The following is a 52,397-nucleotide window of genomic DNA, read 5'->3' on the forward strand; positions in this document are numbered from 1 at the left end:
CAAGACAACGCGATGAGGTGGGGATCGTCTACCCACATCGCGCGGCCGTCCCGCCAGATGCCTGGTCGCGGCTGTTCGCCAAGGCAGAACGTGAAATCTGCATCCTCGCCTACAGCGCGCTCTTCCTCGCCGAAGACATCGAAGTGTCGTCCCGGCTCCGCGACCGAGCAGCGGCAGGCGCACGAGTGAGAATCGCCCTGGGCAAGTCAGACGGCACGCACGTCACCGATCGAGGCGCTGAAGAGGGCATCGGCGACGGCATGAGTGCACGCATCCGCACGGCCCTGATCGGATTCCGCCCCGTTGTGGACGCCGGCGCCGAGCTGCGCCTTCACGACACGGTGCTCTACAACTCGATCTACCGCGCCGATGACGAACTGCTCGTCAACACGCACATATACGGGCACCCAGCGTCACACGCGCCTGTCTTCCACTTGCGAAGGCGAAGCGGAGAGGGCATCGCGAGCACCTACCTCGACTCGTTCGAGCGGGTTTGGGCGGCAAGCCGCGAGGCCGGCTCCTGAATACCGTCACCGGCAGCCCGGCCGCACACGGCTCTGACAACGCGTACGACCGGGGCCCCAGGTAGCCGGTGTCCCAATGCTTTCGCCATCTAGATACCGGCTACCCACGAGCTTGTGGCTGTCCGCTCCATGCAGGAACCGCAACTAGACGGACGTCCCGGTGCATCCTGGCGTCCCAGGATGCGTGGCGGCACGATCACCCGCTCATCAGACTTCCCTAGAGCCCGTCGTTCCCTATATTAATTGCGTATTCTCCCGCAGAAGGTTTACTTTACCGCCATGATACATTTTGCCGCCGAGGCGCCGACCTGGACAGATAAACTTGAAGCTTGGTCCACGTTCGGCGGAGCAATCTTCACTGCGACGGCTGTCATTGTTGCGTTCTTGGTTTGGCGCCACGACAAACGATTGCGACGGGAGGAGAGGTACGAGGCCGAGGCGGCCCAGGCTCGCTTGGTTTTCGCAGCCCCAGTAGATGCCCTGGGTGACGAGTCAATCGGTTGGGAGGGGGCTGTAGTCGCTATACACAATAATAGCCTGCAGTAAATTTCAGCCGTCGCCGTGTGGATTCTAATCAAGGACACTGGAGATGTTCTACCTGGACCTCGACTTGAATCGCTGGACGGCGGGGAATCGGCTGAAGGAGGTTTAAAATTCGCTAATCCGTACCCCTGGCCGCTCGGTGAGGGCCTTCCCCAGCGACGGCGATTGATGCGCCGTTTCCAATCGGCAGTGACCTTCGTCGACAGCGCCGGCATAACGTGGCGACGTGAGGAGAGGGATGAGCCGTGGCGAACTCGTCTCCGCGGGCGGCAACGTGGCATTTTTCGGATGGGAATTGCATACGCAAAGATCGATCAACCATTTCTCGCCATCGCGAGACGATGTCGAAAACTACGTATCTCCATACGAGAGGCCCTCGAGTCCAAACTTATCCGGCGAGGCGCCGGACCGCTTTTTGTTGAGGATCTATCAACGCATCCCGAGAAAGCGCGATTACCATCCGATGACTCCAATTAGTGCTGACCCGAACATATCTCCGACGCGTACGCGAAGCCTTCCCGACGAGCGCTGATGGCGTCGTGGGTCAGGGACCGGTCGATTCCACAGCGCCTCTAGCCTACTCGTCCAGATATTCCTCGTCTTCTTCATCTTGGTCAGCCGACGGGGAATCGGATTCCTCTGCGGTTAGGTATTCGGCGCCAGCTGCAGGCACCGAAAGTAGGCCGGCAACGAAAGATGCAAGAGCGTCCTCCCGCCTCACCCGTCGGGCTCTGTCCGTGGCCGCCCGTTCCACGGCCGCCCGATAGACCATAACAGGACTGTCGGGTTCCTCGCTCACTTTGGAGTCGCCAACCCGGTTCGAGAAGTCAACCAATGACTCACGAAACTTCCCACTATCCATCGTCGCCACATTAATACGACCTCGCGCAATAGCGAGGAAGAGGGTATAGAAGTCCGACTTGCGGTACCAACGAGTGCCAGCCATCCGGGGCTCCGGAAAAAGTCTAGCTAGGTAATCGAGCACGAAGTCGAATCGCTCAGTCACTTGATCGGCGAAGGGGAATTCAGGGCCGTACTGTCGATAATAGTCGTCCAGGTTGTCCTTTTTGTTCTGTGGCCAATGGAGATATCCTATAACAAGCTCAGCTACATACTCCGAATCGAGCATGCGTCGCCTTTGCAGCTTTGTAAATATTCTGAACGTGTCCCACTCCTCCCGCTCGACCAGCCTTTCGACCGTAGCCAGCAACCCACCACGATACATCGAGTAACGCAGTTCTTGGGCGTTGAGCGACATGGTAGATTGGTTTAAACGGTGGAACATATGACGAATGTGATCGTCCGTGACACCCTCGAGGTCGCGCACGATTAGTTTGTACCTTCGGAAGGCTTCCTTCTGTTCGACGCTAAGCTCAGAGAAGCGCTTGTTATACCATGGGGTGTCGGCAAGCGAATAGATTTGTCCTAGCTTTCGCGGGTCGAACTTAATAGCGTATCCGTCCGCTAAGAATTCCAGGCAAGCGCGGAGACGTTGTTGACCGTCGACAACGTAGACATGGTCTCCGCCGTCAGCATCCGGAGACATGTAGATGTATATTTCGGGGATTGGATAACCCCGGAGAATGGTGTCGACCAAGTAGGCGCTTTCCTCAGGAGTCCACACGGGTCGACGCTGGAACGGCGGCTTGACGGTCAGCCGCCCAAGCCTGTTCTGCTCTGCGAACCAGTTGATCGTCTGGTGACTTGTATTTAGAAAGCTGACTGTTGCCATAGATCTCGCCTCAGCTGCTCGACTTGTTTGCAAGATAGTTTCGATACGCCTGCAGGCTTCTCGCCTGCGCTTCCCTTAGCGCTTGGTTGTCTTTGTATATCCGAACCGTTTGCACTCTTCCGCGAAGCAGAGGAGGGAGATAGCGTTCGCATCTCTGCAGTGTTCGCAGCCAGTCTTGCCCGAAAGGCAAATAGCCGAGAAACACATTAGCGGCCACCATGCCTTCGAAAATATACTGCTTCTTATGCTGGTCAAATGTACGGCGAGTATCGCCATCCAGATGCAGCAGCAAAGGATCGGTATTGCGAAACCAGTGCCAGGCTCGGTCAAAGTGCGTTGGTGAGACTACCGCGATGTCAATGTCGGACTGCGAACCAAAAACCTTGAACCTCTTCTGGGGGTTGAGGCTTCGACCTATAGCTGCGCTTCCAACGAGGACGACGTCCCGAGCGTCGACCTGGAATCCTGAACCTAGTTCATGCCGCCAAAGGAAGTAGCCGGCCTTGGAGTCGAACGTGAAAGGTAAGCGGTCCAGCACGATGCGACCAACGAGAAGATCTACGTGCTCGTCACTGCGGACTAAGTCCATAAAGTCTTTGACCTCGATCTTCGCCCAATCTGTCATTCGTGGCGCGCTCCTGAGACGAGGTCCGACATCCGTGATCGATGCACATCGCACGCGTATCGTAGCGGTGCAGCGTCATCGGGCGCTGCACCAGAGAGCGCGCATGGACACGTCGGGTCTTCTTGCGACCGCCGGCCGGGCGCAACAATCTCTGGCTGAGGCGTCGCGGCCAGCGGCAGTCGAGCTGAAGCAACCGCATCGTCCCGGCGGCGCGCGTCGCGCGTGACGATGGCCGCGTCAGCGACTAAGGAGGAGGTCAGTCTTGTCGGAGTCGCCTCGCTCCGCGGCGCGTCGGGTTCAGGCATCGCTCACGCTTCGATGTCCGAGCCGGGGTGAGTCAGACGGCAAGGTTTACCGAGCATGCTCGGCTGGTCGAAAACGCGCTCCGTACCGCGCCACGCTCGACGCCGGAGACGACCCGCCCTCGTCGCCGGCTGGATCAGCGAGACGACACCTGGCTAAGCTGGGTCTTCTCTGCAGTTAGGAGCGTCGCCGAAATCGCGAGCGTGGTCATGGTCGCGCGCGGCGAACAGCCTTGGTCACCTGATCGGTCACACTCAGGTTCACAGCCGATTCGTCCACGTTCGCAGCGGTCACGCCGGGATGAAACGAGCGGAGCTTAGATAGTCCATCGAGGATCTCGGGTCGTTCGCGCGGTTTGGCGCCCCGCAATGCCATCTCCGCAATGCGCGCATCTCGATTCGCATGAATCTTGGTCCGGATCAGACCGAAGATCCCGGTCATGACTGCACCTGCTGCTGCCGCAGCCGACATCCACACCGCAGGGTCCTCGGTCCCCACACGCTTGCCCCTCACACATCGAGGTCGAGTGACGTGCGCGTGCACGGCTCAGCTCGACCAGCCTGAACATCTGACTGGCGTTCGCTGAGTCCGCGCCACCGGCGAGCGGGGGTCTCATCATCGGGACGGCTCCTAAGCGGTGCAGGTCCCGGTCGTGCTCGTACGCTTGCAATCCCGACTTTGCTTTGTGTTCGGCCGGCTAAGACCCGCTTGGCCCCTCACGTGGCATAACGGACTCTAGTGGTGCGCTGCAATGGGTGAAGCGTACCGGACGAACACAAGAGGTCATCACTCGTCAGAGGTACCCTCTTAGATCCCGTTGACGTGCAAACAGCCCAAACCAGGAAGAAGCGGCGGGCGAGCCGGCGGCGATGCGGGCGAACGAGCCGATGTCGGCGAATCCGCCTTTCAGCTTCGGTATGTGCGGTGTCGACGGCGCGTGAAACTGACCCGAGGGCGCGGTTGAACCTGGACCCCCCTTCCAAGATCGGGAGGGTGTTGAGCGTCGAGGACTGGCCGGAGATCCGCCGACTTCGTCGGGCTGAGGGTTGGGATTAACCCCGAAGCGTGCCGCTCGCCTCAACGGCCTGCTTCATGATGCGGCAGGCGAACTCCCCGCTCGCGATCACCGTGTGACTATCCCTTGTGTCTCGGACAGGTTATTTCCACACGAGCCGTGAGAACGTCTCACCTCGCTGTTTGATCCCCGTCCCGCTGGGCTGGGATCCTCGCGCGCAGGACTGCGGCCAGCGGATCGGCCGACAGGGCGATGCTCAGGTCGTCGGACTCGACCGTCCAACCCTCGTGATCACCGACCAAGACCATGCCGTCGCCGCGGAGCACGGCGGCGACCGTCATGGGGCAAGCCACATCTCCCAGGTTGGCACCCACCCGGTCCCCGAGACCAAACGTGAAGTGGGGCCGACGCGGTCGGCGCACCGACACCTTCCGTCGAATCGGCCTGTGGGTAGTCATCCTCAACGCTCATGGAGCGCGCTTGTAGGCAGCCTGCCAGCGCCCGCCACTCCGACTTCCTGGCCGCGCGACGCCGCGAGCGCGCCCCACCCGCAACGAACGCCAACGATGCTGGGGGCCAACCACCCGGGTGCCTGACCAACACCTAACACGTCCGCGGTCACGGCCCTAGGCGCTTCCCAAGCCGACGGTGGCTGGTGATTTCTCCGCCTGTGCGGACGTGCTGCCCAGCGTGGACCTGGTGCTGCGGACAACCTCAGACGGCTGATGCGCCTGGCCATGCCACATCGCTACAGCCATGGGTAAGTAGGGTAACGCCCAATCTCCGCAGAAGGTCGGTGCTGCGGCAGTGCCTGGGCACCGCCCATCGACGGCCATGTCTAAAGTGGGCCGGTGAACGCTCCGACTACAAGGATCCGCTTGACGTTACGTAAGGCGGGTTGGGCACTGTCCGCAACGGGTTTGCTGATGCTCGCCGTTGGTATCCCGATCGCGGCGTGGACTAGGCGTCGCGATTTAAATGAATTCAACGCGTATGTCGGTTGGTCCAATATATTAGGAATGTCACTAGGTGCAGTCGGCCTCGCCTTCCTCATCTGGGATCGGCTGAAGGCGGACTCACCGAATTCAAGAACGAAGCTTCTTGAGACTTCCGACATACTTGCTCGCGCGATTTTGAAGCGTGAATCGCTACAACTAGCACGCCTTTTAGGAACTGATGAACTCGAAAGGCGTGCAGCGCGAGTAACGTTGATTGAACGCCATAGAGTGACATCCCGGCGATCTGGAACCACTCCGCAGCGGAGTAAATCCATTCATTTGGACTCAATTGATTCATATTACACCGATAGTACATCCGGACGGATGCTACTTACCGGAGATCCTGGAAGCGGAAAAACGGTAGCTTTATTAACGCTGGTCACGAATCTCTTGAACCGTCGTCGTGACGCAGCAAACAATAGCGACGCCACTACCATCGCAGTACCTGTGTTATTTGGGTTGCCCTCATGGCCCGGCGATCAAGAGCTATTTGACTGGATGAGTGCAGATTTAGTGAGAAGGTTTGGGATTCGCCTTGATTTGGCAACAAGTCTCATCGCCGAGGGTATGATAATTCCAATCCTTGACTCCCTCGACGAGGTCGATCCGGGCGAGGGAGACTCTAGCCGTTCTACGGCCATGGTTAGCCGGATTAATAGATACACGGCTACGTCAGTCGGTATTGGCATCGTAGTAACATGCCGCAGCGGAACACCTCGATCCGCGAATCTCAAGGGTAAACTCCGGGGTTTCACGGAGCTGGAGATGCAGCCCCTGAAAGGCCAAGCCATTGCCGCATATATGGCAGAGCACGGCCAAGGCAACGATCCGCAAACGTGGCAAGGGTTAGCCGACGCCGCTTCCGTTGGCAACTCGCCTGTTCAGATCCTTCTCGGTGTTCCGTGGCGGCTAGCGATGGCGACGGCCTTCTATAACGGCGGGGGTGACGCCGGTGATCTTCTACCAACGGCGAGCGAGAGTCGGCGAGGCCAAAAGGCCTTGCGGGTTTATCTTGAGCGCGTCGAGCCTATCCTCCTTGAGAGCTTCCTAAGGTATAGGAGCCTCCATTTCGGGCGAGATCCGAAACGGAGCCTAAAGGATCTAACTACAATTGCAACCCTTGCGAACAAGGTTTCGCCTGGCACTCGCCGTGACGCCGGGATTATATTGCCGGATTGGGCATCATTTATGGATTCCGTGAGCAAGAAAAAGTCGCCACTCTTGGAATCATTGGGACTCTTGGCGGCCGTTCAGGCGCCTTTCGCGGTGTACCAATTACTTCACTGGCTCGGTCTAGCCAACTACCCCGGGAGCGAGCCAACCAATCGCTCGGGTTGGCCGGTCGCCTTGAGCTTTTCGGCGAACCTCCTTTTGGTGAGTGTCTTAACGGCAACAAGAGCGTCGGGAGAGAGTTTTCCCCGGGCTATAACGTCCCGCAGGCTTCGTACTAAAAAGGGAGCAGCGATCGCGTCTGTCGTTACTTTGTGCGTGGGTGTTACTGCGATATTCTCCTTTGCCGTCCTCGACAAGAGCAGTGCCGTGTTGTACACAGCCTCCCTCGGTCTCGCTGGTGTTACCGCAGTAATCCTCAATCCTTATGATCCAGCTCAATACCAAGCGCCGACGGACATCCTTAGACGCGATCTGTATGCAGCGTGCATGATCGGGGCAGCTACAGGCTTTCTTCAATTCGTAGCTCTAGAGGGTATCTTAGGTCCGCAGGAAGCGGCTTGTTTCGGCTTCTCGTACGTGATATCTGCCGTAATCACGAGCAGCTTTGCGAAATACCTTAGGGCGACTTGGACCGGTTATTCACAGCATGGCCTGCCGCTACGCTTTGCCGCATTTCTGGCATGGGGAACTACAGCGGGTCTTTTGCGGATGTCGGGAACAGCGTACGAATATCGCCACACGAGCCTCCGTGACTACCTGCTTCGCCGTGGAGAGCGAAAGATCGAAGATTCGGCACCCAGTGAGACCTAAGGACTATGGTCTCTGGCCGCGTGGCCCAATGCGTTTTTTGTGCATCGCGAAAGACAACACGAAGTCTGCTGAGGCGCGTGTGTTGCTGCAGCATCTGATCGTCACCGGCCCGAAAGCCCTTCCAAGCCGGTCAGGGCCGCAAAGTCGCGACAGTGTCCGACTTGAGTGGATCAAGGTAGAAGCTCCTCGGTTGGCGGCAGCAAGACGGGCATGCGGTGTCCGGCACCAGCTCAGCGTAGTGGTGACCACAGCGGTGTGCGCCGTGGTGGCCGGTTACCGCTCGTACGCCGCGATCGCGGAATGGGTGGCCGACGTGCCCGACGCGACGGTCCAGGCCCTGGGTATCGCTGCTGATCGGCGCCCGTCCCAAGCGATGATCCGCCGGCTGCCACAGGCCTTGGACCCGGACCTTCTGACCACAGTGGTCAGCGCGTGGCTCGGTAGCCGCACTCTGGCGGACATCCCTGCCGGAGGGCGGGCGATAGCGGTCGACGGCAAGACCCTGCGGGGCTCCCACACCGCCGACACGGCCGCCGATCATGTGATGGCCGACCAGGATACCGGTGTGGTCCTGGCCAGCACCGACGTCGACGGCGAGACCAACGAGATCACCCGGTTCCAGCCGCTGCTCGACGAGATCGGCGATCTGCGTGACACCGTGATCACCGCTGATGCGATGCACTGCCAGCGCGACCACGCCGGCTACCTCGCGCAACGTGGCGCGCATTGGATCCTGACCGTGAAAGGCAACCAGCCCTACCTGCACAAACAGCTCGCCAGCCTGCCTTGGCGGAGGGTCCCGGACGCTACCCGTGACGACGAACGCGGGCACGGCCGACGCGAGATTCGCACCCTGAAGATCCTTACCGTCTCGACCGGCATCGACTTCCCGAACGCTGCCCAGGCCATGCAGATCCGCCGACGACGGCTCGACGAGCCTAAGTGCTTCACCACCGAGACCGTCTACGCCATCACCGACCTGGGTGTCCACCAGGCCAAACCGGCCCAGCTGGCCGCGTGGATCCGCGGACACTGGTCCATCGAAAACAAGATCTATTGTGTCAGCCTGCACGGGAGTTGCGCGGGTCTAACTGATCTTGTTGATCGCAGGCAAATCGTCGAGCCCTAGCTCGACGACATGCGTTGAAGGACCCAGGGCCAGCCTTGAGTCTGGAGTCTCCAAGTTCTCGCGCAGCAGGAGGCACTCATCCTTGAAGGCCGGGACTTGACCGGCCTTCAACTCCAGGGGCCGCCGTCGGCCAAGGCCACGAAGAAGCGGGCGCCCAGCGAGCGGACCACCTCCGAACCCCGTCTCTGAGTCCACCAGTTTCGAAGCCGGCCAGGTCACAAACACCGGGCGGTTCGCCCGGCAACTACCTCTTCCCGTCCGCGCCGAGGACGAAAACGTGCACCCACAAGCTCATGAGCGCAGCGAAGCACGAGGGCTCGGGAAGAAGCCACCTGATTCCGAGCCTCTGATCACGCGACCCGCAGGCGATTCGTGGCGGATCTGCGCCGATCGTGCTGCGACCGAGCGGACCGTCGACCGTGGCTGGTGGCGGGGCTACCTGTGGTGTGACGTCCTGGCCGCGGGCGGCATGACTGTTGACTGCACGCCACGCTGCGGGTAACGACCGGCGCCACCGATTCGCGTGCACAGTCCTGGCGTCGCCACGGCTCCCTCATGACTGACCCCGGGGCGCGCCCGTGCTGGAGCGCGGAGCCTTTACGGTCACACTCGGGGTGCATCGGGCTCCGACCCCTCAAGACTTGTTAGGCCGGGTGTTGCTCGGCTAAGAAGCTTCCACGTTCGCGAAGTAGTCGCCGTACTCGATCGCCGAGCCGCGTGACCATGTAAGCAGGGACTCCGATGGTTCCGTAGGTGCCTCTTTCGACTTGGACGGCCAGCCCTAACGTGACTAGCTTGCCCAGAACTGCGTGTACGACTTCGCTAAGGTCTGGTCCGGGGATCGACACCGAATCCGAGGGCCGGACCAAGTCGGGGACGGGCCGTGCTTCCAGGTAGTCATCCTTGCCGGGCTCGTACACGACGGAGGGAAGTCGGGCGAGAGCGTGTAGGTGCAGCACTTCGAGCTGCCGGACGACATCTATGGCCACACCCGAGACATCAACAGTTTCGTTACTGCTGAGCCCGTCGACGAACGCTCGTGCGAGAAGGTCGATCTTCCAGTCATCAAGAGATCGAGCAGCTGCCTCGACCGTCTGGGCCAATAGCTCCAGAGCAGTTGGGTCGCCCGATACGTTTTTCAGGAGGTCGTCCAACGCCGCGCTGGTCGCCTGATCCACAGCAAGACCGAACTGCTCCACGTTGCGGAGCCGGCGAGCTCGCCAAGACGTAATGAGCGCAATGCCCTCCTCGGCAAGTGATCCTCCGAACGCGCCGACTGTGGTTGCTTCTGCGGGTCCGAGACCGATCATGGCGGCCAGGGCAGTTACGCCGGCTGCGATCGAGTTGCCAGTCGCACGGCCAGTGACACTCCAGACGCGCGGCTCAATGTCTACCACCCAGACAGTATCGGCGACGCCGGCAACTCAACCGATATGCACTTTGAGGAGTCCGATTACGTCCCGTGACTAAAACACCGGCTCGATTCGACGGATGCCCCTGCTGCTGCCGATCACCACAGCCACGACCTCCCGCAACGGTTTAGATCGGGAGTCTAGTAGGGCGCACAAGCTCAGCTCGGCTGGCATTGATACTAATCGGCTGCATTGATACTAAACGGCCCTAACCCACTGGACGCCTCGACGATAGCCGAGTAAGCCTAGCGAGCATGGTGAAGCGGGCCCTGATCGAGGCTATGGTCGTTACGGCCGTCGAAATCGTCCTGGCGGGCGGTGCAGTCGAGGACGAGCGTGTGGAGTGCAAGTCGACATTGTTTGATCCGAACCGACCACGCCAACTTGCTGGCGCGGCCAACGCCGCCCTTGGTGAAGACATCCTCTGGATCGTTGGTGTCGACGAGGACGGTAAGAAGCTAGTCCCGCTCGATGAGAGCGTCGACCCGGCCGACTGGTGGAGCCAGGTCACGAAGGCCTTCGACGACGGCATTGCGCCGGATCTGACCTTCTTGCGGGTGTCAGTGCCTGGAGGAACCGTGCTCGCTCTGTATTTCGCCACGGACCGTGCTCCGTATGCGATCAAGAACCTCGGTGGCGGAGCTCCGCAGCTAGAGGTGCCGTGGCGCGAAGGGACGAAAACTCGCAGCGCCAAGCGTCGCGAGCTGCTGCGCATACTCTTGCCGGCCTCACACGTTCCGGCCGTTACCCCCGTCGGCGCCGCCTGCCTGATTGGTGACGATCGCAGCGGGGAGATCTTCTTTTCAGGCTTCGTGGCGCTTTACGTCGAGCTGGGCTCGACCGACTCCATCGTTCTTCCCGCACACCGGATGAGCGGCACGCTGCGCATCGGCGGCATCGAGAACCATTTCACGCCGACTATCGTGACGCCGACGGAGGATGATTTCGTCCGATCGGGAGGCATCGAAGCTCACCCGGACGGCGCGTACTGCCGTACATCAGGAGAGCTTCGTATCCGCCCAACCTGTTCGCTCGGCGAACCGACCACCGAGTTGTCCGCGCTACTCCGGGACTTTACGGAGTGTACCGTCGAACTTACCCTCGGCATGGTCGGGGTTACCCGTCCCGCGCATGTGGCGATGCGCTTTACCAGCCTTTTCGACAAAGCGAAAGGCCCGACTCTACGGGTTGGGCTAGCTCTGTCCGCAATGGCACGCTAGCCACCTCTGCTTGGCCACGCGACTCAGAGTGGTCACTGTGGGCCTAGTCACGGTGGCTGATGCGCCAGACGTGGAATGATCAGGACCTGAGGGCTACAGGTCTTGGGGACTGACAACACGTCGAGCGCCTGGCGGCTTACCTGCAAATAACGCGCTGGCCAGCGTGAAGCGCAACGTCGTCAGCCCGCCACGTGCTTCCTCAAGCTCACGACGTATCTGACCGAGTTCCTCCAACGTCTGCGGTCCGGGAGCTTGAGCTTTCGGGTGGAACGTCCGCCATTGTGCGGCTGCACCTCGCTCACGGATCAAAGTGTCCAGCTCCTCCTGCGAGCGGATGGTGCGCAACGCCTCTGCGCTGAGAAGCGTCTTCCGATCCTCCGTGCTCCAAATACTGTGCATGACCGAGTGCCGACTGTCGAGGATCCCGCGGACGGCGTCCAAGACGCGGTTCGCGTACTCGTGCATCTCGCCTTCGAAAAACTCGGTATTCTTTTGCTTGACGGTTTTGATGAGGTCGCCGCTAGACTTCTTGAGTAACTCCTCAAACGACATAGAGCCCTTGAGCGCTACGAGAACCAACGCGAGTTCTTGGTCGACACGTGCTGCCGCAATCGCTACTCGTCCGATCTCGGCGAGGATGTATGCGTTCGGATACATGTCATCGATCCGCGTGCTCGTCCAGTCGAACTCTTCTCCCATAGCAACACTCAACGCCACTTAAACCTCGAACTCAACCTCAAATGGTTGCTCGCCAGTGCGCCAGTGCGCCAGTGCGCCAGTGTAGACAACGCGACGGTTCGGACTGTCCGGCCAAGCCCCCGGAAGTCCTCATGGACGGGGCTGACTTCGATGCTGGCTGCCTGTGGGCAGATTCCACGAAGTCCTTCGCAGCGTCAGCGGAGCGATCGGCGGCGCTGACTCCTCCGCCTGCGTGGCTTCAAATGGCGGGTTGTAGCAATGTTGGACAATACAGCGGTGGCTGGTTCGAAGAAGACCTTGTTGTGGGGCGGTCTGCTGCTTGGTGGCCTGACGCTGGTGGGTGCAGGGATCTGGTTCGGCTTGACCCAACTCGATACGGCGGATCAATGGGGTAGCGTGATCGGCTCCTTGGTTGCGCTCATCGGCCTACCGCTCACGATCTACGGAGTCATACTCGCCCGTCGTTCGAGCGTGCAGGCGAACTCGGAAGCGATCCAGCTTCAGACCGTGACTGGCTCGAGCGTTGGCGGAAGCGTGACCCAGATTCACGGGGTGGGCGGAAATGTGTCAGTAGGACTGCCCTTGGCGGCTGCACCGCCATCCGCATCCGCATTCAGCCCAGTGGCTTTGGCTGAGGAAGGCGGGTGTTCAGGGCACGCGTCAAGCGAGTTCGGCTCGGTACGGCGGCCCGGTGACGTCATAGGCGACGTCGGAGTTGACCGATGAGTGCACTGTGGCGACCGTCATCCTCGGCTGGGCAGTCGATCAAGAACAGTGTCGTCTTCGGCGACATCGTCCAGATTTCCGGCGTCCGTGGGAGCGTCACGATAAGCAATGAGCGGCCGATGTACCGGGTTTTACCCGCCACGGTGACACCTGTCCGGTTGAGCCGTGAACAAGCACGCGCTCAGCCGAGCCGCGTGTTGCTGGCCCGGCATCGTGTCGTGCCGTTCAGCGGGCGCGCTCGGACCTGGAACGATCTCACTGAATGGAGGGGCAACGCTCAGCCGATCACGGCCCGCCTGCTGCATGCCACAGGTGGTCAGGGCAAAACCCGCCTCGCAGCGGAATTCGCGACGCAGTGCGCCAGTGCTGGATGGACTGTCTGGGAGGTAGCTCCCACTGCGGCATCCGTCTATGGAACCGGACAACCGATTGACCTTCAGGGTACGGGGCTTCTGGCGATTGTGGACTATGCCGACCGATGGCCCATGTCTGCCTTGCTTGCTCTGTTCTCTCACCTCCACCGCCTGCAGGCGACAACCGGCATGAAAGTGCGAATCTTGTTGCTTGCTCGCTCATCTGGCTACTGGTGGCCAGCTCTAGCTTCGCGTGCCGATACCGATATGAACATCGAGGTTAGTGAGACCAAGCTGCCGGCCCTTGCCGCAGACAGCGACGATGACCGCAATTCCCTTTTTGTTACCGCGGCGGACCATTTTGCCTCGGTCTTGGGTATCGACGGTACCGGGAATTGGTCGCCGCCGACCTTGCAGGGCGATGACTTCCGACACGTCTTGGCCGTGCACATGGCCGCCTTGGCCACCGTCGCGGCTTCCTGGCACGGCGATACGCCGCCGGCCTCTCCGGCTGCGATCTCCGCTTACCTGCTTCGGCGTGAACAAGCCCACTGGCAGCAGCTGTACTCCCGCACCGAAAATTCGATCGCCACACCCCCCGTGGTGATGCAACGCGCGACTTACACCGCCACCTTAACTGGCGCCCTGCCTCGGACAGCCGCCCGCCGAGCCTTGGTACAGGTGCAACTCGCTGGTGATGTCCAGTCCGCCGACCGGATCATCGACGAACACCGCGGCTGTTATCCGCCCGCCGACGAACGCACCGTCCTTGAGGCACTTCATCCCGATCGGCTCGGCGAGGATCTTGTTGCTCTGTCCACTCCTGGGCACGGCAACAATGAGGTCGCGAGCTTGGTCGACGATTGGGTCTTGGCTGCCCCCGCTGCCCTCGTCGTTATGGAACAAGATCCACTAAGGCGGGCCTCTACAGCGATTATCGTTCTCATCGAGACGGCCCACCGCTGGCCACACATCGCGACCGAGGTGCTTTACCCTCTTGTACGCGAGTACCCAGATCTCGTAATCGCCGCAGGCGGCGCCGCCGTCGCCCGCCTCACCACAATACCCGGCCTAGACCCCACCATTTTGGAACGTCTTGAGGAGCTACTTCCTGATGGCCGGCACACTGATCTTGACATCGCCGCCGCCGCTATTAGCAACTGCCTCACCCGATATCGCCTATCTCGCGTTGCCGATGTCGCCGAACGAGCTGGCCTTCATGCCACTCATGCCCGGCGGTTGTTCTTCGCTGGCCGACATGGCGAAGCCCTACCTGCGGCCCAAGAGGCTGTCGCCCTATATCGGAGGCTTACCGCAGCCGACCCTGCTGCGTTACATCCTGGACTTGGCGCGTCGTTGAGCATTCACTGCGCCGTCTTGGCGGAGTTGGGTCGACATGACGAAGCCCTGTCCTCGGCCAATGAAGCTGTTGCCATATACCGACCCCTTGCCACGGCGAACCCGTCCGAATACCTGCCCAATCTCGCCCTCATGCTGACGAGTCAGGGCGGCCGTCTGGCCGCGTTGGGGCGTAGAGCCGAGGCACTTGTGTCGACAGCGGAAGCTGTCACGCAGTATCGAACGCTTGCCGTAGCGGACCCAGCCGCCTACCTTCCCGACCTCGCTGGGTCATTAAACAACCTCAGTAATCACCTCTCCGATCTTGGCCACCTGAATGAATGTATTGAGGCAGCCGACGAAGCCGTCAGCATTCAACGGCGACTGGCAAGTGCCAACTCCGCTGTTTACCTTCCAGATCTCGCCCTATCCTTGCATAATCTCGGAAAGCATCTATCGGGCCTTGGTAGGCGTGAGGAAGCGGTCGCATCGACAAGGGAAGCAGTTCTTATTCGTCGGCAACTCGCCGATATAAACCCTGCTGCGCACCTTTCGGATCTTGCCGGGTCGTTGAATAACCTTAGTAATCACCTGTCCGAGCTGGGAGAGTCGGAAGCAGGACTTCTTGCGGCAGAGGAGGCCGTGGCCATTCGGCGGCAGCTCGCGGAGGTCAACCCCTTAGCCTATTTACCTAATCTAGCCTTGGTGCTCAACAATTTCGGAAATCATCTCGCCAAATGTGGCAAACACGTCGAAGGCCTCGCCGCTGCTCAGGAAGCGGTCGCTCACTATCGGAAGCTTGTTGCGTCTCATCCAGCGATGTACCTGAGCATCCTCGCTGGATGTCTAGTTAACCTTAGTAACCACCTATCCGCCATCGGGCGGAATGACGAAGCGGTCGCGGCAGCGGACGAAGCGGTTAACCACTACCGAGTTGCGTCAGTTAAATCGGCCGCCCAGGTCCCCGGCCTCGCGGCGGCTTTGAACAGCTTCGGCACGCACTTATGCGAAATTGGTCGGCACGATGAGGCACTCGCAGCGATCCGGGAAGCGCTGGCGATCCGTCAACAGCTTGCCGCAGTCAATACGGTCGCGTATTCACCCGATCTCGCTAGCTCGTTATGTGCTTACGCAAAGGTGTGCCTTAGGGCAGAGGTCAACTTGCCGCAGGCGCTGGAGAAAACGATGGAAGCGATCGATATCTACACGGAGTTGTCCGAGCAGCTACCCCAGGCTTTCCTCGATTATCTCTATGGGACGTATTTAATGCTGGCCGACGTCTTGCAGAGAATTGGCCGCGACGGCGACGCGGACCGTATTCGCCGACAGCTTGGTGAGGTTATTTCTGGCCTATAGTTTGAGCTGCTCAGGCTTACGGCCTGTCCGCCCTACGGTGGGCAAGCTTTCCTACCATCGCTGGACCTGCCGATGCGGGCACCACTGGCTACTTCAGATGCGAGGCCGCGGGGCGCAAGACAGCTCGGACACGTTAAACCCCATATCGATCATCACGCTCTGAGTGAGATCGGATGGGGTTTCTTGCTGTGCCGCTCCGATGCAGTTTTCGCATCCGCCGCAACGGTTCCTCGCCGCGGTAGTCGTGCTGTTTAGCCGATTGTGGCCGGTCTCCCGCAGACCGCTGCATTTCTGCCGCGGGCCTACCGCGTCTGATTCGTCCCGCACCCGCACCGGTGTGATCGGCTGATCGTCGGCGGTCTCGATCTTGATGCTGCCCGAGCCGCAGACGATGACCGCTTCACGTCGCCGTAGATTTGCGGCAAGGCTGGCGACGCCGCCCACCCCGGGGAGCGCCGCATTCCCGGCGATCACCTGCTCGACGAGCCGTGCCTCCGACCAGTACACCCACGGCGGCGCGTCCTCGGCGGCAGGTTGTGCGCTGGTGTGCCCATGCCGGCACCGGTAGCCGGGCCGCCCGTTAACCCAATGCCCGGACAGCCTGCGGCCACAGTCGGCGCACATCAGCAGCCCGGTCAGCGCATACCGACGCTGCGAGCCGTCTTCCGGCACGGCCTGCGCACTGATCTCTTGTGCTGCGGTGAAGTCGTCGTCGCTGACCAGGGCCGGGTGGGTCCGGTCCGCCGAGATCGCCCAGTCAGCGCGCGGATTCCAGATCCGCACCGGGCCCAGACTCGTCCGTTTGTCGCCCGGCACTGCCTCCCGGTGATCGGTGTACTGCCGGTTCCAGACCTGCCGGCCGGTGTAGCGCGGGTTGGCCAGGATCGCCGCGACCGTACGCAGCGTCCACACCGCCTGGGCGCGGTGCGGATTGCGGACCCGGTCGTAGACACCCGGTGACGGGATGCGTCGTTCGTTGAGCTCGCGGGCGATGCCAGCGGCGCTCATGCCCGCGAGGCGACAGGCGAAGATCCATCGCACGTGCGGGGCCGTCACCGGATCCACATCCAGGCGATGCCGGCGCCGGCCCCAACTCGCCTGAACCTGATTCGGGTGCGGGCCAGCATCGACCAGCTGGTAGCCGTACGGCGGGCGGCCGCCCAGGTGACGGCCCTGTTCACGCGCCTGTGCCGCCATCGCCGAGCGCACCCGGAATCGAGTACGGAGCACTTCGCGCTGTGACTGATGACCCAACATCATCAACAACGCCCGATGCTCCGGGTCGTCGAGGTCGACCGGGCCTTGTGCCTCGGGCAGCCACAACTGCACTCCGCAGCCCGCCAAGGTCTCGATCACCCGGCGGGCCTCACCGCCGGCGAACGCCCGCTCGAACTCACCGACCACGACCGCGTCGAACCCGCGATCGGGGTCGGCGGCCGCGGCAAGAAGCTCAGCCGCCTGCGGCCTCTTAACCCAAGGCACACTGCGCGAGGCGCCTGGATCGAAGAACTCCACCACGATCCGGCCCCGGCCGGCGACCACACGCTGCGCCGCCTCGATCTGCCACGCCCGTGAGGACACCGGATCCTGATATCCAGTGGTGGAGATCCGCCCGTAAAACGCGAACCTCAACCCGCCACCAACGCGCGGTTGCCCGCGGCCCCGGACCCGCGGAACCGACGGCGTCGCAGACACCCAGGCGTCGAACGAACTCGAGGATGAACCGGACGGAGAACTGGAGCGGACGGGCATCGCCGATCACCTCACCGCAGAGGAAACGAGCCGTTGCTACATTGGTAGCAACCAGCCGGGCGCCCTGTCGTCACCCCATTGACACAGGTCACCCCCGCAGCGCTGATCAAAAGCCGGGAACCACCCGACAAGGTGCTTCCGCGCTCGCCAACAGCCGCCCTGGGCGTCCGACCTCGTGGTAGTCGCAATGCGCGAGCCGCGGCCGCGAGTTGGGGTCGGATTTGATAGGTGTCCGTGCCGCCCTTCTCGGATAGCGTAGAGCGAACCACTATTCAAGATTGGCAAGGTTGCAGGCTGGTCTCCAAACGATTGTTTCATGGTGCGTTCGCACTACTCGCCACCGTTCCTATCTTCGCTACGGTGTGCTCTTCTGCCGCGAGTCGTGCGGCGCCAGGTCCTGGTGGCGAGCGGACGTCAGTGGGCTGTGACGTAAGGTCCGTACGGGCGCTGCATCCGGGGCGCGATAAGGACGGCCTCGTAGAAGCGAAGCAGCTGCGCCACTTCCCCGACTGTGTGTAGTCGAAGAAGTGAGCACGTCGCGGTCGTTCGCGACGCGTCGCAGCCGGACGGCCGCTTCAGCCCGTCGCTTCTGGATCGCGGCGAAGGTGCCACCCTGCGCACGAGCCCCTGCGTGACGGACAAGCGCGCCGGGTGGGTGTCGCCGATCACCCGGAGCAGCACCGGCAGCGAGCGGTCCAGAAGCATCGCCGCCTCGGCCCACTCGCCGCTGTCGGTCAGCGATATGCCCAGCTCGACAGCAACGAGCGCGGTGTCGGCGTGCGCGTCCCCGAACCGGGCCCGCGGGTTCTCGAACCTCGCCCGGGCCGCTGCCTGAACACCGTCCATGACAGCGCGAACGAGCCGGCCGGCATCCATCCGTCTTGTGCGCGACCGAGCGGACACGGGGCCCCTGGGCCAGCGTCGCCAGGGATGGCCTAGGGACACACCCGGACCGTCCACAGGCGCGGACAGCATCCGGACCGGAAGACGGTGGCTGTGTCACCAGCGGGACCGAAAGGTCCCGCAGTCCAGCCACACCGCCAGCAAGGGAATGTGTAATGCGCTCATCGATCGTTGATCTCGTCTCCGTGTCCACCTCGTCGGGCGTGGCTCCGAGCGATAACACAGGACTGCCCGCCAGCAGGTTTCCTTTCTCCACGTCTGCCGAAGCGGCAGCCGACTTCGAGAGCCTTCGTTCCCGGCTGGTCGGGGTCGCCAACCGGATCGTGCGTCGCCCGGCCGACGCCGAGGACATTGTTCAAGATGTGTGGATCCGCTGGCAGGGCGCGGACCAGGCACAGGTGCGCGATCGGGTTGCCTTCCTCGTAACCGTCACGAAGCGGACTGCCCTGAATGCGGCAACCTCGGCGGTTGCCCGTCGCGAGGTCAGTTCCGGGTCGGAACTGACGGCGCACGACTTCGCCACCGCCGACCCGACGATCCAGGCTGAACTCGGCGAGGCGATCGAGTTCGCGATCCACCTGCTGATCGAAAGGTTGTCCCCGATCGAACGGGCCGTTTATCTCCTCCGCGAGGCATTCCAGTACCCCTTTCGCGACATCGCGGAAGCACTCCAGCTCAACGAGGCTCAGGCGCGGCAACTCGCCAACCGCGCGCGCAAGCACCTCACCGAAAAACGCCACAATTTGGTCGACCCAGCCGAACGGGACGGCCTTCTGAGCGGCTTCCTGGACGCGGCCCGGCACGGTGACGTAGCGCGACTCATCGACCTGCTGAAGGTGGCCTGAGCCCGTAACCACGTACTTCACTAGAGGGGACAACATGCACATGTCGTCGTTGACGGATCTGGCTCGAATCCAGATGGCAAGCGCGCGAAGAGCGGAGCGCGGCCTCAGCGTCCAGATCGTCCGGGGAAGCCACAACCGCGCCCTCCGGCACATCGTCATGGGCCTGCGAGCGGCCGCTACCGTGTGCGAGTATCCGAGCGCGAAGCAGGCGACGCTGCAGGTACTCGCCGGCCGGATCCGGGTGACTGTCGGCCCGCAGACATTCGAGGCCATCACGGGGGATCTCCTCGCCATCCCGACCGGGACCCACACGCTGGTCGCGATCGAAGACTCGGCACTCCTACTCACCGTGTCACTCCTGCTCGGGACGCCCGACGTCACCGCGGAGGCCGACGGCAGGCTGCTCTACATGTGGCGAGGCGACTCGTGACTTGATCAACACGGAGCCGTCGCCGACAGCAAAGCGAGCTAAAGTGAGCGCCCGTGCTTACTGCCGGTGGCAACCATGTCGACAACTGAGCGTGCGCCCGTTCTGCGCGGCCGTCGCAGCGAACGCGAAACCCTGGATGAGCTCCTGACCAGCCTCCGCGCAGGGCGGAGCCAAGTGCTCGTCCTGAGCGGCGAGGCCGGGATAGGCAAGACGGCGCTGCTTGAATACCTGGTGAGCAGGGCCGCCGAGTGCCGCGTCGCCCGCGCTACCGGCGCCGAATTCGAGATGGAGCTCGCGTACGCCGGTCTCCATCAGCTGTGCGCGCCGTTCCTGAACCGGCTCGACCGTCTTCCGGCCCCGCAGCGGGACGCGTTGGGAACGGCGTTCGGCCTGCATGACGGGAACGCGCCGGACCGCTTCCTGGTCGGCTTGGCGGTGCTGAGCCTGCTGTCCGACGTCGCCCAGGATAAGCCCCTGATCTGCCTGGTCGACGACGCTCAGTGGCTGGACCGGGCGTCGGCCGACACGCTCGCTTTCGTCGCGCGTCGCCTGCTGGCCGAGTCGGTCGCGCTGGTTTTCGCGTGCCGGACCCCGGGTGTGGACGAAGCGTTCAGGCAGTTGCCGACGATGGTCGTCGGCGGGTTGGGGCAGGCGGATTCGCGGGCGTTGCTTCAAGCCGCGCTCGCCGGGCCACTCGAGGCGGGCGTGCTCGACCGGATCGTGGCCGAGGCACACGGCAACCCGCTGGCGTTGCTGGAGCTTCCCCGCGGACGTACGCCGGCGCAGCTGGCCTTCGGGCTCGGACTACATACCCCGATTCCCCTGGCCGGCCACCTCGAACAGGGGTTCGTGACGCGACTGCAAGCGCTTCCCGCCGAGACGAGACGGCTCCTCCTCGTGGCAGCGCTCGAGCCGGTCGGTGACGTGACGGCACTCAGGCGTACGGCCGAACGCCTTGGCATCCCGCCGAGCGCGGCGGTCCCGGCCGAGCAGGCGGGCCTGATCGAGTTCGGGGTATCGGCGCGGTTTCGCCATCCGCTGGTGCGCTCGGCCGCTTGGCGCTCGGCTGACGTGCGTGACCTGGTGGCGGTGCACCGGGCGCTGGCCGAGGCCACTGAGCTCAGCCCGGATCGGAGAGCGTGGCACCGCGCGGAGGCCACCTCGGAACCGGACGAGGAGGCCGCCGCGGAACTCGAACGCTCGGCCGACCGAGCCCGGGCTCGCGGTGGCTTCGCCGCGGCGGCAGCCTTCCTGGAGCGAGCTGCCGGCCTTAGCCCCGATCCGGCGCGTCGCGCGGTCCGGGTGCTGTCCGCGGCGCAGGCCAAGCTTCAGGCCGGTGAATTCAATCCGGCCCTGCAGCTGCTGGCGACGGCCGAGGCCGGGCCGATCGACGATCTCGGACGGGCGAGGATCGATATGCTTCGCGCCCGGATCGCGTATGCGTCGAGGCGCGGGAGTGAGGCCCCCGCGCTGCTGCTTGCCGCCGCGCGACGACTCGAACCACTCGACATCGAACGCGCCCGGGTGACGTATCTGGAGGTCGTCGCGGCCGCGTTGTACATGGGTCGCTTCTCGGTCCCGGACCTGATGGAGGTCGCGGCGAGCGTCCCCCGCACGACCCCGGACCATAGCCGCAAGCGCGACATCCTGTTGGCGGGCCTGACCTCGCTCATCACCGACGGGCACGCGGTCGCCCTTCCTACCGTCCGGCGAGCATTGCAGGCCTACAGCACCGAGGACGTCTCGATCGCGGAGAGCCTGGAGTCCCTGTCGGTCACCTCCGTGCTCGCCGCGGACGTGTGGGACGACGACGGCTTTCGCGTGCTGTCCGGCCGCTACGTGCAGACTGCTCGCGATGCCGGTGCGCTCGGCGAACTCCTCCGCGCGATCACCATCCAGGTCATCGCGCACGCACTCGCCGGTGAACTGGAAGCAGCGACGGCCCTCGTCGACGAGGCGAAAATCGTCATGGACACGGTCGCGGGCGACCGTCCCGCCCGTCCCATGTACGCGGAGATGGTGCTGGCCTCCTGGCAGGGTCGCGAACAGGAGGCACGTCGGCTCATCGACGCCAGCCTGAGCGACGTCGTGGCCAACGGCGAGGGCACCGGGGTCAGCGTCGCTCAATGGGCGGCAGCGGCGCTTTTCAACGGCTTGGGCCGCTACGAGGAGGCCATGGCGGCGGCCCGGCAGGCCAGCGCGTACCTGCACGAGCTGGCGGCGTCGAAGTGGGGTCTCGCTGAGCTGATCGAATCGGCTACCCGCTCGGGCGCCACCGACGTCGCGGACGAGGCACTTCACCGGCTCTCCGAGATGACCGGGGCGGTCGGCACCGAGTGGGCGCTCGGCATCGAGGCCCGCTCGCGCGCGCTGCTGGCCGAGGGCGAAACCGCCGAGCGGCTCTATCGAGAAGCGATCGAGCGGCTCGGTCGCACTCAACAGCGGGCGGAGTACGCGCGGGCCCGGCTGCTTTACGGTGAATGGTTGCGCCGAGAGGGTCGCCGCCTTGACGCGCGCGAGCAACTGCGCGCCGCGTACGACCTGTTCACCGCGATGGGCGCCCAGGCTTTCGGGGAACGGGCTCGCCAGGAACTGCATGCCACGGGCGAGACCGCACAGAAACGCACCATCGAGACCCGAAGCCGCCTGACCCCACAAGAAGCACAGATCGCCCGGCTCGCGGCTCGTCATCTGACTAATTCGGAGATCGGGGCGCAACTGTTCATCAGTGCCCGCACGGTCGAATGGCACATGCGCAAGGTATTCACCAAGCTCGGTATCAGCTCGCGCCGGGAATTGCCGGACGCGCTGCCCGACGCGGCCTAGCCCGCACGCATCGACCTCTCGCGTCACGGATCGGTTGTTCGCCTGGTCCATGTGGGCGAACGACCGATTCGTGGTGAGAGGTGAAGCATGAAGACTCGTTGTGAGGAACCGGCCGCTCGGCACCCGGGGGTCGACCGGTGAGCGCAGTCGCCTTCCTGAACATCGGCATGCATGGACGCGTCAACCCGACGCTGCCGGTCGTGGCGGAGCTTGTCCGTCGAGGACACTCTGTTTCCTATCACACCTCGCCGCTGTTCAGCGCGGAGATCGCCGCCGCTGGCGCTGCCGTGCATCTTTATTCGGGTGGCGACCAGCCGCTCGCCGATCCGCCGACCCCGGTAAATCTGGTGGAGGGGCTGGCCCGGACCACCGTCGGCGTGCTGCCCGGTGTGCTCGCCGACCTGCGTCGCCTCCGGCCGGATCTGATCGTCCACGACTCCGCCTGCCCGTGGGGCGCCGTCGCCGCTCGGGAACTCAACGTGCCGGCGGCTTCGTCGTTCACCACATTCGCCTTCAATCGGCGGGTGTCCAGCCCCACCCGCGGCTCCCGGTCCCTGCTGGCCGCGGCGGCGGCTCAGCCCCGCAGCATCCAGGCCTATCTGCGGTCGCGCCGGGAGCTGCACCGGCGTTACCACACGGGGGCGCTGCCACCGGTCGATCTGGGAAACATCCGCCAGCCGCTCAACCTGGTCTTCACCTCACGCGAGTTCCAGGTCGACGCCGCAGCCTTCGACGAGTCCTACCGGTTCGTCGGCCCGAGCGTTGGCGCACGGCCGATTGACAGGTCATTTCACACCGATCAATTACCAGGCCCGATCCTGTACGCCTCCCTGGGCACCATATTCAGCGCCGACCCGAAACTGCTGCACGTCTTCGCCACCGCGCTCGCCCCGCTCGGCGGCACCGTGGTCGTATCCACCGGACAGACCGATCCGGCCGCACTCGGTCCGCTGCCGGCCAACGTGCTCGCTCGCCGTTCCGTACCGCAGCCGCATGTGCTTGCCAGAGCGGCACTGTTCATCACGCACGGCGGGATGAACAGCGTCAATGAGGCCCTGTACGCCGGTGTCCCGATGCTGGTCGTCCCGCAGGGCGCCGATCAGCCAATGGTGGCCTCCCGCGTCGTCGCGCTCGACGCCGGACTCTCGATCGACACCGAGGACGTCACCGTGGCGGCGGTGCGCTTCCTCGCCCAACGGCTGCTCGACGAGCCCAGTTTCCGGGCCGGCGCGAGAACGCTGCAGGACGCCCAGCGGCGAGCGGGTGGATATCGGCGCGCCGCCGATGAGCTCGAGCGGTACATGCGGACCGGCCCGCGCACGCAGCCCGCCCGTGCCGACCTGCCACCGCGGGGCTGACCCGTGTCCCCTGTGATCGTCGTCCTGCTGCTGTTCGCAGGGCTGTCCGAGGCCGTCGGGCGGGTCCTCCCCGTGGTGGCACGCCGGTCCGGCTTATCGCACACCAGCGCGATCGGGTTGATGGTCAGCGGCGCGGTGGTCGACGGCGCCGTATTCGCGCTCTGGCCCCTATCGGCATGGACCGTTGCCCACCTGGTGGCGCACGCGTCGCTGGCCGCCGAGGTGCTGGTCTGGACGCCGGGTCTGGTAGCGCCACTGCTACTAAGCGCCGTCCTCGCCTTCCCCCTGCTCGGGCCGATGCTGCATACTCTGCTCCTGGTCGGCGTCGGGGCAGGTCTCACCGGCGCGCTCGCCGCGAACGCCGGGCTCGGCTGGTGGGTTGCCGCCGGCTGCGTCGCCGTGGCCGGAGCCGGGCTCGGCCTCGCCGTCGAGGCCGTCCGCCGGCTGGTCGCGACGATTCATCCGAGACGAGCCGGGGAGTCGCTGACATGAGCGGGTGGCCGCTCCTGTTGGTTCTCGCCGGAGTCGGACCGGTTCTGCTCGCCGAAGCCCTGCTCGCACGTTACGAGGTGCTGGCCTACGCGGCCGGCTGGCGTACGCCCTCCACCACCCTCCCGGCAGGCATGCCGTACGCCCGGGGTGCGGACCCGGACCTTCCGCCGGACGCCTATCTGGTTTATCTGGACGGCATCGGGAAACGGCAGTTCCGTGACACCCGCGACGGCGGCAAGCTGGTCCAAGCGGTGATCGACGGAGCACCGGAGCTCCGGGTGCTGGGTCAGGTACTGCCGTACTCCCCGCTGGCCGATCCGCTCGCCGACCGGCCCGTCTGGGTGTGGTTCCGTCATCACATCGGTCTTCTGCTGTTCCTGCACAATGTGATGCAGATCTTCATCGCCGCCGACCGCCGGTACCGGCCTCTCTACAACCGCGCCGTCGGTTCACACATCGCCGCTGAACTCCGGCTTGCCGGCTACCGGCCGCACAGCGGGATCCCCGTGGTGCTGCTGAGCTATAGCGGCGGCGCCCAGGTCGCCACCGGCGCGGTGGACGAACTGTGGTCGCAGTTGGTGTGCCCGCTTTGGTTGATCACTCTCGGCGGGTTCCACAACGGAGCCAACGACATGGCACACGCCGAGCACCTCGACCGGCTGACGAGTTCCGCCGACTGGATCGAGAGGGTCGGCACCTGGATCTTCCCGCAGCGGTGGCGACCGTACCGCCGGAGCGGCTGGAACCGGGCCGAGCGAACGGGAAAAATCACGGCACACCTGCTCGAACCGGCCACCCACATCGGCCCGAAAAGTTATATCAGCCCAGATGCCTATCTCCCCGATGGACGCAGTCATCTCGACCGCACCGCCGACACCGTGATCGCGCTCATCCGTAGCCGCACGGCGGGGTTTCCCGGCCGGCAAGCGGGGCGTTGAAGAAACGTTTGACTGAACGAGCTCGAGGCGTGTGCTGGAACGATGGGGCGTCCGGCAGGTTCACACCGGACGCATCCCGTTGGCGTACTCAGCCCACCGCTGCCTTGTGCTCCGGCACCGCCACCGTGATGGTCGTACCGGCGCGGCCGGCGAGCACCTCGGCGGCGTCGGTGAGCGCACCGACGGCGGCCGAACGCCCGGACGCCCGCGCGAACCGCACGCAGGCGTCAGCCTTCGGCCCCATCGACCCGGCGGGGAACGCCAACCCGGCGAGGGTGTCGGCGTCGATTTCGCGGATCGGCTCGGCCTGTGATGTGCCGTATCCGCGGACAATCGCCGGTACGTCGGTGAGAACGAGCAACCGGTCGGCGCCGAGCGCCAAGGCGAGGTGAGCGGCGGTCAGGTCCTTGTCGACAACCGCGCCCACCCCAGTGCGATGACCGGCGCCGTCCACCATGACCGGCGCACCGCCACCACCGCCGCACACGACAACGACGTCGCCGTCGACGAGGGTGCGAATCGTCTCCAGTTCGACGATCCGCACCGGCTCCGGCGAAGGCACGACCTGCCGCCACCGGTCGCCGTCGACCTTCATGGTCCAGCCGTACCGGACGGCGAGTTCCTCGGCCTGCTCGTCCGAATAGCCGGCACCGATGAATTTGCCAGGAGCGGCGAAGGCCGCGTCGTACGCGTCGACGACGGTCTGCGTCACCACCGCCACCACCGGTTTCGTGACGCCGGCGTTGGCCAGTTCCTGAGCCAGCCAGTACCCGATCATGCCTTGGGTCTGCGCGCCGAGCACGTCGAGCGGGTACGGCATGCTCAGCTCGGGGTCCGTCCTGCTCTCCCGCGCCAGCAGGCCGACCTGAGGACCATTGCCGTGGCACACGATCAGCTGGTGGTCGGCGGCCAATGAGGCAAGGGATTCCGCGGCGCGGCGCACGTGCTTTTGCTGGATCGCCGCGTCGGGTTTGTCGTGCCGCTCCAGCAGCGCGTTGCCGCCGAGGGCGATGACGATGCGCACGGATCAGCCCCCCAACGAACGTACGAGAAGGGCTTTGATGGTGTGCATTCGGTTCTCGGCCTGGTCGAACACGATGGACCGGTGGGACTCGAATACCTCGTCGGTGACCTCGGCGCCCTCAACGCCGAACTGCTGATACAAGCGGGCGCCGATGTCGGTGTCGCGGTTGTGGATGGCGGGCAGGCAATGCATGAACCGCACCCCGGGCCGGCCGGTGGCGTCCAGTACGTCGTCGGTGACGCGGTACGGCAGCAGCGACGGCACCCGGGCCGCCCACGCGTCGTCGGGTTCGCCCATGCTCACCCACACATCGGTATAGACGAAATCAGCGCCGCGTACCGCCGCGTCGAGGTCGTCGGTGACCAGAACCCGCGCCCCGCTGGATCGCGCGGCCTTCTCGGCCGCGGCGACCACGTCGCGCGGCGGCTGCAAACCGGCTGGCGCCGCGATACGGACGTCCATGCCGAGCAAGGCGCCGGTTACCAGGAGCGAACGGGCCACGTTGCTGTCCCCGTCGCCGGTGAAGCAGAACGCGATGTCCTCGACGTCCCCGCCGTGATACTCGGTCATGGTAAGGATATCGGCGAGACTCTGGGTCGGGTGCCACTCATCGGTAAGCGCGTTCCAGACCGGTATGCCGGCGTGCTCGGCGAACTGCTCCACGGTGTCCTGGGTGTTGCCACGGAACGCGAGGCCGTCGTACATACGCCCCAGCACCCTGGCGGTGTCCGCGACGGACTCCTCGCGGCCCAGGTGGGAGCCCTCGGGCCCGAGGTACGTGACCCGTGCGCCCTGGTCGTTGGCGGCGACCTCGAACGCGCAGCGGGTGCGCGTGGAGTTTTTCTCGAACACCAGGACGATATTCTGGCGACCGAGCCGTTCGACTTCGTCGCCGTGCAGCTTTTCCTGTTTGAGCTGGGCGGCCAGGGTCAACAAATCTTGGAACTGCTCCTTGTCCAGGTCGAGATCCTGGAGCAGTGAGTTCGGATGGGTTCGTACGCCCATGACGGATCCTCCTTGCTCAAAGCGGGTGGCGGCGTACCGGACAGGTCATACAGCGGGCGCCACCTCGGCCGCGGCCGAGCTCACTGCCGGCAAGGGTGATGACGTCGATGCCGTTGCGGCGGAGCAACGCGTTGGTGACGACGTTGCGGTCGTAACCCATGACCACGCCCGGCGCGATGGCCAGATAGTTGTCCGCGTCGTCCCACTGCTCCCGCAGCGCGTTACTGCGATCCGCCTCGGCCGTCAGCACCTTGACCGAGCCTCCGTCGAGCGCTTGCGCCAACGCGGCCGGCAAGCCGCGGCTCTCCTGCACGTCGATGTCGGCCGGAGCGCCGCCGGGTGTCAGACGCCAGCACCGTGCCTGATACCAGTCCAGATACGGGTAAGCCACGAAGGTGCCGAAATCGACCATGGTGAGCAGGGTGTCCAGGTGCATCGCGGAGCGAGTCTTCGGCAACTCCACGACGAGAACGAGGCTGGCCTGCCCGAGCGCGAACAACCGGCGGGCGAGCGCCTCGACGCCCATCGGTGTGGTGCGTTCGCCCATACCGATCAGGACGACGCCCGGGGCGATGACGTGGATATCGCCGCCTTCCAAAGTAGCCGGTGTGTGGTCGGCGTCGTCGTCGCCGTAGTAGATGGGGAAGTCCGCGTCCCGGAACAACGGGTGGTAGCGGTACACGGTGCGCGTATTGATGGACTCGCGGCGGCGAGCCGCCTTGGCCATCGGGTTGATGGTGGCGCCGGCACCGATCCAGGCGACATTGTCGCGCTGAAAGAGCGTGTTGGGCAGCGGTGCCAGCACGAAGTCGTCGATGTCCAGGCTTTGCCAGGGCAAGCTGGGCCGGGTCAGCGGAGACAGATCCGCCTTGGTGAGCCCGCCGATGAGATACTCGGCCAGCGTGGCCGGTGCGGCGTCTTCGAACAGGGCGCGCACCTCGCGGGCAAGACCGGTCCCGAGCTGCTCGGCGGTGAGCGTTCGGTCGAGAGCGAACATCCGGCCATCCGGTGTGGACAGTGCCTCGGCGAGGAGATCGCCGAACAGGCGTACCGTCACGTCGTTTTCACGCAGTGTTGCGACGAAGGCGTCGTGCTCCTCACGGGCGCGTCCGGCCCACAGCACATCGTCGAACAGAAGCTCGGCGATGTTGCCGGGAGTGAGCCGATCAAGCTCGAGGCCGGGGCGGTGCACGATCACCTCACCCAGCGCGCCGATCTCGGAATCCACCCCGACGGTCAGGGCATTGCCGGTGCTGGTGAGTGTCATCGCTGTACTCCATCCGCGAGGTGGCCGGTCGACCTCTCGCCGTACTCGCCACGCCCTACTTTGAGCCAGATGTAGACGGGCACGCCCAGCAGCAGGCAGAACAACCCGTAGTAGGTGGCCTGGTATCCAGCGCCGGCGAGGGCCCAGAAGCCGAAGAGCAGCGCCGTGGCCGCGACGATGACGTCACGTAGCAGGTGGCCGGCGCGGACCCGGCGGCCTTCGGTCAGCAGCCAATACACCTGGGCCGCGGCGGAGAACAGGTACGGGATGACGGCGGTCAGCACGGACAGCAGCACCACGGTGGTGAATGCCTTGGCAAAGCTGGTGTAGCTCACCACGGTCAGCGCCGAAGCCAGAAGCGTCCCGGCGACGATGCCGTAGGCCGGCACGCCGCGCCGGTTGTCCGGCGCGAACACGGCCGGGAACAGCCGTTGGCGGGCCGCAGCCTGCGGCATTTCCCCGACGATGAGGGTCCAGCCGACCAGAGCGCCGAATCCCGAGACGATAGCCGCGACCGCAACCGTGTCCCCAGCCCATTCGCCGTGGAAGATCGCGTTGGCCGAATCGGTGAACGGCGCCGTCGAGGCGACCAGTGCGTCATGGCCGACCGTGCCGAAAACGGTGACGGTGCCGAGGATGTAGACCAACGCGCAGGCGAGGGTGCCGAAGACCGTCGCGCGGCCGACGTTGCGGCCCGGCTCCGAGACGCGACCGGCTGCCACCGAGGCGGTCTCGATCCCGATGTACGCGAAAAGGGCGATCGCCGCAGCGGCACTGATCGCTCCCAGCGCGGACCCGCCGCTGGCGTTGAACTCGCCGAAATTGGCGGACTTGATGAACACCAGTCCGACCGTCGCCATGAACAGCAGCGGAACTAACTTGAGCACCGTGCTGGCCACCTGCACCACCGCGAGGCTGCGGATCCCGGCCAGGTTGATCGCTGCCGGTACCCACAACCCGGCGAGCGCGATCAGGATGGACCACCCTTTGGCATGAGAGGTGTTCCAGAACACCTCGACGTAGCCGACCCAGGCCACCACGATCGCGGCGTTGCCGGCCCACGCGGTGATCCAGTAGCTCCACGCGTTGACGAAGCCGGCGAAGTCACCGAAAGCCTCTCGGGCGTACAGGTAAGGACCACCGGATCCGGGAACCCGACGATTCAGCTTGCCGAACGTCAGGGCCAAAGCGATTACCCCGACCGTCACCAGGACGAATGCGACCAGTGAGATGGGTCCGAAGGAGGCCAGCGCCGACGGCAGCGCGAACACACCGGTCCCGATGACCGACCCGACCACCAGCGCGGTCGCGGTCGGCAGGCCGAAGCGCGGTTCCTCCGCATGGCGCGGGGGCGGCCCGCCGTCCATGTTCGGATTCGCATTGCGAACCACTGTGGCGCTCATCGCGCCCGACCTCCTCGGTCGCGCCGGCCCCTGCGAGCCGTGGCAGCAACGGACATGACATGCCTCCTGGGATACTTCTGGTAGACCGATGCGCAGAGTGGGATCTCGATGCATCGGCCGATTTCGGTACTAAGACCGGACGTCACGACGGCTCGTGACATCGGCACCCGGGACCCGGCGAAGAGCGCTCATCCGCGGTACGTCATCCCGCGCGGGCGCATCGACCACAACGCGACGCCGGACTCTGTTCGCGTCTGACACACCAACCTGGGCGACTATCGGACGAGTTCGCGGCCGCCGGCCAGGGACAGGATTTGGCCGTTGATGTGGCCGTTGCCCTGCGAGGCGAGATAGGTGATGGCCGAGGCCACGTCGTCGGGTGTGCAGATGCGTCCGGTCGGGGTCTTTGCCGACTCGGAGGCGATCGCCTTCGGGCCGAGAAAGGGAGCGTTCATGGCCTTCTCGGTGAGGGTGAAGCCGGGGCGGACGACATTGGTGAGGATGCCGTGACGGGCTTCCCGTACGGCGAGGACCCGGGCCGCGGTCTCGAGAGCCCCCTTGGCGGTGGCGTAGGCGAGCGGTCCGGACATGGGCTGTTCGACGACATCGGTCGAGACGACGACGATGCGTCCCCAACCTTCGGTACGCATGGCCGGCAGAGCGGCGTCGATCAGCGCGGCGGGGCCGATGGTGTTCGCGGTGAGGGCGGCGGTGAGGCCGTCTATCTCACCCTCGTCGAAGGACGGCCACTTCACGGCGTTGGCAATCATGATGGTGACGGGCCCGAGTTCGTGGGTGACCTCCTGCAGGATGCTCCCGGCCGCGCCGGGATGACCTAAGTCCAGGCGTACGGCGTACGCCCGTCCGCCGTCACGGGTGATCGCGTCGACGACGTCCGCCGCGCGGGCATGGTCGGTGTGCCAGGACACCGCGACGGCAGCGCCTTCAGCGGCGAGCCGCAATGCTGTCGCCCGTCCGATGGCGCCGGAGGCTCCGGTCACGAGAGCAGCTCTGCCGGCGAGACCCATGTCCATGCAAACTCCTTAGTCGGCTATAGGTTAGCCGACTATGCATGTAGCGGCACCGGATCGTCAACCCGTAAACTGCCCACGTGGACTTCGCGGAGGTGTTGGCTACCAACAAGGCGCTGGTGAAGGTGGCGAGGCTCTACCGCACCGCACAGGCCGACCTTCTCGGTGCCCTCGGCCTGCACCCGGGTCAGGACGTCCTGCTGTGGACGCTCGCGCGGCAACCCGACGGCACGTTGATCAGCGAGTTGGCGTCCCGGCTCGGCGTGGAGCAACCCACCGTGACCCGTAGTCTGAGCCGTCTCGACTCGGGCGGCTGGTTCATCAGGGAGCCCGTGCCGGGCGACCGGCGCGCCACTCGCATCCGGCTGACCGACAAGGGGCGCGCGATCATCCCCGACATCGAGGAGACATGGCGCGCGCTAGCCGAAACCGCGACCGAGGGCATGACACCCGACCAGGAAAGCCAACTGATTAGCCTCCTGGAAAAGGTACGCGGAAACCTGCTCACCGTGGCCGACGATACGGAATGACACGCGGCCCGGTCAGCTGACGGTCTTCAGAACGTCGGCGGTCGCGGGCATCCTGGCCGCCCGGGTCTGGCTGGACCGGATAGACCGTCCCGCCCCCAGTAGCCCTCGTCCGCGCCGTCGAAGACGAAACACGGGTAGTTCCCCTTGGCCTCCACCATAGCGGTCCACGACCTGACGGTAGTCCGCCGGAAAGTTCAGGCCGATCTCCGGACGCGACAGGTGCCACGGCACGCCCGCCACCTCCCCTGTGGGGGGAGGCAGCAGGCTCACCAGTCGATCGGGGCGCGGATTCGTCATCAAACCTCCGAAGTCATGCGCCAATCGCCGACGTTGGGCAAGAGGCCGTTGCCGTCATTCCACACCGTTTCCTGCTTCGCTTCGACGACCTGGCCGCTGGCTATCTCAGCCGAGTCGATCATCTTGAAGCGAGTAAACGCACGGTGAGTGGTGAGCCGCCTGGCGGACGGATCGAGATCAGTGGATTATTGCCGTAACCGCAACCAATCCAACCACTCACTCGTCTGCCGCCGGTCGTTCGCGGTGTTGTCCGCGGAGCGAGGGTGGTGGATGAGTGGACCGGATAGGGCTCCCTATGATCTTCCGGTGTTCTCACGGAAGCCGGCCGCCCCGGATACTGACCTTGCCCAGGCCGACCTCGAGGCGCGCGACGCGCGTGACCGTGCCCGCGCGGGCGATTGGGCCGCCGCCCGGGATCTGATCGTGGCCGCTGGCGACGATTGGGAGCTGCGCGGTCGCCGGCTCGCGGTGCTGGGCGACGCGGTCGCCGACTCGCCGCAGTGGCTCGACGTGTGGGAGGCGGCCACTCCGGACGATCCGACCGTTGCCATCCTGCGCGCCTCCTCGCTGATGGACCTGGCCGGCCGTGCGCGGGGCGACAGATCAGCACGGGCGACGTCGCCGGAGGAGTTCCGGGAGTTCCATCGGCTCGCGATCCTCGCGGCCGAGGCTGCCGACCGTGCGGTGGCGCTCAATCCGCTCGACCCGAACCCGTGGGTGACCCGGATGACCTCGATGCTTGCGAACGGGCGGGGCCGTCAGGAGGAGTTCGTCGCCGCGATGGGCGAGGCGGTCAAGCGCGACCCCTTCAACTGCGACGCCCACATCATGGCGGTGACCTACTTCTGCGAGAAGTGGTACGGCTCGCACGAGCAGATGTTCGCCGCCGCACGGGGCCGGCCGACGCGGCCGCCGGCTCCTCGATCGCGATGCTGCCTCTGCTGGCGCATTTCGAGTACGCGCTTCGCGCATTCGGCTTCGACACCAGGAGGTCCTCCCTGGCCGCGAAGGCCGCCTACTTCCGCCGAGCCGACGTGGTGCAGGAGATCGAGGCGTGCGAGGCGAAGTGGCGCGCGGCCGGTGAACCGCGCCTGACCGGCCGGGGCATCATGGTCCGGCACTGGCTGGCACTCGCCAACTACCTGGCCGGCCGCGACCGAAAGGGCACCCGCGCGCTGCTCCAGGAGATCGGGCCTTATCTGGGGAACGTCGGCGCGTACGGATACTTCTGGCTTAAGCAGAGGGAGGGCTTCGACGCCGTCCGGAAGTGGGCGAAATGATGCCTCCCACGGCGACGCCGAGGCGCCTGAACTCACACGGAGACTCCCAGGTGTCGACGACGGCTGGAATCTGGCTCTGGCGCATATTCCGTGAGGTACGCCGCTGGCCTGATTGACCGACTGCAGCCGTGAGAAATCGGCGCCGTGATCCGGATTTTGCACCAGAGCCTGTCGACGCTCAGGCGGCGTGGGTGGGGTCCTGGGTGCCCCAGGCGAGGCCGTTGCCGCGGTCCATGAATTTGATCGCTGCGAGGTCGTCGCCGTCGATGGCGAAGGAGAACACGTCGGCGTTCTCGCGCATGCGGGCGGGGTTGGTGCTCTTGGGCAGGACGGGGTAGCCGTTTTCGATGCCCCAGCGCAGCAGCAGTTGGGCTTCGGTGACGCCGTACTTGGCGGCCATGGTCTTGAACGGGAAGTCGTCGCTGCGGCCTTCGGCGCGCTGAGCGTCAGTTTTGCCGCTGGCATGGCCAGGGGCAATGCGCCAGGTCGAGAGCGGGGCGAGGCTGCTATAGGCGATCGGGGTGATGTCGTTGTCGTTGAGGTAGGCGACGATGTCGGGCTTCTGCGACCACGGGTGCAGTTCGATCTGGTTGGCGTGCGGTTGCGGCAGGCCGGCCGTGACGAGTTCCTGGATGTGGGCGGCGTTGAAGTTCGAGACGCCGATGGCGCGGGCCTTCTTGTTTTCGTGCAGCTCGACCAGGGCGCGCCATTGGCCGAGGCGCTGGGCGGGCTCGAACGGGGCGTGGATCAGGTAGAGGTCGACGTAGTCAAGGCCGAGCTTGTCCAGGCTCTCGTCGAACGCCTGCAATGTTTCCGCTGTGCTCTTGAACTCTCCCGGGTTGCCCGGCCATAGCTTGGTGGTGACGAACACGTCGGAGCGGTCGAGGCCGGTGGCGGCGAGGCCGCGGCGCATGCCCTCGCCGACGCCGCGTTCGTTGGCGTAGTCCTCGGCGGTGTCGATATGCCGGTATCCGGCGATGATCGCGGCTTCGACGGCGTCGGCGGTACCGGCGTTCGGGATGAGGTAGGTGCCGAATCCGAGGTACGGGATGTCGACGCCGGTCGTGAGGGTGCGGGTGAGCTGCTCGCTCATGGGTTTCTCCGTGTCGCATGGTGCGGTGGTGTCGAGGCGTGCGTCATCCGCCCAGCACCCGTGATCGGGTGCTGGGCCTGGTAATGCAGTGCGTTGGGTAGGTCAGAGGTGTTTCGGGCCGCGCGGGCTGCCGGGCGGCCCGGCAGCCCGCGCCGCGGCGAACAATGGGCGGGCTTGGCTGCGAGACGTCGCTGGCCGTTTTGGGCGCCGGGACAGCTTTGGCGGCGTGCGGGTTCGGCAACGGCCGCGGAACGGATTCGACACCCAGGACACGTCGGTCATTACGTACGGCCGAAATTTGCCGGGGGCGTTGCCCTTCGCCGGCTCGAGCACTTCGTCGCGCCGGAACCTGAGGGGCGCGGGATCGGATCGGCCGTGCTGTGCAGGGTTCTGCGCGGGCCGGGACCGGTGCGGCTCAACGTGCTCGTCGGCAGCGCCGCGATCCGGCTGTACGATCGGGCACGGTTCAGCATCGAGTCGCAGGACCCGGTCGGCGTGTTCATGGTGCGTCGACAGAGAAGTCGGTCGACCGGGACGGTTCTTCGCAGGTGTGCAGGTCACGGTCCACGGCGTCGCGGGCCGCGGGGCGAGGGCCGATCTACGACGGCAGCTTGATTCGATCGATGATTTCGTAGTAGGCGTGCAGGTCGAGCCAGGCGGTTCCGGCGACGACTTTCTTGTTCCGCATCGTCAAGATGTAGAGATACTCATTGGCGTAGGGCAAGCCATCGGCCGCGCGCGCGGCCGAGGTGAGGTGGGCGAATATCTTGTCGCCGTCGGCCCACACGCCCTTCTTGGTAACCGCCGCCTTTCCGTCCCACCGGTCGAACAGGGCCTGCTCGGCGTTGTCGATCAGATCTTTCATGCCGTGGAAGGTGCGGGCAACGAGCCCATAGCCGGTGATGGTCCACTCCACGTCGTCATCAAAGACGGCCTCGCCAAACTTACCGAAGTCTTCTGCTGCTGCGTCCAGCGCATCGCTCACGGCCTCGAGGTTGGCTCTTTCGATTTCAGAGTAAGACATTGTATTTGCCCTCAATTTCTCAGTTAATTATGCATATCTAAAACAGTGCAAAAAATGCGATCAGGAGTCATCCCGATAATCGAGGCGGCCGCGGCGCGGACCGGATCACCGAGCCCGTGGCGGTGTGCCCGGCGTCGAGGGCGGCGACGGCGAAGGCCCGGCCCAGGCCGCTGCTGACGCCGGTGATCAGGAACGTTTTCGTGGTCATGCGATTCAGCCTGTACGGCGGCCGGCCCCGCAACCAGGACGTACCGCACCCAGGCACATGGGCGACGTACGGCCTAGTCTTTAAAAGTGACCGGCAACGATCTCGGCGATTTTCTGCGCGCCCACCGCTCCCGCCTGCACCCGGGCGAGGTCGGTCTGGCGTCGTACGGACAGCGGCGGGTGACCGGGCTGCGGCGCGAGGAGGTTGCGGTGCTGGCCGGTATGAACAGCGACTACTACGCCCGTCTCGAGCAGGGCCGCGAGCGCAGTCCGTCCCCGCAGGTCATCGAAGCCCTCAGCGGTGCCCTGCGCCTGGGTGATCAGGCCCGCGAGCACCTGTACCGGCTGGCCGGAGCCGCTCCCGGCATCCGCCGCACGCCGGCTGAGACGGTCAGTGAGCCTTTGCGGCATCTGCTCGACGGGCACACCGGCGAGCCCGCGTTCGTGCTGAACCCGGCCAAGGATTTCCTCGCCGTCAACGCCCTGACCGAAGCGCTGTTCGCCCCGTTCGCGACGGTCGGGAACCTGGCCCGGATGACATTCCTCGACCCGGCCGCCCGTCCGTTCTTCTCCCAGTGGGACCGATTCGCCGCGTCGATCGTGGCCGGGTTGCGGCACGCCGGCGGGCTGAATCCCGTGTATCCCCGGCTGCGATCGGTGATCGAGTCGTTGAACGCGGAAAGTCCGGCGTTCGCGGCTCTGTGGTCGTCTCACGCCGTACACGCCAAGACGCAGGACCCCACCGAGCTCGAGCATCCCGAGGTCGGGCCGCTGTCGCTGCTGTCCCAGTCATTCGACGTGCGCGGCACGCCGGGCCAGATCCTGGTCGTCTACCAGCCCGAGCCGGGAAGCCGCAGCGCCGACGCCCTCGCCCTGCTGGGCGCTCTGCACGCCACCACGCAGTCCTGAAAAGGCGGTGTCAGCTGCGGCATGCCATTTAGCGGCCGGTGACCCCCTTCTCCTTGCCGCGGACCCTGCCTGTAGCCGGGTCGGATACCCGGTCGCGGTGCTTGACCGGCTGCTCGGCGCGGTGCTGCGCGACGGGGTGAGCCGACATGACCGCGAACACGGGAGAGGCCGAACTGGCGGCGGCCAGGCTGCTGCTGCAGCGCATGGGCATCTCCCTCGACGACCTCATCCAAACAGGACCGCAGGCGCCGATGCCAACGTTCGCCGAGTACACACCAAAGGTGCGGGCCGCCGTGTCAGCGGGCCTGCTCAAGGCGTACGGCACGTACTGGGACAAGGTGGTTGCCGCGTGGGGTGAGCGGCATCTGGAACGCCGCGTCGGCACCGCGATCGCCCGCGCCTACGCCGGACACACCGACGGTTCTGGTAGCGGCTCGACCGCGTTGTACGTCAAGGCCGGCCTGCCCGAGGTTGCGGCGGCGCTTGCCGCGATCACCGGGGAGGCGCACCCCGCTGCCGTGGATCAGTAGCGACACGAGTTGATCAGCCGATGGCAGGGCCCAGGCACTGTCATCGGCGGCACCTCTGACCGAGAGACGCACATAGATCTACGCCCGATCGAGGCTGGATTCGAGGAGGGCATGCCGTTCTGCGCGGCCGACCGGCCAGTTGCGCGAATTCGGCATTGCGACAGAACAACGGCCGAAGCGCCGATGGTCACGTTCAAGCGCGACGAGCAGTCGATCGCCCCGTCGTCGGGTCCCTGGCCTAGTCGCTTTCCGGATCCTCAGCCCGTTCTGGCCGGTGCTCTTTAATCCATGCCTCGACGTCGCGCTCGTCCCATATCGAACCCATCGCGAGCGTCTGGTAGGGCTGCGGGAAGTCGCGGTCACGGGTGATGGCGTGTGCCCGCGATCGGCCGACGCCGAGGCGGTCGCCGATCTCCTTCGCACCCATGAACCGGATCTTGTCCATGAGCTGAGGCTATGGGCAAGGGCTCTGGAAATATGTCCGTAGCCACATTCCACATACATATGACTGTACTGTGTCTATGGATGGTTGTACGCTTCGAGAAGAGAAAGCGGCAGGTAGCGCGCGTTAGCCGTGGCAAGCCGCTTCCCCACGAGAACCGCAGCAGACGAGATACGCGAGCCGACCGCCAGTCCACCCATCGGACTTTCAGCCGGCTTGCGCCGTTAGCGGCGCAGGATCCTTTTCGCGATCATGAACTACACACTGCAGTTCACCTACCACCCTTGTTGCCGCTCTGACCTGTGGGAACGCTGGAATCACGGGGCCCGAGCGTGAATGGCCGACGAGCCGAATCGGCTCCGACGAACCTTCTCTGACGAAGCAATGCGGAGCGAGTGGAACACGCGGACTGTCGAGGATTCGAACCCCAGATCCATGAATCTGTCCCGGCCTCTATCGGAAATCGTAGCGACCGGGTGACTCAGCGCGGGAAGCATGGCGAAGCCGCTGCGGTGGCACTCCAGCGGCGCGCAGCCGGTCGGCCAAGTCCGGGGTCGGATTGTCGACGAAGACCGCAACCTGGTGGTCGTCGCCGAGGTTGCAGGCCGCGACGAGCGTTCCGACATTGATCGCGTCGATGGTGCCGACATCGGTGAGATCGAGGATGAGCCGCAGCGGGCGGACATGCCGCACGGTGTGCACGAGAAGCTGGCGCAGCTCGACCGCCTTGTCGAGGCCGACGCTGCCGTGGGGATGGATGATCACGCTGCCGTCGGGCCTGGTACGGACCTCCAGTGACTGGGCACGCACTGGACCGCCTCTCGTCACCGGGTGTTCACCCATCTGATCACCGTAGAGGACGGGAGTTGGTCGCCGGAACCCGCGTCAGATCACGATTGATTGCGCCTACCGGTCCGCCTGTCTGGCGGCCGTGTACCCCAACGGTGGCATGAGAATGCCGGCGTGCCCGCGGCGTTGATCGGCTACCGGTTCCCGGTGAAGAAGTCGATAAGCAATCGGTTGACGCTCTCCGCCTCGTCGTGATGCACCCAGTGCGAGCCCTCGGGAAGCCGCTCGACGCGATCCAGATGGGGTACGTCGTCGGGGTCGGGCTCGGCGAGGTCCGGGCCGAGGTAATGATCGCGCTCGCCCCAGATGACCAGCGTCGGCGCCTGGACCGGACGCAGCGCTTCCGCGGCGCCCTTTTGCGACTGCCGGACCGAAGACCGGTAGTAGTTGATCATCCCGGTCGATGCGCCGTCCTGCGACCATGCCTCGACGTAGCGGTCGAGCTCCTCGGTCGTGTACGCCGGGCGGGCGTCCCGCAGGAAATGCCGGAAGAAGTGCCAATTGTTGGCGTGCACGACGCTTTCCGGCAGCTCCGGGACCGCGAAGAAGAAAAAGTACCAGGACCTGCGGAGCTGATCCGGGTGATGCAATCCCTGCGCCAGCTTCCGCGGGTGGGCCGCGTTGAGGATCGCCAGCCGGTCCACAACCTCGGGGTGGATCATCGCGGTGGCCCACGCGGCGGTTCCACCCCAATCGTGGCCGACCAGCATCGCAGACTCGGCGCCGCGCTCGTGGATGAGCCCGCGGATGTCCGCCGCGAGCTTGTCGGTCGTGTACGCCCCGACGTCATCCGGCCGCGATGACAGGTTATAGCCGCGCATGTCCGGTGCGACCACCCGGAACCCGGCCGCCGCGAGCGGTTCGATCTGCAGGCGCCAGCCGAACCAGAACTCGGGGAATCCGTGCAGCAGGACGATCAAAGGCCCTTCACCGGCCTCGACGTAGTGCAGCTTCACGTCACCGATTTCGGCATAGCCCTCGCGAAGGTCAATGCTGGCCTTGTCCTCGGCTGCGCTCATTGCCGCCTCCTTGCGGTTGAGTCCGAGCCGACGATAGCCATCGAACCTTCGAGTCGCGCCAGGGGAACACACTGGTCGCTCCCTGGTCAGACCATTCCCGAGCCAGGCGACCCAGACGATGCCGACGCCGACGGCCAGCGGCCCGCGCCAGAGCAATGAGGTGGACAGGGACCATGCCGAGGCGGGTTACGGCATGGCGCCGGCCGACCTCGTCGCCGCGCTGCGGATGATGGGTGCCGCCGGCTGCAATCTGGAGGATTCCGATCACGCCGGCGGCGGCCTTCGCGATCCCGACCGGCAGGCGGCCTGGCTCAGGGCGGTTCGTCAGGCCGCATCCGACGACGGCTATGGGCTCGTCATCAATGCCCGGGTCGACGTATTTGCCGGTCCTTTCTTCGCCGGGGCCGGGCCCGAGATCCAAGAGGAGCTGCTGCCGGAGGCGGTGCGGACCACCATTCCCGTACGTCATGAGGTGTGCTGAGTTCGTCGACGAGACCGCGGCGTACGGCTGGAGGAGAGCGATGAGCCTGGACTACGACGTCTTCGTGGTTGACCCGAAGCCCGTCCCCAGCGCGGTGCCGGGGTTCGACGAGGCGACCTGGCCGCCGAGCACCTCCACGTTGATCAGGAATGAGGACCGTGCGGTGCTGATCGACTGCCTTGTCACCGAACAGCAGGGTCGGGACCTGGCGGTGTGGGTGCGGTCGCACGACTGCGAACCCGAGTACGTATACATCACGCATCCCCACGCCGATCACTTCCTTGGACTACCGGAGATTCTGGCGGCTTTCCCACGGCGAAGCCGGTCGCGCTGGCCGAATCAACGAGCGCGATGCACGAACAGATCTCACCGGCCTACATGGAGATCTGGGGCGGGTTCTTCCCCGGCCAACTGACCGCCAAGCCGGTCGCGCCGGAGCTGGGCGCGGGCGCTGGACACCACGGCATCCTTGGAGGCCGACACGCTCATCGCCGGCCACCGCCACCCGCAGGCCGTCGATGACGACGCACGCCGGCAGATCAGCGAGAGCCGCCGATACCTCGCGGATTTCGAGGCCGCGCTGGAACGCAGCTCCACCCCCGCCGAGCTGATCGACCGTATGACGGACGGCCATCCGGACCTCGCAAACCCGTACACGCTGTGGGTCGCCGCGTACGAACTCCTCGGCGGAGGCTGACGGGTGCGAGCCTCGCAACGAATCCGGCAGAGCGGGCCCGCGCGGCTCAATCCCCCCACAATTGAGCCGCGCGGACGGTTCCGGCTATCCGAGCGCCGATCCCATCGTGCGCTGAGCGGCGACCTTGACCACGTGGTGGCCCGGCGGCGCCGTTTGCGCCCGTTCGCCGCGAGCTATCGGGCCTCGGCGACGAGGTCGGCGATGCTGAACGAGTTATTCAGCGCGCTGCCGGGGCGCACCATGACCCGCCACCATTGGCGCAGCGGGAAGCGGAAGCGGTGCGCCGGCAGGTTTGCCGGCCACGTGGAATCCTCGGTGACGGCGCCCTGCCAATCGACGTCGAACGAGACGTCGTAGGCACCGTCGCCGGCGCGTTCGACCTTGAGGTTCGAGAGTTCGTGGAAGTTCCATCGCGTGTTGGCCAGCATCTGCTCGTACCAGGCGGTGAACTGCTGGATGTCGCGCATCGGTGGAGCGCCGGGGATCGTCAGGACGAAGTGGTCGCCGGCCGCCAGGTACGCGGCGAGTTGCTCGGCGGGAGCACGGTGCTCGAACAGGGTGAACCAGGTGTAGACGAAACGGCGCACGTCGTTGGCGTTCGGGGCCGCGGCGTCACGAGGTGGTAATCCTGGGCTCAGCGTGGGGTCGGTGGACGGAGCGGCTGTCGATGTCATGCCGCCACGATGCTCGGGAGCGATCCTGCCGCCAAGACTGATCGCGCATAGGCGATCACCCCCATGCATCAGTGCTGGTGACTGCGGTGGTCAGCTTGCCTACCGCGTCGCGGGCGGCCGCGATGAGTGCGCTTGTCGTAGCGGGAGCGGGCAAGGTGGTGAGTGCCACCAACTCGCAGCGTTCGTCGACGAGCGGCCGGGCAACCACCTCGCGGGGCAGGTCGGTCGTCGCGATCCAGGGCGCCAAGGCGACGCCCATGCCGGCCGCGACCAGGTCGAGGATGACGCCCGTATCGTTGGCTTGCGCCGCGGCTAGTGGAGTGAAGCCGTATCGCTGACAGGCATGCTCGATCCCGGCGCGATAGCCCGTTTGCCCGTCGCCGGACGGAAGCACGAAGGGCTCGGCGGCCGCGTCGGACAGCACGACCGCGTGTTTGCGGGCCAGTGGATGCCCGACGGGCAGCATGATCATGCGGGGACCGGTCGCGATCGTGACGGCTTGCAGGTCCGGGATACGCACGGCCAGATCGGGATTCGTGTGGATCAGGCCGATCTGGGCGCGTCCGGCGCGCAACGCCGCGAGCTGTTCGGGAAGACTCGCCACGTGCAGCGTCAGCAGCAGTCGCGGATGCGTGGCGCGCAGGGTGCCCACGATGAGAGGGACCAGGCGTACGGAGAACGAACTCAGGTGGCTGACGGTGAGGGTTTCGGGCTGCTCGCCGGCGGTCGCTCTGCTCTCCGCGACGCCCTGCTCCACCATGGCGAGCGCCGGTGTGACGCGGTCGAGCAGCGCACGGCCGGCCGGAGTCAACGCGATCGGTCTCGGCGGGCGGTCGAACAACTGTACGCCGACCTGCCGCTCCAGTCGGGCTATCTGCTGGCTGAGCGCCGGCTGGGCGATGTGTAACCGCTGTGCGGCCCGGGAGAAATGCAGCTCTTGCGCCAGGGCCAGAAACGACGGCAGCAACCGCAGGTCGAGCGACGAGTCGAAGGGCGCTGCCATGCCCATAGACTATCGACGAGGGTGTCACAGCGGCCCTCGCCGGGCGAGGTGCTGGTTGCACTACGGGCCGCCATCAATCGTGTGGACCAACGACTTGCCGCGCTCGGCCAGCCCTCACACTCCTGACGAGGCGGAGACAGCCGTACGGACATGAATGCCTCAGGGGCTGCGAATCGAGACCGGCGCCGGTGGTTCATGATGTCGTGCTGATTGACGGCGGTCATACCGCTAGCCGACGAAGGGATGTCGCTGCATGCACCTGACCCAGGCGTTGCATCGAGCGTTGCAGCAAGACGAGCGCCGACCGTTGACGATCTTCGGGGATCGGGTGCGGTCGGTGGCCGAGTCCACGGATCGGATCGCGCGGCTGGCCGCCGGTCTGCGCTCGCTCGGAGTAGAGCGCGGGGATCGGGTGGCGCTGCTGGGCACGAACTCGGATCGTTTCCACGAGAGCCTGCTCGCCGTGGCATGGGCCGACGCTGTCGTGGTGCCGATCAACCATCGCTCGACGCCATCGGATATCGGCTTCGCGCTGGCCGACTGCGGGGCCCGGGTGCTGATCGTCGACGACGTCCTGGTCACCGCCACACGTGGGTGGGCTGCGCCGCTGGTGGTCATGACGGACGGGACCGCGCCGGCCGGGACGCTCTCGTACGAACAGCTGATCAACGCTCAGGAGCCAATGCCCGACAGCGGCCGGGGCGGCGAGGACCTGTTCGGAATCTTCTACACCGGCGGCACCACGGGACGATCGAAAGGCGTCATGCTGAGCCACAGCAACGTCCTGGCTTCGGCGTGGGGCAGCCTGGCGACCGGGCAGTTCGTGACGCCGGGCGGCCGTCTGCTGCACGCGGCGCCGATGTTCCACCTCGCCGACCTGGCAACATGGGTCGCGGCCCTGCTCACGGGCGGCACGCACGTGATCGTGCCGGGGTTCTCGCCTGACGGTGTGCTGGCGGCCGTGGAGCGCCATCGGGTGACCGACGTGCTGCTGGTGCCGACGATGATTCAACTGCTCGTCGACTTCGCGGATGTTCATCGCTTCGACGTGTCGAGCCTGGCTCGCCTGATCTATGGTGGTTCGCCGATGCCGGACGGGCTGCTGGCAAGGGCACAAAAGATGTTTCCCCGTACGGGATTTGTGCAGGCGTACGGGATGACGGAGTTGGCGCCGGTGGCGACGTTGCTGTTGCCGGACGATCACGACCGGCCGGAGCTGGCAGGCTCCGCTGGACGCGCGGCCCCACACGCGCAGGTTCGCATCACCGGCCGCGACGGGGCCGAGGTACCACGCGGCACCGACGGCGAGATCGTCGTACGTGGCGACCACGTCATGCCCGGATACTGGCAGCGACCGGAAGAAACTGCGGCGGTGCTGCGCGACGGCTGGATGCACACCGGCGATGTCGGGCACATGGACAAGCATGGGTTCGTGTTCGTCGTCGACCGGCTCACCGACATGATCATCACGGGTGGGGAGAACGTCTACTCGGCGGAGGTGGAGAACGTTCTGGTCCAGCACCCGGCCGTCACGGCGTGCGCCGTGATCGGGTTGCCCGACGCGCGATGGGGCGAACGGATCCACGCTGTCGTCGTTTCCGGCGATCCGGAAGTCAGCGGTGATCACCTGCAGGACTTCTGCCGATCGCGGCTGGCGGAGTACAAGGTGCCGCGGACGGTCGAGTTCGTCGGCGCGTTACCGGTCTCGGCCGCCGGCAAGGTGCTCAAGCGGCGGCTTCGCGACGAGCGGCTACCGGAATGACGCCACCGGATCCGGCGGCCGGGCTCATCGGCCGCGACGACGAGGTGGCGGTGGTGCGTGCGTTTGTCGAGGGGGTCACGGCGTACGGGGGAACGCTTGTGATCTTGGGGGATGCCGGGGTGGGCAAGTCCGCGCTCCTGGAGCAAGCCGCGTCTTATGGCGTCGCGGCCGGGCTTCGCGTGGTGCGCGCGACGGGGACGCAGTTCGAGGCGCACCTGAGCTTCGCGGGCCTGCACCAGCTGTTGTTCCCGCTGCTGGGTCCTCATCTCGACGAGCTGGACGAGATGCCGCGTAAGGCGTTGAGCAGCGCGCTCGGTCTTCTCGAAGGCGCCATCCCGGACCGGATGATGATCTCGCACGCGGCGCTCGAACTGCTCACGCTGGCCGCCGTCACGAACCCGGTTCTGGTTGTCATCGACGATCTGCCGTGGCTTGATCCCGCCAGTGCCATGGTCCTGAGTTTCGTCGCGCGGCGTACGGCCGGCACCCGCATGGGATTCGTGGCGACCGAACGGGCCGGCGAGCGCGGCTACTTCGACCGTTCCGGCGTCCAGGTGCTCGAGCTGCGGCCGCTGTCGGAAGCCTCCTCTGAGGCGTTGCTCGACTCCCGGTTTCCGGAGCTCGGGTTGCGCGCGCGCCGCCGGCTGCTGGCCGATGCCGAAGGCAATCCGCTGGCTCTGCTGGAGTTGCCGATCGCGCTGACCTCGCAGCCCGGCAGCCACCCCGGGTCCGGCGCGCTGCCCCTGACCGGCCGTCTGCAGGCCGTGTTTACCGGGCGCGTCAGCGGACTGCGCGAGCCGGTCCGCCAGGCGCTGCTGCTGGCCGTGCTCGACGGAACCGGAGATCTGAACGTTCTCGGCTCGCAGGCCGCCGATCTGGGACCAGCGGATCGCGCCCACGTCATCTCGATCGACCGGGGCGCGGCCCGAGTCTCGTTCCGGCATCCGCTGATCCGATCCGCCGTCGTCGAACTCGCCACCGCCGAGGAACGCCGCCGGGCCCACCAGATTCTCGCCCAGCGGCGCGGCGACGAACCGGGGAGGCGGGCCTGGCATCTGGCGGAGGCGAGCACCGGGCCCGACGAGGAGGTTGCCGCGTTGCTGCAACGGGTCGCCCACGCCAACTTGATTCGTGGTGACTCGGTGGGTGCGATCACCGAGTTGCTGCGCGCTGCGGAGCTCAGCGAGATCGGTGAGGGCCGGGCCGTCCGCTTGGCCGAGGCGGCCTATCTGGGCGCCATCGTCACCGGCGACCTGAGTGATGTGCCGGCGTTGCTGGACGCCGCCCATCGGGCCGACCCGCGGTACGGAGGCTCGCTGGCCGGGGCGGTAGCCGGCGCGTACCACCTGCTCAACGAGGCCGGCGACATCGACAATGCACATCGGCTCCTGGTCGGCGCCGTCGACGCGCTGGCCGATCCGGGCGATGCCCACGACAAGGCGCTGATCGAGGTGCTCTACACGTTGCTGATGGTGTCGTTCTTCGGCGGGCGCGAGCGGCTGTGGCCGCCGTTCCACGCCGCGGTCGCCCGGTTGCGGCCACGACCGCCGCGGCTGCTGTCGATCCTGGCGGGCACGTTCAGCGATCCCGTGCGGCTCGCTCGGCCCGTGCTGGATCGGCTGGACGCGGCGATCGACCGGCTGCCCTCCGAGACCAGCCCGGCGCGGATCGTGCGGACGGCCATCGCCGGCAGCTACCTCGACCGCATCGGCGGATGTCGAGAGCCACTGTGGCGAGCGGTCCGCCACGGCCGTGAGGGTGGCGCGGTGACCTCCGCCATCGAGGCGCTGTTCCTGCTCGGCAACGACGCCTACTTCACCGGGCGCTGGGACGAGACGCTGACCCTGACCGGCGAGGCCCTCACCCTGTGCCGTCAACACGACTACCTGCTTCTGCAGTGGGTCGGTGAGTTCCTGCAGGCGCTGGTCGCCGCCGGCCGTGGCGACCACCCCGCCGCCCGGGGGCTCGCCGATCAGATGAGCCGCTGGGCCGCACCACGGCGGGTCGGCGTCGTGGCCGCCTACGTGTGGCAGGTCAAAACCCTCACCGCGCTGTCCACCGGCGACTTCAACGAGGCGTACCGGTGCGCTGCCGCGGTCAGCCCGGCCGGGCAGTTCGCCCCGCACGTGCCCAACGCACTGTGGCTGATCATGGAGCTGGTCGAAGCCGCCGCCCGATCCGGCCACCAGGCCGGCGCCGCCGCCCATGTCGCCGCCGCCCGCGCGGCACGCGTCGGTGAGCTGTCGCCACGCCTCGAGCTAGCCGTGGCCGGGGCGGCCGCCATGGCGGCATCCGACGCCGACTACCCCGAACTGTTCGAGCAGGCGCTGCACGTTGCCGACGCCGACCGGTGGCCTTTCGATCTCGCACGCATCCAGCTGGCGTACGGCGAACGACTGCGCCGGACCAAGTCGCCGGTGCGGGGCCGTGCCCATCTCAGCGCCGCCGCCGACATCTTCGACCAGCTCGGTGCCCGTCCGTGGGCGGCCCGGGCCGCGAACGAACTTCGGGCGGCCGGTGTCCGTGTCGACGCCCCACGCGATGCCGGGCTCACCGCCCAGCAACGCCAGATCGCCGAGCTGGCCGCGGCGGGACTGTCCAACAAGGAGATCGGTGAACGGTTGTTCCTGTCCGCCCGCACCGTCGGCTACCACCTGCACCAGATCTTCCCGAAACTTGGCATCACCTCGCGTGCCGCGCTGCGGGACGCGCTGGGCTGACCGGTCATTTGACAGAGGCCTGCCGGCGATCCGCGCTCATACGGTCGTCAGATCCGTGCATGAATCGGAACTGGAGAACACCATGAGTACAGCAAGGAACGTCGTGCTCGTCCACGGCGGTTTCGTCGACGGCTCCGGCTGGCAGAAGGTCTACCAACTGCTGCGCCAGGACGGCTTCACGGTCAGCGTCGTGCAGCACCCGACCCGGTCGTTGGAGGATGACGCCGAGGTGATCCGCCGGGCGCTCGACCAGCAGAACGCCCCCACGATCCTGGTCGGGCACTCCTACGGCGGCGCGGTTATCAGCCAAGCCGGCATTCACCCGGACGTGGCCGCGTTGGTGTACATCTCGGCGTTCGCGCCGGACAAGGGCGAGTCGGTCAACACGCTCATCGCGGACCCGGCGCCCGGGGCGCCCGTGCCGCCGATCCTGCCGCCGCAAGACGGGTTCCTGTTCCTCGACCGGGAGAAGTTTCCGGCCTCCTTCGCCGGGGACGTGCCCGAGGACGAGGCGCAGTTCATGGCCGACTCCCAGGTGCCGTGGGGCGTCGACGCCCTGGCCGGCGCGGTCACCGAACCCGCGTGGCGGCAGAAGCCCAGCTGGTACCTGGTCACCACCGAGGACCGGATGATCCCGCCGGCGGCCCAGCGCGCCATGGCCGAGCGCGCCGGAGCCACCGTGGCCGAGACGGAAGCCAGTCACTCCGTCTACGTGTCCCAGCCGCAGGCCGTCGCCGACCTGATCAGACAGGCCGCCGCCGCGACGAGCTGAACGCGTTTGCTCCGGCGGTTTGGATCCCGCCGGAGCACGCAACTGCTGCCTGCTGTTTATCGGAGCGGGCGGAAGGCGGCCCGAAGTCCCCCAGCAGCTCAGTCCGGAGATCGCCCCGTTCGGCTGGCGTGTTCATCCTGGGCGGGTGAGTCGCCGCGCCGGTACCCGGGCAACGCTGAGGACTCTGACCAGTGGAGGAGCAGCGGATGAGGGTTCGGCCGGGCCGCGGCAGGAACCTGCTTGTTGCCACAACGGTCGCGCTCGTCGCCCTGACGGCATGTAGCGGGCGCACCGGGTCGCCGCCCGGGGTCGCCGCGTCGTCCGCCCCGGCGCCGGCGGACACCGTGAACCGCGCGCTGGACGATCTCGAACGTTTCTGGACCGCCACCTATCCCACGATCAGCGACGGGAAACCGTTTCCGCCGATCCAGGGCGGATTCCATCCGTACACGCAGGCTGACCCGCCGCCGCCATGCGGCAGCGAGGCGGGCGTCTATCAACCCAACGCCTTTTACTGCCCGGACGGCGACTTCATCGCGTGGGACGCCGAGAAACTGATCCCGGAGCTGCAGACCAACTTCGGTCAGCTGCTCGTGGCGCTCGTCATGGCCCACGAGTACGGGCACGCCATCCAGCATCGCCTGGGCGTGACCAATCAACCCACGGTGGTGCTGGAGCAGCAGGCCGATTGCTTCGCCGGTGCCTGGCTCGCCGATGCGCTGGCCGGCCGCTCCACCGCGGCCGGCGGCATCACGCCGGCACAGATCGACAGTGCGCTCGCGGGCATGCTCCAGCTGCGTGATCAACCGGGTACGTCCGCGACGTCGGCGGGCGCCCACGGCAACGCCTTCGACCGGATCCGGGCATTGCAGGACGGTGTGCAGAACGGGGCCACCACCTGTGCCGGCTACCGCGCGGACAACCTGCCGATCACCGAGGTGCCGTTCACCCAGGAACGGGACGCCGCGAGCGGCGGCAACCTACCGTACGACGAAGCGGTTGACGTCCTGGTCAAGGACGCCGCCGAGTACTGGTCTCGCGCGTATCCGCAGCTCACCGGGCAGCCGTGGAAGGAGCTGACCGTGCAGCCGTTCGCTCCGGGGTCGGCGCCGGAGTGCGCGAGCCCCGATGCCATTGCCGATGGCGCCGCGTTCTACTGCCCGGAGGGCGATTTCATCGCCTTCGACAACGAACAGCTCGGCCCGACGTTGTACGACCGTGCCGGTGACAACGCCGTCGGAATGCTGGTGGGCGACCTGTACGCGCGAGCCGCTCAACATCGCCGCGGCCAATCGACGCAGGGTGACGGGCAGCTCACCGTCGACTGCCTCAACGGATCCTGGACGTACGACCTGCTCCACCGCGATGCCCGGAGCCAGCAAACCCAGCTGTCGCCCGGCGATTTGGACGAGGCCGTGGCCGCGCTGCTCGCGTTTGGCCGGGCCACGGCCGGGACCGGGCCGTCCGGGTTCGACCGCATCGCCGCCTACCGCAACGGCGTGCTGAAGGGCCTGTCCGCTTGCGGCTGACCTCAGGCCGTCAGCTCCCGTCATCGTCTGGTTCGGGTTTGTACGGCGACGCTGGTTGTCTGGCTGCGGCGCGAGCCTGTTTGCGGATGGTGACGAGATACTTCAGGCCCTCCGTGGTGAGAAATGCGGTGATGACCGCGATCAGGATCGGCGCGGTCTGGAGCGCTCCCACCTGGGTGAGGAAGGCGGCCATCAGGACCATCGAGAACGGTGTCGGAGCGACCGACCCCGGGACGGCGGCAAGTAGGCAGGAGAACGCCAGTCCCAGTGGCACGCTGGGGAAGACGTGGTGGACCAGCACTCCGGCCGTTCCGCCGATGAACAGGGCGGGGAAAATCGGTCCGCCAACGAATCCGCTGCCCTGGCTGACGGCGAAGGCGAGCATCTTCGCGATGAGGACGGCGATGAGCAGGCCCAGACCGAGGGTTCCGGCATCTTTGAGCACCGTCTTCAGCTGATCGCTGCCAGAGAACATGGTCAGCGGCAATGCCACGCCGATGAGCCCGAACACCACGCCGCCGAGGGTCGACTTGGCGGTGGCCGACAGCTTCAGGCGACCGAACAGCCGTGACGCCAGGCTCACGAACGTCACCAGCAGTACGGCGACCAGGGCCGCGAACAGGCCGAGGGGGATGCCGACGAGTAGCTGCCAGTCTTCGACGTCGTAGGGCGGAACCTGGTAGGCATCCAGGAATACGGCGCCGGCGATGGCGAAGTAGATCCCGAACGAGACGCTCGATGCGACGACGCCCCCGACAAGGGCCTTGAGGAACCGTTGGGCGCCAGGGCGGGCGGCCTCCAGGATCAGCATCACGACGATCACCGTGCTGGAGAACAGTCCACCGTACGCGCCGGTGAAGCCGACCAGGGTGGTCACCTGGGAGTCCTCTTTTCCGAGCGCCCTTCGCCTGGCCAACCAGGTGCCGGCCCCGCCGCCCATGGCGCCCAGCGCCTTCTCCGGGCCAAGGCTGGCTCCTCCGATCAGCGACACTGCCGAGACAGCGGCGATCCCCGGCACCAATCCGGTGTCAACCTGCTCGCTTTTCAGGTCCGCGAACAGACCGGATATCTGCTCGGGCAGGTGCATCAGCCGGCGCAGCAGCCCGACCACCACACCGGCTGCCGCGGTGACTGCCACCCACCACCAGTGCCCGCTGAACCAGCCGGAGCCGGGGGCGGCGTACCACTCGCCGCCGAAATCGATCACGCCCACGAACGCCAGACCCACGAATGCGCCGAAAATCCCGAGCGCTACCGCGTATCCCATCAGGGCCCAGAACGCCCGCTTCAGAGTGACCGGTACCTCGGTGTCCGGTTCGGTCGGGACACTCATGACGCTCACCTCCTCGCTGCGACGCTCGCACGCTCAGCCGCTGCAAGCACCACCCCGCAGGAATCCGTTGAGGCCGGCTGCGGGTCGGCTGCGAGCTGCGCACCTCGCGTTCGGCGGGCTCTGCGGTCGCAGGCTCATCCCCTCGGGGTGAAGAGACGGGCCGGGCGCGCCGGTTGACTGGACCGCGATCGCGGCGGCGGGCGCAACGACTCGGCGTTCGCTTATCTGTCCGGGGTGAGGCGTCACCGTCCGGGCACCGGAAACGCTTCCGTACGCGGCGCCATCGTACGTCGCCAGAAGATCCAGGAAGGGCGGCAGACATGGCCATCGGGCCTGTTCAGCTCATCGTGCTGGGGTTCCGTGAACCTGACTTCCACGGGGAGATCATCACGGAGCTCGAGCGGCTACGCGAATCGGACACCGTCCGAGTGATCGACTCGCTCGTCGTCTACAAGGACAAGGAAGGCCAACTGGAGGTCGAGCACCTCAGCAACCTCACCCAGGACGAGGCCGTCGAACTCGGCAGCAAGGTCGGCGCACTGATCGGGCTCGGGATCGAGGGTGAGGACGGCTTCGACAAGGGCGCCAAGGTCGGTGCCGAGGTTTCGGCCGACGGCATCGAGGCCTTCTCCGAGGAGGATGCATGGGACGTCATCGACGACATCCCCGAGGACTCGGCCGCGGCGCTCGTCCTGCTCGAGCACCATTGGGCCGTACCGCTGCGTGACGCTGTCGCCCGCGCCGGCGGCTTCCGGGTCAGCGACGGGTTCATCAGTCCGCTCGACCTCGTCGAGATCGGGCTGGTGTCCGCCGAGGAGGCCCAAGAGCTGCATCATCTCGAAACCTCTGGCGCGGCGAAGTCGAAGTGACCCAACAACCGCAACCCTCGGAGGAGTGAGATGTTCGGAGCTCGCAGAGTAGCCCGGCGAACCAGCCGGCGCACAGCACGGCGCGTCAGCCGGCGCAGGCGTTAGCCACCTTCGCGTTGCAGTCGTATTGGAACCTGGGCTATCCTGGTTACAATACGACTGTAATGTAAAGGGTGGAAAGGATGCGATGGCCGGCAAGACAACCCTGCTGCGCCGGGCGGCCGCGATGGAGGCCGCGATGTGGCGCAGTCTGTACCGGTGGGCGCGTCGCACGCCGGCCGCGCTGGAACCGGGCGACGAAGCGTTCTCCTACGTCGGTGTCGTCAAACCCATTCTCGGCGTTCTCATCGGCCTGTCCGTCGTCGAGATCCCGATTCTCGACCTGATCATCAAGCATGTGGTGCCGTGGCAGCCGGCCCGACTGATCATGCTGGCCATCAGCGCCTGGGGTCTGCTCTGGATGCTGGGTCTCCTCGCCAGCCTGAAGATCCATCCGCACGTGGTCGGCGACAACGGCATCCGCGTCCGGATAGGCGCCGGCGTCGACTTCACCGTGCCGTGGCCGGACATCGACACCGTGAGCAAGCGTTATCGCTCGATGCCGTCCAGCAAGTCGGTACAGATCGAGGACGACCACGGCCGCCGGGTGCTGCACATCGTGGTCGGTAGCCAGACCAGCCTCGACGTCAAGCTGAGCCGGCCGGTCACCGTCCCGCTGCCGAAGGGCGAGTCCGAGCCGGTCGAGGAGCTGAGGTTGTACGCCGACGACCCCGATGCCTTCGTCCGCAAAGCCCGCTTACCTCGCGGGGCCTTCGGTCGGACGACCTCGTCCATACTGGACTCATAGACGACCCGAACGCCTTCGTGGCTGACTGGATGCGCCGCGATCTCGCGCCCGGTCCGCTGGACGCCGCCGACGATTTACCGCCGCTGAGCGCCGGTCAGGCGACCCGGTCTGCGGTGGCCGCGGCTCTGGCCTCGGCCAGCCAGTGCCCCGATGCAGCCGGAAACGTGCCGCTGGAGGCCTGATGGCGCTGCGTTTTGACATGCCGTGGTGAATGACCATGCGTGATCGGCCCTATCGGCGTGGCCATGCTCACCTGCGATGACCTGAACTACGGGTTCATATTTGCGTTGGAGCGACGTG

Annotated in this window: 50 protein-coding genes and 1 pseudogene; 27 read left to right on the forward strand and 24 right to left on the reverse strand. The window is 65.7% G+C overall.

Going from position 1 to position 52,397, the window contains the following annotated elements:
- Positions 1 to 524: pseudogene (locus HH310_RS40920) on the forward strand (XRE family transcriptional regulator); the annotation flags it as partial.
- Positions 525 to 1,644: 1,120 nt separating this feature from the next.
- On the opposite strand, the gene HH310_RS40925 reads toward HH310_RS40920, so the two are convergent.
- From HH310_RS40925 to HH310_RS40940, 4 genes are all read right to left on the reverse strand, one after another.
- The gene (locus tag HH310_RS40925; RefSeq protein ID WP_169181159.1) at positions 1,645 to 2,799 is read right to left on the reverse strand and encodes a DUF262 domain-containing protein; all 1,155 of its coding nucleotides are present in this window, start codon (positions 2,797 to 2,799) and stop codon (positions 1,645 to 1,647) included.
- A 10-nt stretch (positions 2,800 to 2,809) separates the two neighbouring features.
- On the reverse strand, positions 2,810 to 3,424 hold the full coding sequence (locus tag HH310_RS40930; RefSeq protein ID WP_169181160.1) for a hypothetical protein: 615 nt from the start codon (positions 3,422 to 3,424) through the stop codon (positions 2,810 to 2,812).
- A gap of 510 nt (positions 3,425 to 3,934) precedes the next feature.
- Positions 3,935 to 4,168: a hypothetical protein gene (locus tag HH310_RS40935; protein ID WP_169181161.1), complete on the reverse strand. Its 234-nt coding sequence runs from the start codon at positions 4,166 to 4,168 to the stop codon at positions 3,935 to 3,937.
- Positions 4,169 to 4,912: 744 nt separating this feature from the next.
- Positions 4,913 to 5,083 carry a hypothetical protein gene (locus HH310_RS40940; protein ID WP_169181162.1) on the reverse strand — a complete coding sequence of 57 codons (171 nt, stop codon included), beginning with the start codon at positions 5,081 to 5,083 and terminating at the stop codon, positions 4,913 to 4,915.
- Between the two features lie 537 nt (positions 5,084 to 5,620).
- Here HH310_RS40940 and HH310_RS40945 point away from each other — a divergent pair.
- Entirely contained in the window at positions 5,621 to 7,723 is a 2,103-nt protein-coding gene (locus HH310_RS40945) for an NACHT domain-containing NTPase (RefSeq protein WP_169181163.1), read from the forward strand.
- A 190-nt stretch (positions 7,724 to 7,913) separates the two neighbouring features.
- Positions 7,914 to 8,852 (forward strand): ISAs1 family transposase, encoded by a 939-nt coding sequence (locus HH310_RS40950; protein WP_248294912.1) that lies wholly within the window; start codon positions 7,914 to 7,916, stop codon positions 8,850 to 8,852.
- A gap of 644 nt (positions 8,853 to 9,496) precedes the next feature.
- On the opposite strand, the gene HH310_RS40955 is transcribed toward HH310_RS40950, so the two are convergent.
- The gene (locus HH310_RS40955) at positions 9,497 to 10,162 is read right to left on the reverse strand and encodes a hypothetical protein (RefSeq protein ID WP_169181164.1); all 666 of its coding nucleotides are present in this window, start codon (positions 10,160 to 10,162) and stop codon (positions 9,497 to 9,499) included.
- A gap of 356 nt (positions 10,163 to 10,518) precedes the next feature.
- Between HH310_RS40955 and HH310_RS40960 the strand changes: the two genes are divergently transcribed.
- The gene (locus HH310_RS40960) at positions 10,519 to 11,484 is read left to right on the forward strand and encodes a hypothetical protein (protein ID WP_169181165.1); all 966 of its coding nucleotides are present in this window, start codon (positions 10,519 to 10,521) and stop codon (positions 11,482 to 11,484) included.
- Positions 11,485 to 11,577: 93 nt separating this feature from the next.
- Here HH310_RS40960 and HH310_RS40965 read toward each other — a convergent pair whose 3' ends face one another.
- Entirely contained in the window at positions 11,578 to 12,183 is a 606-nt protein-coding gene (locus tag HH310_RS40965) for a hypothetical protein (protein WP_169181166.1), read from the reverse strand.
- Between the two features lie 276 nt (positions 12,184 to 12,459).
- Between HH310_RS40965 and HH310_RS40970 the strand changes: the two genes are divergently transcribed.
- Together HH310_RS40970 and HH310_RS40975 are read left to right on the forward strand one after the other, a co-directional pair.
- The gene (locus HH310_RS40970; protein WP_169181167.1) at positions 12,460 to 12,909 is read left to right on the forward strand and encodes a hypothetical protein; all 450 of its coding nucleotides are present in this window, start codon (positions 12,460 to 12,462) and stop codon (positions 12,907 to 12,909) included.
- Positions 12,906 to 15,956: a tetratricopeptide repeat protein gene (locus HH310_RS40975; RefSeq protein ID WP_169181168.1), complete on the forward strand. Its 3,051-nt coding sequence runs from the start codon at positions 12,906 to 12,908 to the stop codon at positions 15,954 to 15,956. The genes HH310_RS40970 and HH310_RS40975 overlap by 4 nt, the downstream gene beginning before the upstream one ends.
- A 93-nt stretch (positions 15,957 to 16,049) precedes the next feature.
- Here HH310_RS40975 and HH310_RS40980 read toward each other — a convergent pair whose 3' ends face one another.
- Both HH310_RS40980 and HH310_RS40985 read right to left on the reverse strand, forming a co-directional pair.
- Positions 16,050 to 17,588 (reverse strand): recombinase family protein, encoded by a 1,539-nt coding sequence (locus tag HH310_RS40980; protein WP_248294911.1) that lies wholly within the window; start codon positions 17,586 to 17,588, stop codon positions 16,050 to 16,052.
- A 534-nt stretch (positions 17,589 to 18,122) separates the two neighbouring features.
- Entirely contained in the window at positions 18,123 to 18,584 is a 462-nt protein-coding gene (locus tag HH310_RS40985) for a tetratricopeptide repeat protein (RefSeq protein ID WP_169181170.1), read from the reverse strand.
- Positions 18,585 to 18,766: 182 nt separating this feature from the next.
- On the opposite strand from HH310_RS40985, the gene HH310_RS40990 reads away from it, so the two are divergent.
- The 6 genes from HH310_RS40990 to HH310_RS41015 all read left to right on the forward strand — a co-directional run bounded on the left by HH310_RS40990 (position 18,767) and on the right by HH310_RS41015 (position 25,500).
- Positions 18,767 to 19,456 (forward strand): sigma-70 family RNA polymerase sigma factor, encoded by a 690-nt coding sequence (locus tag HH310_RS40990; RefSeq protein WP_169181171.1) that lies wholly within the window; start codon positions 18,767 to 18,769, stop codon positions 19,454 to 19,456.
- A gap of 40 nt (positions 19,457 to 19,496) precedes the next feature.
- Positions 19,497 to 19,886: a LuxR family transcriptional regulator gene (locus HH310_RS40995; protein ID WP_211193279.1), complete on the forward strand. Its 390-nt coding sequence runs from the start codon at positions 19,497 to 19,499 to the stop codon at positions 19,884 to 19,886.
- A 75-nt stretch (positions 19,887 to 19,961) separates the two neighbouring features.
- Positions 19,962 to 22,712, forward strand: coding sequence for a LuxR family transcriptional regulator (locus HH310_RS41000; protein ID WP_169181172.1), 2,751 nt, complete (start codon positions 19,962 to 19,964; stop codon positions 22,710 to 22,712).
- Positions 22,713 to 22,849: 137 nt separating this feature from the next.
- A complete protein-coding gene (locus HH310_RS41005) occupies positions 22,850 to 24,070 on the forward strand; it encodes a macrolide family glycosyltransferase (RefSeq protein ID WP_169181173.1) in 1,221 nt (406 codons plus the stop codon).
- Positions 24,071 to 24,073: 3 nt separating this feature from the next.
- Positions 24,074 to 24,562, forward strand: coding sequence for a hypothetical protein (locus tag HH310_RS41010; RefSeq protein WP_169181174.1), 489 nt, complete (start codon positions 24,074 to 24,076; stop codon positions 24,560 to 24,562).
- Entirely contained in the window at positions 24,559 to 25,500 is a 942-nt protein-coding gene (locus tag HH310_RS41015) for a hypothetical protein (protein ID WP_169181175.1), read from the forward strand. The genes HH310_RS41010 and HH310_RS41015 overlap by 4 nt, the downstream gene beginning before the upstream one ends.
- Before the next feature lie 88 nt (positions 25,501 to 25,588).
- Here HH310_RS41015 and HH310_RS41020 read toward each other — a convergent pair whose 3' ends face one another.
- From HH310_RS41020 to HH310_RS41040, 5 genes are all read right to left on the reverse strand, one after another.
- On the reverse strand, positions 25,589 to 26,524 hold the full coding sequence (locus HH310_RS41020) for a carbamate kinase (RefSeq protein WP_169181176.1): 936 nt from the start codon (positions 26,522 to 26,524) through the stop codon (positions 25,589 to 25,591).
- A 3-nt stretch (positions 26,525 to 26,527) separates the two neighbouring features.
- On the reverse strand, positions 26,528 to 27,529 hold the full coding sequence (gene argF / locus HH310_RS41025; protein WP_169181177.1) for an ornithine carbamoyltransferase: 1,002 nt from the start codon (positions 27,527 to 27,529) through the stop codon (positions 26,528 to 26,530).
- A gap of 16 nt (positions 27,530 to 27,545) precedes the next feature.
- Complete coding sequence (locus HH310_RS41030; RefSeq protein ID WP_169181178.1) at positions 27,546 to 28,796, reverse strand: arginine deiminase; 1,251 nt, start codon at positions 28,794 to 28,796, stop codon at positions 27,546 to 27,548.
- Positions 28,793 to 30,199, reverse strand: a complete 1,407-nt coding sequence (locus tag HH310_RS41035; RefSeq protein ID WP_211193280.1) for an amino acid permease — start codon at positions 30,197 to 30,199, stop codon at positions 28,793 to 28,795. Before HH310_RS41035 ends, HH310_RS41030 begins: the two co-directional genes overlap by 4 nt.
- A 275-nt stretch (positions 30,200 to 30,474) precedes the next feature.
- Positions 30,475 to 31,233: an SDR family NAD(P)-dependent oxidoreductase gene (locus tag HH310_RS41040; protein WP_169181179.1), complete on the reverse strand. Its 759-nt coding sequence runs from the start codon at positions 31,231 to 31,233 to the stop codon at positions 30,475 to 30,477.
- Positions 31,234 to 31,310: 77 nt separating this feature from the next.
- Between HH310_RS41040 and HH310_RS41045 the strand changes: the two genes are divergently transcribed.
- A complete protein-coding gene (locus tag HH310_RS41045; protein WP_169181180.1) occupies positions 31,311 to 31,760 on the forward strand; it encodes a MarR family winged helix-turn-helix transcriptional regulator in 450 nt (149 codons plus the stop codon).
- Between the two features lie 296 nt (positions 31,761 to 32,056).
- On the opposite strand, the gene HH310_RS45115 is transcribed toward HH310_RS41045, so the two are convergent.
- The gene (locus HH310_RS45115) at positions 32,057 to 32,179 is read right to left on the reverse strand and encodes a hypothetical protein (RefSeq protein WP_282438671.1); all 123 of its coding nucleotides are present in this window, start codon (positions 32,177 to 32,179) and stop codon (positions 32,057 to 32,059) included.
- A 184-nt stretch (positions 32,180 to 32,363) separates the two neighbouring features.
- Here HH310_RS45115 and HH310_RS41050 point away from each other — a divergent pair, with 184 nt between their 5' ends.
- Positions 32,364 to 33,152 carry a hypothetical protein gene (locus HH310_RS41050; RefSeq protein ID WP_169181181.1) on the forward strand — a complete coding sequence of 263 codons (789 nt, stop codon included), beginning with the start codon at positions 32,364 to 32,366 and terminating at the stop codon, positions 33,150 to 33,152.
- Positions 33,092 to 33,337 (forward strand): hypothetical protein, encoded by a 246-nt coding sequence (locus HH310_RS41055; RefSeq protein WP_169181182.1) that lies wholly within the window; start codon positions 33,092 to 33,094, stop codon positions 33,335 to 33,337. Before HH310_RS41050 ends, HH310_RS41055 begins: the two co-directional genes overlap by 61 nt.
- A gap of 178 nt (positions 33,338 to 33,515) precedes the next feature.
- Here HH310_RS41055 and HH310_RS41060 read toward each other — a convergent pair whose 3' ends face one another.
- The 3 genes from HH310_RS41060 to HH310_RS41070 all read right to left on the reverse strand — a co-directional run bounded on the left by HH310_RS41060 (position 33,516) and on the right by HH310_RS41070 (position 35,662).
- Positions 33,516 to 34,430 (reverse strand): aldo/keto reductase, encoded by a 915-nt coding sequence (locus HH310_RS41060; protein WP_169181183.1) that lies wholly within the window; start codon positions 34,428 to 34,430, stop codon positions 33,516 to 33,518.
- A 598-nt stretch (positions 34,431 to 35,028) separates the two neighbouring features.
- Entirely contained in the window at positions 35,029 to 35,415 is a 387-nt protein-coding gene (locus tag HH310_RS41065; protein WP_169181184.1) for a nuclear transport factor 2 family protein, read from the reverse strand.
- 106 nt (positions 35,416 to 35,521) lie between these two features.
- On the reverse strand, positions 35,522 to 35,662 hold the full coding sequence (locus HH310_RS41070) for a hypothetical protein (RefSeq protein WP_211193286.1): 141 nt from the start codon (positions 35,660 to 35,662) through the stop codon (positions 35,522 to 35,524).
- Between the two features lie 86 nt (positions 35,663 to 35,748).
- Here HH310_RS41070 and HH310_RS45675 point away from each other — a divergent pair, with 86 nt between their 5' ends.
- Both HH310_RS45675 and HH310_RS41080 read left to right on the forward strand, forming a co-directional pair.
- Complete coding sequence (locus HH310_RS45675) at positions 35,749 to 36,570, forward strand: helix-turn-helix domain-containing protein (protein WP_169181185.1); 822 nt, start codon at positions 35,749 to 35,751, stop codon at positions 36,568 to 36,570.
- A gap of 146 nt (positions 36,571 to 36,716) precedes the next feature.
- Positions 36,717 to 37,100: a hypothetical protein gene (locus HH310_RS41080; RefSeq protein ID WP_169181186.1), complete on the forward strand. Its 384-nt coding sequence runs from the start codon at positions 36,717 to 36,719 to the stop codon at positions 37,098 to 37,100.
- A 238-nt stretch (positions 37,101 to 37,338) separates the two neighbouring features.
- On the opposite strand, the gene HH310_RS41085 is transcribed toward HH310_RS41080, so the two are convergent.
- The 3 genes from HH310_RS41085 to HH310_RS41095 all read right to left on the reverse strand — a co-directional run bounded on the left by HH310_RS41085 (position 37,339) and on the right by HH310_RS41095 (position 39,410).
- Entirely contained in the window at positions 37,339 to 37,545 is a 207-nt protein-coding gene (locus HH310_RS41085; protein ID WP_248293563.1) for an AlpA family transcriptional regulator, read from the reverse strand.
- A 450-nt stretch (positions 37,546 to 37,995) separates the two neighbouring features.
- Positions 37,996 to 38,385, reverse strand: a complete 390-nt coding sequence (locus HH310_RS41090) for an STAS domain-containing protein (RefSeq protein ID WP_169181187.1) — start codon at positions 38,383 to 38,385, stop codon at positions 37,996 to 37,998.
- 140 nt (positions 38,386 to 38,525) lie between these two features.
- Positions 38,526 to 39,410 carry an alpha/beta fold hydrolase gene (locus HH310_RS41095; RefSeq protein ID WP_169181188.1) on the reverse strand — a complete coding sequence of 295 codons (885 nt, stop codon included), beginning with the start codon at positions 39,408 to 39,410 and terminating at the stop codon, positions 38,526 to 38,528.
- Between the two features lie 118 nt (positions 39,411 to 39,528).
- Between HH310_RS41095 and HH310_RS41100 the strand changes: the two genes are divergently transcribed.
- Entirely contained in the window at positions 39,529 to 39,891 is a 363-nt protein-coding gene (locus HH310_RS41100; protein WP_169181189.1) for an isocitrate lyase/phosphoenolpyruvate mutase family protein, read from the forward strand.
- Between the two features lie 51 nt (positions 39,892 to 39,942).
- Here HH310_RS41100 and HH310_RS45125 read toward each other — a convergent pair whose 3' ends face one another.
- Positions 39,943 to 40,077 carry a hypothetical protein gene (locus tag HH310_RS45125; protein WP_282438672.1) on the reverse strand — a complete coding sequence of 45 codons (135 nt, stop codon included), beginning with the start codon at positions 40,075 to 40,077 and terminating at the stop codon, positions 39,943 to 39,945.
- Between HH310_RS45125 and HH310_RS45940 the strand changes: the two genes are divergently transcribed.
- Together HH310_RS45940 and HH310_RS41110 are read left to right on the forward strand one after the other, a co-directional pair.
- Complete coding sequence (locus tag HH310_RS45940; RefSeq protein WP_396027577.1) at positions 40,055 to 40,306, forward strand: MBL fold metallo-hydrolase; 252 nt, start codon at positions 40,055 to 40,057, stop codon at positions 40,304 to 40,306. The two genes, HH310_RS45125 and HH310_RS45940, sit on opposite strands and share 23 nt — an antisense overlap.
- 54 nt (positions 40,307 to 40,360) lie before the next feature.
- On the forward strand, positions 40,361 to 40,588 hold the full coding sequence (locus HH310_RS41110) for a hypothetical protein (protein WP_169181191.1): 228 nt from the start codon (positions 40,361 to 40,363) through the stop codon (positions 40,586 to 40,588).
- 173 nt (positions 40,589 to 40,761) lie between these two features.
- On the opposite strand, the gene HH310_RS41115 is transcribed toward HH310_RS41110, so the two are convergent.
- Both HH310_RS41115 and HH310_RS41120 read right to left on the reverse strand, forming a co-directional pair.
- Positions 40,762 to 41,262: a hypothetical protein gene (locus HH310_RS41115; RefSeq protein ID WP_169181192.1), complete on the reverse strand. Its 501-nt coding sequence runs from the start codon at positions 41,260 to 41,262 to the stop codon at positions 40,762 to 40,764.
- Positions 41,263 to 41,317: 55 nt separating this feature from the next.
- Complete coding sequence (locus HH310_RS41120; RefSeq protein WP_169181193.1) at positions 41,318 to 42,265, reverse strand: LysR family transcriptional regulator; 948 nt, start codon at positions 42,263 to 42,265, stop codon at positions 41,318 to 41,320.
- 253 nt (positions 42,266 to 42,518) lie between these two features.
- Between HH310_RS41120 and HH310_RS41125 the strand changes: the two genes are divergently transcribed.
- From HH310_RS41125 to HH310_RS41140, 4 genes are all read left to right on the forward strand, one after another.
- Positions 42,519 to 44,027: an AMP-binding protein gene (locus HH310_RS41125; protein ID WP_169181194.1), complete on the forward strand. Its 1,509-nt coding sequence runs from the start codon at positions 42,519 to 42,521 to the stop codon at positions 44,025 to 44,027.
- Positions 44,024 to 46,747: an AAA family ATPase gene (locus HH310_RS41130; protein WP_169181195.1), complete on the forward strand. Its 2,724-nt coding sequence runs from the start codon at positions 44,024 to 44,026 to the stop codon at positions 46,745 to 46,747. Before HH310_RS41125 ends, HH310_RS41130 begins: the two co-directional genes overlap by 4 nt.
- 82 nt (positions 46,748 to 46,829) lie before the next feature.
- Positions 46,830 to 47,519 carry an alpha/beta fold hydrolase gene (locus HH310_RS41135; protein WP_169181196.1) on the forward strand — a complete coding sequence of 230 codons (690 nt, stop codon included), beginning with the start codon at positions 46,830 to 46,832 and terminating at the stop codon, positions 47,517 to 47,519.
- A gap of 206 nt (positions 47,520 to 47,725) precedes the next feature.
- A complete protein-coding gene (locus tag HH310_RS41140) occupies positions 47,726 to 49,048 on the forward strand; it encodes a neutral zinc metallopeptidase (protein WP_169181197.1) in 1,323 nt (440 codons plus the stop codon).
- A 10-nt stretch (positions 49,049 to 49,058) separates the two neighbouring features.
- Here the strand turns inward: HH310_RS41140 and HH310_RS41145 are convergent, their stop codons facing one another.
- Complete coding sequence (locus HH310_RS41145; protein WP_169181198.1) at positions 49,059 to 50,276, reverse strand: chloride channel protein; 1,218 nt, start codon at positions 50,274 to 50,276, stop codon at positions 49,059 to 49,061.
- Positions 50,277 to 50,701: 425 nt separating this feature from the next.
- On the opposite strand from HH310_RS41145, the gene HH310_RS41150 reads away from it, so the two are divergent.
- The 3 genes from HH310_RS41150 (at position 50,702) to HH310_RS41160 (ending at position 52,279) form a co-directional block, all read left to right on the forward strand.
- Positions 50,702 to 51,250 (forward strand): hypothetical protein, encoded by a 549-nt coding sequence (locus HH310_RS41150; RefSeq protein ID WP_169181199.1) that lies wholly within the window; start codon positions 50,702 to 50,704, stop codon positions 51,248 to 51,250.
- Between the two features lie 187 nt (positions 51,251 to 51,437).
- Positions 51,438 to 52,097, forward strand: coding sequence for a hypothetical protein (locus HH310_RS41155; protein ID WP_169181200.1), 660 nt, complete (start codon positions 51,438 to 51,440; stop codon positions 52,095 to 52,097).
- Positions 52,098 to 52,114: 17 nt separating this feature from the next.
- Positions 52,115 to 52,279 (forward strand): hypothetical protein, encoded by a 165-nt coding sequence (locus HH310_RS41160; protein WP_169181201.1) that lies wholly within the window; start codon positions 52,115 to 52,117, stop codon positions 52,277 to 52,279.
- Positions 52,280 to 52,397: the final 118 nt, after the last annotated feature.

Source organism: Actinoplanes sp. TBRC 11911 (assembly GCF_012933445.1).
GTDB lineage: Bacteria > Actinomycetota > Actinomycetes > Mycobacteriales > Micromonosporaceae > Actinoplanes.

Bases quoted from the DNA above. Each gene is read 5' to 3' on its own strand.
- HH310_RS41130 (WP_169181195.1), top strand. From the start codon at position 44,024: ATGACGCCACCGGATCCGGCGGCCGGGCTCATCGGCCGCGACGACGAG.
- HH310_RS40995 (WP_211193279.1), top strand. From the start codon at position 19,497: ATGTCGTCGTTGACGGATCTGGCTCGAATCCAGATGGCAAGCGCGCGA.
- HH310_RS41125 (WP_169181194.1), top strand. From the start codon at position 42,519: ATGCACCTGACCCAGGCGTTGCATCGAGCGTTGCAGCAAGACGAGCGC.
- HH310_RS41040 (WP_169181179.1), bottom strand. From the start codon at position 31,233: ATGGACATGGGTCTCGCCGGCAGAGCTGCTCTCGTGACCGGAGCCTCC.
- HH310_RS40965 (WP_169181166.1), bottom strand. From the start codon at position 12,183: ATGGGAGAAGAGTTCGACTGGACGAGCACGCGGATCGATGACATGTAT.
- HH310_RS41140 (WP_169181197.1), top strand. From the start codon at position 47,726: ATGAGGGTTCGGCCGGGCCGCGGCAGGAACCTGCTTGTTGCCACAACG.
- HH310_RS41155 (WP_169181200.1), top strand. From the start codon at position 51,438: ATGGCCGGCAAGACAACCCTGCTGCGCCGGGCGGCCGCGATGGAGGCC.
- HH310_RS40955 (WP_169181164.1), bottom strand. From the start codon at position 10,162: ATGATCGGTCTCGGACCCGCAGAAGCAACCACAGTCGGCGCGTTCGGA.
- HH310_RS41150 (WP_169181199.1), top strand. From the start codon at position 50,702: ATGGCCATCGGGCCTGTTCAGCTCATCGTGCTGGGGTTCCGTGAACCT.
- HH310_RS40985 (WP_169181170.1), bottom strand. From the start codon at position 18,584: ATGGATGCCGGCCGGCTCGTTCGCGCTGTCATGGACGGTGTTCAGGCA.
- HH310_RS40940 (WP_169181162.1), bottom strand. From the start codon at position 5,083: ATGACGGTCGCCGCCGTGCTCCGCGGCGACGGCATGGTCTTGGTCGGT.
- HH310_RS41035 (WP_211193280.1), bottom strand. From the start codon at position 30,199: ATGAGCGCCACAGTGGTTCGCAATGCGAATCCGAACATGGACGGCGGG.
- HH310_RS41060 (WP_169181183.1), bottom strand. From the start codon at position 34,430: ATGAGCGAGCAGCTCACCCGCACCCTCACGACCGGCGTCGACATCCCG.
- HH310_RS41070 (WP_211193286.1), bottom strand. From the start codon at position 35,662: ATGACCACGAAAACGTTCCTGATCACCGGCGTCAGCAGCGGCCTGGGC.
- HH310_RS41085 (WP_248293563.1), bottom strand. From the start codon at position 37,545: ATGGACAAGATCCGGTTCATGGGTGCGAAGGAGATCGGCGACCGCCTC.
- HH310_RS40925 (WP_169181159.1), bottom strand. From the start codon at position 2,799: ATGGCAACAGTCAGCTTTCTAAATACAAGTCACCAGACGATCAACTGG.
- HH310_RS41015 (WP_169181175.1), top strand. From the start codon at position 24,559: ATGAGCGGGTGGCCGCTCCTGTTGGTTCTCGCCGGAGTCGGACCGGTT.
- HH310_RS41080 (WP_169181186.1), top strand. From the start codon at position 36,717: ATGACCGCGAACACGGGAGAGGCCGAACTGGCGGCGGCCAGGCTGCTG.
- HH310_RS45115 (WP_282438671.1), bottom strand. From the start codon at position 32,179: ATGATCGACTCGGCTGAGATAGCCAGCGGCCAGGTCGTCGAAGCGAAG.
- HH310_RS41090 (WP_169181187.1), bottom strand. From the start codon at position 38,385: ATGGGTGAACACCCGGTGACGAGAGGCGGTCCAGTGCGTGCCCAGTCA.
- HH310_RS41135 (WP_169181196.1), top strand. From the start codon at position 46,830: ATGAGTACAGCAAGGAACGTCGTGCTCGTCCACGGCGGTTTCGTCGAC.
- HH310_RS40975 (WP_169181168.1), top strand. From the start codon at position 12,906: ATGAGTGCACTGTGGCGACCGTCATCCTCGGCTGGGCAGTCGATCAAG.
- HH310_RS41095 (WP_169181188.1), bottom strand. From the start codon at position 39,410: ATGAGCGCAGCCGAGGACAAGGCCAGCATTGACCTTCGCGAGGGCTAT.
- HH310_RS41120 (WP_169181193.1), bottom strand. From the start codon at position 42,265: ATGGCAGCGCCCTTCGACTCGTCGCTCGACCTGCGGTTGCTGCCGTCG.
- HH310_RS41000 (WP_169181172.1), top strand. From the start codon at position 19,962: ATGTCGACAACTGAGCGTGCGCCCGTTCTGCGCGGCCGTCGCAGCGAA.
- HH310_RS41115 (WP_169181192.1), bottom strand. From the start codon at position 41,262: ATGACATCGACAGCCGCTCCGTCCACCGACCCCACGCTGAGCCCAGGA.
- HH310_RS40935 (WP_169181161.1), bottom strand. From the start codon at position 4,168: ATGACCGGGATCTTCGGTCTGATCCGGACCAAGATTCATGCGAATCGA.
- HH310_RS41100 (WP_169181189.1), top strand. From the start codon at position 39,529: ATGCCGACGCCGACGGCCAGCGGCCCGCGCCAGAGCAATGAGGTGGAC.
- HH310_RS40930 (WP_169181160.1), bottom strand. From the start codon at position 3,424: ATGACAGATTGGGCGAAGATCGAGGTCAAAGACTTTATGGACTTAGTC.
- argF (WP_169181177.1), bottom strand. From the start codon at position 27,529: ATGGGCGTACGAACCCATCCGAACTCACTGCTCCAGGATCTCGACCTG.
- HH310_RS41030 (WP_169181178.1), bottom strand. From the start codon at position 28,796: ATGACACTCACCAGCACCGGCAATGCCCTGACCGTCGGGGTGGATTCC.
- HH310_RS40960 (WP_169181165.1), top strand. From the start codon at position 10,519: ATGGTGAAGCGGGCCCTGATCGAGGCTATGGTCGTTACGGCCGTCGAA.
- HH310_RS40990 (WP_169181171.1), top strand. From the start codon at position 18,767: ATGCGCTCATCGATCGTTGATCTCGTCTCCGTGTCCACCTCGTCGGGC.